Genomic DNA, 43,132 nt, shown 5'->3' on the forward strand with positions numbered 1-43,132 from the left:
CCGTGGGCCAACCGCCTCTCCGGCCTCTCCTACCCGGACCCGTCCGACCCCGGCGGGCCGAACGGCGGCGGCGACGTGATCCTCGACCCCGAGCGGATCAAGCGCGACGAGCACGGCCTGCCGAAGGACGGCGTCATGGCGGCTCGTGCCTGGCGCACGGAGCACGAGTCCGCCGGCGAGCTCGTCGCGGTCTTCGACGCCGACGACGACGTGTTGCACGCGTTCCCCTTCCCCCACCGCCTGCGCGTGACGGTCTCCCTGACCCCGGAGGCGATGATCGTCGACACCGCGCTCACGGCGACGGGCGCGGCACCCGTCCCCCGCGCGTTCGGCTGGCACCCGCTGTTCACCCTCCCGGGCGTCCCCCGCGAGCAGCTCGACGTGACGCTGCCCGTGCGGCGCGAGAGCGTCCTGGACGACCACGGCATCCCCACGGGCGACGAGCGCGCGCCGACGTGGACCGACGGCCCGCTCGGGGACCGCACGCTCGACGCGGAATACCCCGAGATCGACGGCCCCTTCGTCCTGCGCGGCGGCGGCCGCACGCTGACGGTGCGCTTCGGCGCGCCGGGCTATCCCGTCGGGCACGCGTGGGCGCCGGAGGGTCAGTCCTTCGTGGCCTGGGAGCCGATGACGGCGCCGACGAACGCCCTGGTCAGCGGCCGCGGCCTGACCCACGTCGCCCCGGGGGAGACGGCGACCTCCCGCTTCACCATCGAGGTCGCAACGGACTGAGCCTGCGCGGCCCGGCCCGAGACGCTCGGGGTGGGGCCCGCTCCCCTCTGCGGGTGCCCCGAGCCGCGACGACGTCCTGCGCGGCCCGGCCCGAGACGCTCGGGGTGGGGCCCGCTCCCCTACTCCAGGGTGTCGACGAGGTCGGCGACGGAGTCGACGATGCGCGTCGGCACGTAGGGGTAGACCTTCGCCGTTTCGCGGGTGGCGACGCCCGTGAGGACGAGGATCGTCTCGAGGCCGGCCTCGAGGCCGGAGACGACGTCGGTGTCCATGCGGTCGCCGATCATCGCCGTCGTCTCGGAGTGCGCGTCGATCTGGTTCAGCGCCGAGCGCATCATGAGCGGGTTCGGCTTGCCGACGAAGTAGGGCTCGACGCCCGTGGCGCGGCTGATGAGCGCGGCGACGGAGCCCGTGGCCGGCAACGGACCGGCGGGCGACGGGCCGATGTTGTCGGGGTTGGTGGCGATGAAGCGGGCGCCGTTCGCGATCAGGCGGATCGCCTGCGTGATCCGCTCGAAGGAGTAGGTGCGGGTCTCGCCCAGGACGACGTAGTCCGGGTTGCGCTCCGTCTGGGTGTAGCCCGACTCGTGCAGCGCGGTGGTCAGGCCGGCCTCGCCGATGACGAACGCGGAGCCGCCCGGACGCTGGTCGGCGAGGAACCGGGCGGTCGCCAGGGCCGATGTCCAGATGGACGACTCCGGCACCTCGAGCCCGCTCGCCTTGAGCCGCGCGGACAGGTCCCGACGCGTGTAGATCGAGTTGTTCGTGAGGACGAGGAACGGGCGGCCGAGCTCGCGCAGCCGCTCGAGGAAGCGGTCGGCGCCGGGCACCATCCGCTCCTCGTGGACGAGCACGCCGTCCATGTCCATGAGCCAGGAGGAGATCTCGCGGTGCGCCATCGGCCACCAGCGTAGCCGCCCGGAGGCGCAGGCTCCCGTTGGGGCTGCGTATGATCACGCTGAATGACACCTCACACGGACGACCCGTCCGCAGACAGTCCCGAGCGCGCCCCGTCGCGCGCCGATGACGATCCTCCTCGAGGTGCCGGGCGCGCCGTAGCGCGCGCCGCACTGCACCCGCGATCCTCACGACCGGACGGGGCCGTCCGATGATCGAGGTCCTCCTCCTCCTCGTCGCCCTGGGCCTCGTCGCCGCGTGCGGCATCTTCGTCGCCGCCGAGTTCGCGCTGATCACCGTCGACCGCGGAGCCGTCGACCGCGCCGCCGAGGCCGGCGACAAGCGCGCCGAGGGCGTCGCCCTCGCGCTCCGCAGCCTCTCGACCCAGCTCTCGGGCGCGCAGCTCGGGATCACGGTCACGAACCTCGCGATCGGCTTCCTCGCGGAGCCGGCGATCGCCAAGCTCGTCGACGGGCCGCTCGAGTCGCTCGGCCTGAGCGAGACGGCGTCCCGCGGCGTCTCGGTCGTCATCGCGCTCGTGCTCGCCACGGCCGTGACCATGGTCTTTGGCGAGCTCGTGCCGAAGAACCTCGCGATCTCCGCCCCGCTCGACACCGCACGGCGCATCGCCGGGGCGCAGCGGGCGTTCACGACGGCCACCGCCTACCCGCTGCGGTTCCTCAACGGCTCCGCCAACGCGATCCTGCGCCGGCTCGGCATCGAGCCACAGGAGGAGCTCGCGTCCGCGCGCTCGGCGCAGGAGCTCTCCTCGCTCGTACGGCGCTCCGCCGAGCAGGGCACGCTCGAGACGAACACCGCGACGCTCCTGCAGCGCTCCCTCGCGTTCGGCGAGCGCCGGGCGGACGACGTCATGACGCCGCGCACCCGCATGAAGACCGTCGACGCCGACGACACCGTCGCGGCCGTCCTGGACCAGGCACGCAAGACGGGCCACTCCCGGTTCCCGGTCGAGGTCGAGGACTCCGAGGAGATCGCCGGCGTGGCGCACATCCGCCACGCCGTCGCGGTCCCCTTCGAGCGCCGCGACGAGGTCCGGGTGCGCGACGTCATGGTCGCCCCCGTCGTCGTCCCCTCGACCCTCGAGCTCGACCCGCTGCTCGCCGTCCTGCGCCAGGGTGGCCTGCAGATGGCGGTCGTCGTGGACGAGTTCGGCGGGGTCGACGGGGTCGTCACCCTGGAGGACCTGATCGAGGAGATCGTCGGCGAGGTGCTCGACGAGCACGACGACCGCTCCTCCGTCGCCCGCCGCCAGGCCGACGGCTCGTGGCTCATGCCCGCGCTGCTGCGGCCCGACGAGGCCGAGGAGATCATCGGCGTGCCCGTCCCCGAGGACGAGGACTACGAGACGCTCGGCGGTCTCGTGGCCCTGCACCTCGAGCGGATCCCGGACGTCGGAGACGAGGTCGTCCTCGACGTGCCCGACGAGGAGGATCCGCACCACCGCGTGACGATCACCGTGCGCACCATGGACGGCCTGCGGGTCGACGAGCTGCGCGTCGTCGTGGAGCACCTCGAGCGCGATGACGACGACGAGACGGAGGACGACCGATGAGCGATCTGCTCGCCGTCCTCATCGCCGTCGTCCTGCTGGGCCTGAACGCCTTCTTCGTCGGCGCGGAGTTCGCGCTCGTGTCCGCCCGCCGGACCGAGATCGAACCCCGGGCCGAGGCCGGCAGTCGCGCGGCCAAGATCACCCTCGGCGCGATGGAGAACGTCTCGCTGATGATGGCGGGCGCCCAGCTCGGCATCACGATCTGCTCCCTCGGCCTCGGCTACATCGGTGAGCCGGCCGTCGCCCACCTCATCGAGCCGCTGCTGCACGACGTCGGCATCGGCGAGTCCCTCCTGCACCCGATCGCGTTCGCGATCGCCCTGCTCATCGTCGTCTACCTGCACGTCGTGGTCGGCGAGATGGTGCCGAAGAACATCGCCCTCGCCGGCCCGGACCGGTCGGCCCTGGTGCTGGGGCCCCCGCTCGTGTTGATCGTGCGCATCCTGCGCCCGGCCATCGCGGGCCTGAACTGGATCGCGAACGTCACCCTGCGCGCCGTCGGCGTGGAGCCGAAGGACGAGGTGACGAGCGCGTTCACCCGCGACGAGGTCGCGGGGCTGGTCGAGGAGTCCCATCGCGAGGGCATGCTGGAGCACGGCGAGGGCCGGCTCCTGCTCGACGCCCTGCAGTTCGAGGACCGCACCGCGCGCGCCGTGCTGCTGCCGATGGCGGAGCTCGAGACCGTGCGCCCCGGCGTCACCCCGGCGAAGGTCGAGGAGCTCGCCGGTCGCACGGGCTACTCGCGGTTCCCCGTCCGGCTGCCCGACGGCGCGCTCGTGGGCTACCTGCACCTGAAGGACCTGCTCGGCGAGGGCGACGGCGATCGCGACCGCCCGGTGCCGGCGCGCCTGCGCCGCACCCTGCCGACGGTGAACGTGTCGGACCGCCTGCGGACGGTCCTGCAGACCATGCAGCGCTCCCGCGCGCACCTCGCCCGCGTGAAGGACGCCGACGGCACCGTGCTCGGCGTCGTGGCGCTCGAGGACGTGCTCGAGGAGCTCGTCGGCGAGGTCCGCGACGAGAGCCGCCGGGCAACGGTCCAGAACGACTGACCGCCCGCCGCGCCGCCCCTCCGGGTGCGGCGCGGCACCGGGTCCTCGCCGGCGGGACCGGTCGTCCGGGACGACCGGGTCCGGCCCTCCCCTCCTCCCCCGGGTCAGCCCACGAGCCGGTAGCCCACGCCCGTCTCCGTGCGGATGAGGCGCGGCGCCGGCGTGCCGTCCGCGGCGGGCGTCTCGAGCTTGCGGCGCAGGTTCGCGATGTGGGTGCGCAGTGTCGCCGTGTCATCGGCGTAGGCGGCGCCCCACACCTCGAGCAGCAGCGCCCCGTGGGTCAGGAGCCGGCCGCGGTGGCGGACGAGCGTGCGCAGCAGGCCGAACTCGATGGGCGTCAGGTGCAGCTCCGTCCCCGCCCGCAGGACGCGGTGGTCGGCCAGATCGACCTCGAGGTCGCCCACCCGCACCACGGGGTCCTCGGTGGTCGTGCCGGCGCGGCGCAGGGCCGCCCGCAGCCGGGCGAGGAGCTCGCCGGGCCCGAAGGGCTTCGTGACGTAGTCGTCCGCCCCCGCCTCGAGGGCCCGCACCTTCTCGGACTCCTCGTCGACGGCGGACAGCACGAGGATCGGGATCTGCGTCCACTCGCGGAGTCCGCGGCAGACGTCGACGCCGCTGCCGTCCGGCAGCATGAGGTCGACGATCGCCGCCTCGGGCCCGTGCAGCGCCGCCAGGTCGAGCGCCTCCTCCACCCCGCCGGCCGGGAGGGCCGTGAAGCCCGCGTCGCGCAGCAGGACCTTGAGCGCGCGGACGATCTGCGGCTCGTCGTCGACGACGAGCACCGTGCGGCCCCCGGCGCTCACGGGCGGCCTCGCCCGGCCGCGGGCGCGCCGCCGGATGCGGGCGCACGATCGGGTGCCGAGACGGTCCCGGCCGCGGACGCGCCGTCCCCGTCGGCCGGCGGCAGCTCGAGCACGAACGCCGTGCCCTGCCCCGGGTAGCTCTCCACGCGCAGGCTCCCCCCGTTGGCCTCGGCGAACCCGCGGGCGATCGCGAGGCCCAGGCCGCTGCCGGGTCCGGAGGAACCCTCGCCGCGGGTGAACGGCCGGAAGAGCGCCTCGCGGGCCTCGGGCGGGATGCCCGGGCCGCCGTCGACCACGCGCACCACCGCCCGGCCGCGGCGGCGGGCGATGCGCACCAGCACGCGGTCGGCCTCCGGGCTACGCGGCGCGGACGGGCGGCCGTGGACGAGCGCGTTCTCCAGCAGGTTCACCACGATCCGCTCGACCTGCGCCGGGTCGGCGCGGACGCTGGGCGGCGGGTCCTCCGTCTCCACCCGCACGCGCGCGGCGGCCGGCCCGAGCGCGACGAGGGCGTCGCGGACGAGGTCGTCGAGGAACAGCTCGTCGGCCCGCGGCTGCGCGGCGCCGACCTCGAGCCGCGAGAGGTCCAGCAGCTTCTCGATCATCGCGGCGAGGCGGTCGCTGCCCTCCTCGATCCCCGTGGCGAGCTCCGTCCGCTCGTCCGGCTCCAGCGACGGGGAGCGCAGCGCGGCGGCGGCCGCCGAGATCTGGGTCAACGGCGTGCGGAGGTCGTGGCCGACCGTCCGCAGGAGGGTCGTCTTGACCTCGTCGGAGCGCCGGAGCGTCTCGGCCTCGACGGCCTCGGCCCCGAGCCGCTCGCGCTCGAGGCCGGCGGCGAGGACGGCGCCCAGCGCCGGGGCGACCCGCTCGCGCAGCGCCGCGTCGGCCGCCGGATCTCCAGGCGTCGTCCACCGCAGCACGCCGACCGGACCGCCGGGCCCGCGGAGGACGACCGCGCCGCCATCGGGGCCGCCGTCGCCCGTGAGCCCGGGGTCCCACGGCCGCAGGGTCACGGGCGCGCCCACGTGCTCCTCGAGCCGCGCGGCCGCCGCGGGCAGCGACGCCGCCACCTGCCGGTCCGAGAGCACGATCGTCGTGAGGTCGGCGACGAGGTCCGCCTCGCGCCGCGCCGCGTCCGCCCGCGCCGCGTCGCGGCGCCCCGCCTCGGCGATGCGCGCGGACACCACGGCGACGACGAGCAGCACGGCCAGCACCGCCCAGTGCCGCTCGTCCGCCAGCTCGAAGTCGCGCACGGGTGGCAGCTCGAACCAGTTGAAGGCCGCCACGGAGAGGGCGGCCGTGGCGACGCCGAGCCCGACGCCGGAGCGCGTCGCGACGAGCAGGACCGGCACGACGTAGAAGACGCCGAGGGAGACCGCCGGGGCGACGCCCTTCACGGCCTCGACCACCAGGGTCGCGAGGGCTACGCCGCCGACGGCGAGCGCGACGTCGCCGGCGGACGGGCGCGCGCGGGGAGCGGCGGAGGCGAGGGCGGGGTCCGGCACGACGGCGAAGCGTACGCCCCGCCGGGGCCGCCCCCGGCCACGGCCGGGGGGCGCCGGGCGGTCCGTCAGCCCGAGCGGCGCCCGGCGCGGGCGGCGGCCTTCGCCGCCTTGCCGGCCATGAGCTGGTCCAGCGTGGGCGGCCCCGTCGGCAGCGGGTGGGCCGCCGCCGGCCGCATGCCGTCCAGCAGCACGCCGAGGTACCGCCGCCACAGGTCGGGGGAGCAGCCCGTCATCGCGACGGGGCACTGCTCCGTCGCCCCGCCGACGGCCGCGAGGATGAACGGCAGGTCCTCCGGGCTCAGGTCATCGCGGACCTGGCCGGCCCTCTGGCCCCGCTCGAGCAGCTCGCCGAGCTGGCCCATGATCCGCTCGTTGCGCTCGCGGAACCGCGGCTGCGAGAACAGGTCCGGACCGACGCTCTGGAGGAACGTGCGGTCGCAGGCCTGGCGCTCCGCGGTGCCCGTGATCACGTGGACGATGCCCTCCCAGGCGTCCTCCATCGCGAGCGCCTCGTAGACCGTCGACGTCATCTCGTCGAAGGTGCGCTCGAGCACGGCGGCGATCAGGTCGTCCTTCGTGGGGAAGTGCCGGAACAGCGTGCCCGCCCCGACCCCCGCCCGCCGCGCGATCTCCGCAACGGACGCGTCGGGGCCCAGCTCGGCGAACACGTCCTGCGCGACCTCGAGCAGCCGCTCGCGGTTGCGCAGGGCGTCGGCCCGCCGGGGCCGCTCGACCGTGTCCGGGGCTTCCGTGCTCACCTCTACGATCCTACGCTGCGACCGCCACGGCCTGCTCCGGGTCGATGTCTGCGACGTGCTCGCGGCGGACGAGGACGGCGGTGAGCACCGCCGCGGCGATCATCAGGCCGGCCCCGACGAGGAACGCCAGGTGGTAGCCCGAGACGAGCGCCTCGAGGCCCTGCGCCCGGGAGACGCCGCCCCCGGCCTCGGCGATGCGGTCCTCCGTGCGCGAGGCCGCGAGCGTCGACAGGACCGCGAGGCCGAGAGCGCCGCCGAACTGCTGCGAGGTGTTGATGAGGCCGGACGCGAGGCCCTGGTCGGCCTCGTCGATGCCGCCCGTCGCCATCACCGTGACGGGGACGAACACCAGGCCCATGCCCGCGGCGAGCAGGACCATGGCGGGCAGCAGCTCCGTCGCGTAGTTGCCCGCGACCGTGATGCGCGCCATGAGCACCAGGCCGAGCGCGGCCAGCAGCAGTCCGCCGATGATCGTCCCCCGGATGCCGAGCCGGCGGATCAGCGTCTGGGCGGCGACCGAGCCGCCGACGATGCCGACGGTGAACGGCAGGAACGCCAGGCCCGACTCCAGCGGCGAGTAGCCCAGGACCTCCTGCATGTAGATCGTCGCGAAGTAGAACAGCGCGAACATGCCGGCGATCGCCAGCAGCATCACGAGGTTCGAGGCCAGCAGGGAGCGCACGCGCAGGATGCCCAGGCGCACGAGCGGCTCGGAGTGCCGGCGCTCGACGAGCACGAAGGCGCTCAGGAGCACGATCGCGAGGGCGCCGAAGCCGAGCGTGGAACCCGAGCCCCAGCCCTGCTCGCCGGCCTCGACGACCGCGTAGACCAGCGCGACGAGCCCGCCCGTGACGGTGGCCGCGCCGAGCAGGTCGAAGCCGCCGGGCACGTTCTCGGCGCGCGACTCGGGGATCACCCGGTACGCGAGGACGGCCACGACGATGCCGACGGGCACGTTGACGATGAAGACCCAGGGCCAGGAGAGCGCCTCGACGAGGACGCCGCCGAGGATGAGGCCCACGGCGCTGCCGCCGCCGGCGATCGCGCCCCAGACGCCCAGCGCGCGGGTCCGCTCAGGGCCCTCGGCGAACGTCGTGGTGACGATGGAGAGCGCGGCCGGCGAGACGAGCGCGCCCCCGAGGCCCTGCAGCGCGCGGAACGCGATGAGCTGGCCGGGCGTCTGCGCCAGACCGTTCAGCAGCGAGGCGGCGGTGAAGAGGGCGACGCCCAGGACGAACAGGCGCCGGCGTCCGAAGAGGTCCGCCGCGCGGCCGCCGAGCAGGAGGAAGCCGCCGAAGAGCAGCGTGTAGGAGTTGATGACCCAGGCGAGGTTGCTCGGCTCGAAGCCGAGGTCGGCCTGGATGGAGGGCAGCGCGACGTTCACGACGGTGGCGTCGAGGACGACCATGAACTGCGCGAAGCAGACGAGCACGAGCACGGCCATCGGGCTGACGGCGCGGGTCGTGGGAGGGGCGGAGGAGGACATCGGAGGTGCGTTCCAGTCAAGCGGAGTGGTTGATCCGGTTGGCAACCTAGCACAAGCGGATCGCATGCTCCGGTTATTTCGGAGTGAACGCTCCGGTTGTCCGGATCGCGGCTCAAACCGGCCGGAACCCGACCGGGTGGACCGGGCCTTGCCGACGTCCGATGCGGCGTCGAACCGAGAAGCCCGGGCCGGGGCCCGGCCGTCTCGCTAGGTTGGCGGGGTGCTCGCCCTCCTCTACGACGTGCACGGCAACCTCGCCGCGCTCGAGGCCGTGATCGACGATGCGGAGCGGGCCGGTGCCGACGGCTGGCTCGTCGGCGGCGACGTCTCGGCGTTCGGCCCCTGGCCCGTCGACGCGCTCCGCCGCCTGCGGGCCCTGCCCGACGCCCTCTGGCTGCGCGGCAACCACGAGCGCTGGGCCGTCGAGACGGCGGACGTGCCGGCGATCCCGCTGGCCCGCGGGGGCGTCGACGCGGCCCGGGACGCACTCGGCCCGTCGACCGTGGCGGAGCTCTACGCCCTCCCGCGGTGGCAGCGCGTCCCCGGCGGAGAGGCGTGGCACGGGTCGCCGCAGGCCGACGTCGTCGGGTTCCTGCCGGAGCCCGAGGAGGACGAGGGCGATCGGCTCGCGGGCCGCACGCCCGGGCTGCTCGTCGTCGGCCACACCCACCTGCAGATGCGCCGCGACATCGAGCGCCCCGACGGCGGCGTCACGACGGTGGTCAACCCGGGGAGCGTGGGCATGCCGTTCGACGGCGATCCCCGCGCCGCCTACGGCCTGCTCGCCGACGACGGCTCCGTCGAGCTGCGGCGGGTCGCCTACGACATCGAGCGCACGGTCGCCGAGCACGCCGCGCGTTGGGGCGACGCCGCGTGGGCCCGTGCCGTCGCTGGCACCTACCCCACCGGCCGGCCCGCGACGCTGCCCGCCCCCACCCTCCCGCGACCGTGAGCACCGACGCGCCCGACCCGGGTCCGCCCGTCGCCCTCGTCGCGTCCGTCGGGGAGCTCGACGCCGTCGTCACGCTCCTCCGCGCGCTGCTGCACGCCTCGGCGGCCGTCCGCGCCACCGCGGTCGTCCCGGACGGCGACGGCCCGCCGGCCGTCGTGGACGCGGCACGCCTGCTCCCCGTCGAGGTCGCCCGCGGCGGAACCGTCGTGCACCTGCCCCACGCCGGTCCGGCGGGCGAGCCCGTCCCCGACCTGCCGGTGTTCCGGCCCCTGCCGCCGTTCGACGCCGACCCGGCGACGGGCGAGATCGCCGCTCCCCTCGGGGGCGTCGAGCACCGGGCGCGCGCCACCGCGGCGGCGGCCGGCAACCTGCCGGCGGGCTCCGTGCTGCAGCTCTCGTGGGAGTCGACGCGCCCCGGGTCCCCCTTCTCCGTCACCGCGCGGGCCGCGACGGACGAGCCGTTCGTCCTGGGCGTCGGCGACGAGGCGTTCCCCATGCCGGCCGGCTGGCCGGGCTGAGGCAGGCGGGCGGCGTCGGGACGCAGGCGTATGCCAGACTACCCCGTCTATGGCTCGACCCTCCACCAAGCCGGCACGCGGCCGGCGCTCCCCGAAGGGCGGTCCGCGACGGACCCCCAAGCTCACCAAGGAGCAGGTCGCGCAGATCGATCACCTGCACGTCGACGCGCTCCGCGCGCTGGTCACGGAGAAGGGCAAGATCCGCTCGCGCCGCGCGACCGGCCTCAACGCCCGTGATCAGGCGCACGCCGCCCGCGCCGTCAAGCAGGCGCGCGAGCTGGCGCTGCTCCCCTACCCGCACCCCCGCATGATCTCCATGCCCGGCCGCGAGGACCGCGGCGAGGACAAGCCGGAGCGTGGCGGCCGCGGTCGTCGCGACGACCGCTAGCACCACCCCCTCCCCGGTCCGCCGGGAACAGCACCCAGGTCTTCGAGGAGCCCGGCACCGCGTGCCGGGCTCCTCGCGTTTGGGGGCGCGGTGCTTCCGGGCGGACGTTGCGGGAAACCCCGGAGCGTCGGCGGGGTCCCCCGCATGGCGCGCCGACGCTCGCCGCCGTAGGCTCGGTGCTCCGGCCCCCACCCCCAGGAGCATCCTGTGCAGGACCACGTCATCGCCGCCTACGACGCCTCTCCCGGAGCCCGCGACGCGCTCACGCTCGCGGTCGTCCTCGCGGACGCCGCGCCGGGCGGGCCCGCCCCGCTGACCGTCGCGACGGTGTGGCGCGAGCTGCCGATCGACGACGCGGAGCACGTCGCGGCGTTCGCGCGGCACGAGGACGAGCGGGGCGAGGAGCGGCTGGCGTCGGCGCGCACCCTGGTCGGCGACCGGCCCGACACCCGCTTCGTCGTCGCCCACGGCACCTCGCCCGCCGCGGCCCTGCAGCGCGCGGCGCGCGAGCACGGGGCGACCTGCATCGTGGTCGGCACGAGCCACCAGGGCCCGCTGGGCCGCGTCCTGCCGGGGAGCGTCACGGAGCAGACGCTGCACGGCGCCCCGTGCCACGTGGCCGTCGCGCCCGCCGGGTTCGCGGACGAGCCGCGGACGATCGCGACCGTCGGAGTCGCGTTCGACGACTCGACGGAGTCGCACGAGGCGCTGGCCACCGGCGTCGAGCTCGCCCGTCGCCACCACGCGACGCTCCGCATCGTGAAGGTCCTCGACGAGCAGGTCGTCGCGTACGGCGGCCTGGCCGGCGAGGCCGCCCTCGAGCGCATCCGCGAGCACGCCCGCGGGGTGCTGCGGCACGCCGCGGACGGCGTGGAGGGCGTCGACGCCGTCGAGACCGTGCTGCTCGAGGGCAGCGTCCCGGTCCGGCTCGCGGCGGCCAGCCGCGCCCTCGACCTGCTCGTGGTCGGCTCGCGATCCAACGGGCCGATCAAGCGCGTACTCCTGGGCAGCGTGAGCTCGCGGCTGGCACGCGAGTCGGCCTGCGCGCTCCTCGCCGTGCCGCACTCCGCGGCGTCGCCCGACGCCGCGGACGCGGCCTAGAAGTCGCGGTTGGTCCGCCAGGTCTTCTCGCGCATGTAGCGCTTGACCTGGCGGACGTACTCCTCGTCGCCCTGGTGCCAGCGGCCGGTGAACCACGCTCCCACGGAGCCCCACAGGTCGCCCTTGCGGTAGTCGCGGCCGCGGGGCACCGTGTTCAGCCACTCCTGCTCCCCGGAGTAGTACGAGCGCAGGATGCCGCCGTAGTAGTCCACGTTGAAGGCCGTGGCGTTGCGGCTGAGCGGGACGCAGCAGTGGAACGGCCGGCGCATCTGCATCAGGCCGAACGAGTCGCCGTTGTCCCCGACGGTCGACATCCGCCACCAGGACTCCTGCACGGCCACGGCCCGCAGCAGGTCCGGCGAGACCCGCCACTTGTACGCAGCCCACTGGAGGATCTCGTCCGTGGTGCCCTTGTAGCGCCCGGTCACCCGGTCCTTGTTGGGCATGTCGGAGCGCCGGCGGAAGTCGGCGAGCTGGGCGTTCGTGGGCGTCGTCCGGTTGGCCCTGCGGTTCTCCGGCCGCGGCTCGAACGCGGAGCGCTTCACGAGCCGCGCGGCGGCGGCGTCGGAGCGCGGGCGGGCGTCCGGGCCGCCGGAGATCGCCTTCGCGGCCCCGGAGGGCGCGGGCACGACGAGGGCCAGGAGGAGCAGGAGCGGGAGGGGGAGCACGCGGCGCACCCCCACAGGATGCCTGTCCGGGGCGCTCCCGGGGCCCGGATGCGGACGAACGAGCGCGTGCGTTCGGCGCGGACGGGTACCAGCCGGACGGGACCGGTGCCGTGCGTCGGACGGCGCGGGGCATCGCCCGACACCGATACGGGTGGGTGGCCGGCTCGGAGCACGGGCCGGCCACTCCGACTCCCCGGCCGCAAGCCGCCGGTGGCCGGTCGGTCGGACGTCCTCAGGCGGCGAGCAGCTGCGCGACGCGCCGGAGCTCGAGCGCGGCGTGCGCCTCGCCCGGATCGACGCCGTCCGGGGTCTCCCCCGCCTCGAGCATCGTCTCCATGAGCGCGATCACCGCCGACTCGTGCTCGTGCCAGGTCGCGTCGTCGACGTCGAGGTCGACGGGCTCGGCGCCGCGGCGGTCCAGGGCCTTGGACAGCCAGCGGTGGCACGCCTCGGGAAACCGCAGCGGGGCGGGCACGCTGTCGCGGGACGGGAACGCCTCGTCCAGGCGGAACCGGACCTCCGCCACGGCGAACCGCTGCTCCACCCAGTCCGCCGGGCGGCCGAGCGTCGCGCCGATCGCGCCCCAGCTCGCCCCGGCGACCCGCTCGAAGACCACGGCGGCCTCGAGCACCTCGGGCTCGTCCTCGAGCCCGCCCTGCGTCTCGGCCATCAGCGTGGCGAGGACCGGCGCCTCGCCGATCGCGGGCAGGCGCACGAGCCCCGTGCGCTGGTTCTCGGCCACCGTGACGGCGAGCCACAGAGCGGCGAGGTTGAGCGTGGTCCAGCGCGGTCGGTCGGTAGGCAACAGGGGGTCCCGGGTCCTGGGGCGCCCGTACGGCCGCCACGACATCGGACGATCCTGTCGCGGTCGTCTGGCGATCCGGGTGCAGGGCGGTGTCAACCGGGTGTCGATCGCCCCGGATCGTCACGCGGCGGACCCGCGCACGAGGCGCACCTCCGACTCGGACCCACGTACGGCGCAGCCCGGTGCGGCCCGGGCCGGGTGCGCCCTCGGGCCCGGCTCAGGCCTCGGCGGTCTCCGACGCTTCGAGCCACCGGGCCTCGAGGTCCTCCTTCTCCGCCCGCAGCGCCGTCAGCTCGTCCCCGAGCTCGCGCAGCCGCCCGTGGTCGCTGGCCGCGGCAGCCATCTCCTCGTGCAGGGCGGTCTGGCGGGCGTCGAGCTTCTCCATCGCCCGCTCGAGCCGACCGGCTTCCTTGCGGGCCGCGCGGATCTCGGCACCCGACGGGCGCGGGGCCTCGGCCGTGGCGGCGCCGGAGCCCCCGGACCTCGCGCCCCCGGCCGTCCCGCCGGTCTGCGCGCCGTCCCCGTCGCGGCGCTCGTGCAGGTACTGGTCGATGCCGCCGGGCAGGTGGCGGATCGTGCCGTCCGGCGCCAGGGCGTGGACGTCGTCGCACACCCGTTCGACGAAGTAGCGGTCGTGGGAGACGACCACGAGCGTCCCGGGCCAGGCGTCGAGCAGGTCCTCGAGCGCCGTCAGCGTGTCGATGTCGAGGTCGTTCGTCGGCTCGTCGAGAAGCAGCACGTTCGGCTCGTCCATCAAGAGCCGCATGAGCTGCAGCCGGCGGCGCTCGCCGCCGGAGAGGTCCTTGACCAGCGTCCGCTGGCGCCCGCCCCGGAAGCCGAAGCGGTCGCAGAGATCGGCGGCCGAGACCTCCTCACCCGCGCTCGTCTGCGTGGCCCCGCGGACCTCCTCGAGCGACTCGAGCACGCGCAGGTTTCCCGGGATCTCGGCCGTGTCCTGCGAGAGGTGGGCGATGCGGACGGTGCTGCCGCGGTCCACCCGGCCCGTCGAGGGCGTGAGCTCGCCCGAGAGCACGTTGATCAGCGTCGTCTTGCCCGAGCCGTTCACGCCGACGAGTCCCACCCGGTCGCCCGGGCCCAGCCGCCACGTCGCGTGGTTCAGGAGCGTCTTGGCGCCGTAGGCGACGGAGACGTCCTCCGCCTCGAGCACCTTGTCCCCCAGCCGCTGGGACGAGAACCGCAGCAGCTCGACGCCGTCGCGGACGGCGGGCTCGTCCGCGATCAGCTCGTTCGCCGCGTCGATCCGGAACTTCGGCTTCGAGGTGCGGGCGGGCGGCCCGCGGCGCAGCCAGGCGAGCTCCTTGCGCAGCAGCTGCCGGCGGCGGGCGTCCTGGGCGGCGGCCTGCCGGTCGCGCTCGGCGCGGGCCAGGACATAGGCCGCGTAGCCGCCCTCGTACTGGTGGACCGTCCCGTTCTCGACCTCCCACGTCTGGGTGCAGACCGCGTCGAGGAACCAGCGGTCGTGGGTGATGACCACCATCGTGCCCCGGCGCGCGGCGAGGTGCCGGGCCAGCCAGTTGACGGCCTCGACGTCGAGGTGGTTCGTCGGCTCGTCCAGCAGCAGCAGCTCGGGGGTGTCGAGCAGGAGCTGCGCGAGCGCGATGCGCCGCCGCTCGCCGCCCGAGAGCGGGCCGATGACCGTGTCCAGGCCGTTCGGGAACCGGCGCATCTCGACGCCCCCGAGCAGCCCGTCGAGGACGGAGCGGAACGTCGCGTCCCCCGCCCACTCGTGGTCGGCGCGACCGCCGACCAGCTCGTCGCGGATCGTCCGGGTGGGGTCCAGCTCGTCGCCCTGCGCGATGACGGCCAGGTCGAGCCCGCCGACGCGGGTGACCGCGCCGGCGTCGGGCTCCTCGATGCCCGCGATGAGCTTGAGCAGCGTCGACTTGCCGTCGCCGTTGCGTCCGACGATGCCGATGCGGTCGCCCGCGTTGATGCCGAGGGTGACGTCGTCGAGAACGGTGCGACTGGCGTAGCCCTTGCCGACCGCCTTGAGGTTGACGAGGTTGCGCGGGGCCACCGGGTCAGACCGTCTTGACGAGCTGCTGGTCGGGGTCGATGCCCCAGCGGCGCGCGGCCTGCAGCTGCGGGGTGCCGATGGGCCACGCGTCGGGCAGCTCGTCCCCCTCGAAGAGCGGGGAGGCGCCCTTGAGCGCCATGGAACCCGAGTTGTCGCCCATCTCGGTGATGCGGTCGATCTCGATCTTGCTCAGGCGGATCTCGGCCGGGAGCGCCGCGAGCTGGGCGCGCTTCTCCGCGATCGGGATCGGCTCGACCTGCTTGCTGCCCGGCAGCTCCTGGATCAGGGTCGGCACGACGCAGGAGACGGCGGGCTGCGCCAGCGTCCACTGGGCGGCGGTCTGGATCGTGGTCAGGCCGCGGGCCTTGCCGATCGCCGCGACGCGGTCGACGACGGAGCGGCCGCGGGTGACCCAGCCGTCGGGGCGGAAGGTGCGGTGGTCGCGCTCGCCGAGCGGCGTGTCCTCGCGCAGGTCGCCCCAGAAGATGCCGCCGTAGTCGACGACGCGGGCGAGCACCTGGACCTCGTGGTCCTCGCAGGCGTCGAGCACGAGCCGGCCCGGCCACGGCTCGAGCGGCCCGAGGATCAGCATCGCCCAGTCGATGCGGTCGCCGAAGCGGTCCAGGCAGGTGAGGATGTCGAGCGTGAACCCGTTCGCCGGGCCCGGGGCGATGCCGATCGCGTCCGTCAGGCCCTGGTCCTTGAGGTCCTGCATCGCGTCCCACACCACGTCGGACGTGTAGCCGATGCGGTCGGGGTTGTGGAGGAGTAGCACGTCGAAGCGGTCCGTTCCGCACCGCTCCAGGCTGGCCTCCGTCGCGCCGCGCAGGTAGTCGGCGTAGGCCTCGGGGCCACGCAGCGCCGGGTCGGTGAAGCGGGGGAAGCCCTTCGCCCCCTGGCGCACGCCGTTCACGAAGTCGTGGCCGATGGCCCCGACGAGCCGCACGTCGGCCCGCGGGACGTCCGCGATCGCCCGGCCGACGACGCGGTCGCCCTCGCCCGTGCCGTACACGTCGGCCGTCACGACCGTCTTCAGGCGCGCGTCGGGACGCAGGACATCGACGAGTTCGTCCTCGGAGAGCTGCTGCCCGAAGTGCATGAACCGCCCGCCGCTCCAGGCGCCGAGTGCTGCGTGTCCCAAGTCGACCATCCCCAGAGGGTACGTCGGACCGGCCCGGCGGGCGTGCGCGGCCCGGAGCGGCGCGCGCGCCGCTCCGGGGCGGGTGACGCCCCGCACGGACGGGACGTCCTCGCCGCCGTGCGACCCGACGCCTCCGGGGCGGCCGACGGGGCGCGTGTGCCACGCTGTCGGACCCCGGTGAGCGCCCCCGACGACATCCCTCCGACGCCCCTGCCGGCGCCCCTGGACGCCGAAGGCGGCCGTTTGCAGGGGGTTGCCGAGGCCGCCACCGTCCCGTCCGGGACGGGGCCTAGCGTGGCGCTCATGGCCTCTTCCGTGATGATCGACGCGCGGGTCGGCGGGCACGTGGCGGCCCACCATCCGCTCGGCACGTCGACCGGTCACCTCGTGGAGCTGCGGGGCCAGTGGGACCTGCTCGTCCGCCGCGCGCTGGACGTCTCGACGCTGGCGGTGGAGCTCGCCGCGCTGTCCGAGCCCGAGTTCCTCAGCCTCTCCGCCTGGCTGCAGACGGCGGAACGCGAGCTGCCCTTCCGCTTCCTCAGCGTCCACGCGCCGACGAAGGACCGCGAGCTCCCGGAGGACGAGCTCGTCGCCCGCCTCTGCGCCCTGCCCCCGGCGGTCGACGCCGTGGTCGTGCACCCCGACGTGATCGAGGATCCCGCGGCCTACGCGCCGCTGGGCCGCACGCTCGTGATCGAGAACATGGACGGCCGCAAGGCGACGGGGCGCACCGCCGAGGAGCTGCGGCCGTTCTTCGACGCGCTGCCCGAGGCCGGCTTCTGCCTCGACGTCCCCCACGTCGGGTCCGTCGACCCCACGCTGGCCATCGCGCACGAGCTGCTCGACGCCTACGGTGAGCGCCTGCGTCACCTGCACCTGTCGTCCGTTGACGAGGGCTGCCACCACGTCCCGCTCACGCCGCAGGACGAGGAGCTCTTCGCCCCCGTCCTCTCGCGCTGCCGCGACGTGCCGTGGATCCTCGAGGCGGACCTGCCGGCCCGCTGACCCCGCCCGGGCCGGGCGTCGCCCCGGCCCGGCGCGAGCGCCCCGGCGGACGCTCCCGCGCCCCGGCTCGGGACCGCCCGCGCGGTGCCGCGGTTGCAGCGCCGTCGCCCGCGGGGCCGGCGCCGGTAGCGTCCTCCGGGTGACGGACACCCCTCAGGGCGCGCTCGAGCGGCTCGCGGAGCACGGCCACCGCGGCTTCCCGCACCTGCTCGCCGCCCGCGAGAAGACGCAGTGGGACCTCGAGTCCATGCGTCACCGCCTGCGCGACATCCCCCGCGACGTCGACGCGTCCATCGTCCTCATGGGCTCCTGGGGCCGCCGCGAGCGCACCCCCGGGTCCGACGACGACTTCCTCGTCCTCGTCGGCGGCGAGCCCCGGGGGGACGCCGAGCCCGCGGTCCACCGGCTCGACGGCGTGCTCGGCTCGGGCGAGGCCAAGCCCGGCACGCAGGGCATCTTCGGCCAGCAGATCTTCGTCGGCCCCCTCGTCGACCACATCGGGCTCGAGGAGGACGGCAACGCCAACCTCACCCAGCGGATGCTGCTCGTGCTGGAGTCCGTCCCCGTCGTCGGCCGCGAGGCGTACCGCCGCGCGCTCGAGCAGGTGGTCGACGGCTACGTGCAGGACCACGCGAAGGACTACCGTCCGCCGCGGTTCCTCCTGAACGACCTCGTCCGCTACTGGCGCACGATCTGCGTCGACTTCGCCGGCAAGGCGCGGGCGGAGGAGCAGAAGTGGGGGATGCGCAACGCCAAGCTGCGCCTGAACCGCAAGCTCCTGTTCGCCGGCGGGCTGATCCCCGTGCTGGACTGCCACCGCCTGCGCCGCGAGCAGCAGCGCGACTGGCTGCTCGACGCGCTGCAGGCCCCGCCGACGGACCGGCTCGCCCACGCGTTCCTGACCTACGAGGCGATCGACGAGGGCGTGCGCGCGCTGGGCGCCTACGACCGCTGGATCGGGCTGCTCGGCGACGGCGAGGTGCGCGCCCACCTCACGGGGCTGACCCGCGCGCAGGCCGGCGACGACCGCGTCTTCAACGACGTCCGCCGGCTCGCGAAGGAGTTCGAGCAGGGCCTCGGCGCGCTGCTCTTCGAGACGCCCCTGAGCGTCGTCGCGCGGGAGTTCGTCGTCTTCTAGGCGACGGCCCGCCGCGGTTCGGCGGGCCGGACCGCCCTACCGCTTGAGGTGGATCTCGGTCCGCATGCCGCCGCGGGCCAGCGTCGCGGTGATCGTCGTGCGCAGGCGGCGGTCGCCGCGCAGGCCCGTGCGGATCCGGTCCAGGGCGCGCTTCGTGGTCCCGAGGAAGACCTTCCGGTTCTGCCCCTTGCGGACGCCCTTGACGGTCACCGGCGTCAGCCGCACGGTGCCGCGCGGGGTGCGGACGGTGCCGCGCACGGTGAGCGTGCCGCCGCGGTAGGCCCGCACGCGCACGAGCACGCCGCCGGTCTTCAGAGGCCGCTGCGGATCGGCCACCCGCAGGTACCCGGGAGGACCGCTCGGAGCCGGCGAGGTACCCGACCCGGAGCCCCCGGAGCCCGAGCCACCGGACCCCGAACCCGATCCGCCGGAGCCCGACCCCGAGCCGGAACCGCCGGACCCGGAGCCGCCACCCGAACCGGATCCACCGGAGCCCGAGCCACCGCCCGCCCCGCCCCCGCCGGACGGTCCCGCCCCCTGGTTCACCGAGACCGTCGCGGTGTGGGTGTCGTTGCCCGGGTTGTCGTCCTGTCCGCCGGACGCCGTGACGCGGGCCGGGACGGCGAAGGAACCGGCCGACGCACCGCGGACGGTGACGATCGCGTCGACGCTCTGCTCGCGGGCGAAGGCGCCGAGCTCGCAGACGACCTCACCTCCGCCGACGGCGCACCCCGCCCCGCTGGATGTCACGACGCCCACGATCTGGACCCCGGCGGGGAACGACGCCCGGAGCTGGATGTTCGCCACGCCGTCGGGCCCGTTGTTCTTCGCCATGAGCTTGACCCGGGCGGTGCCGCCGACGTCGATGGGGTTGGGCTCCACGAGCGTCACCACGGCGACGTCGGACTTGCACGCCGCCGAGCCGCACGAGCTCTGCGCGAGGGCGATGCCGGAGGAGCCGGCGACCGCGGCGCCCAGCCCGGCCACCGCGACGACGACCGGAGGACGTATGCGCATGGCGGCATCGTAGGCGCCGGCCGCGCCGCCGCGGCCCTGGGCGGACGGACGGGCCGAGGACCGATGAGTCCGCGTCGGCCCGGGAGTCCGGACGGACATGAGCACCGAGACGCCCACCGAGCACCACGTCCCCCAGGTCGTGACGCGCCCGGAGCAGCCCTACCTGGCCATCCGCGGGAGCGCCCGCGACGAGCAGGGGTTCCGGGACGCGGTGGATCGGGCATTCCCGCTCCTCTTCGCGCACCTCGCCGGCCGCGGCCTTCAGCCGGCGGGCCCGGCGGTGTTCCGCTACCTCGTCGTGGACGACGGCACCGTCCCGGCGGAGGGCTCGCCGCCGGCCGAGTTCGACGTCGCGGTGCCCGTCGCCACGACCGTGGACGGCGAAGGCGAGATCCGGGCGGGCGTGCTGCCGGCCGGGCGCTGGGCCGTGACGCTGCACCGCGGCGGCTACGCCACGCTGCCCGACGCCCACGCCGTGACGCACACGTGGGTGGCCGAGGAGGGCCTGCGGATCGCCCACCACCTCACCCCGGCGGGCACGGCCTACGCGGGCTCCTTCGAGCAGTTCGTGCGTGGCCCGATCGACCCGCCGGAGCCCGAGGGGTGGGAGACGCTGGTGGCCTACCTCCTGGCGGACTGAGCCGCGGGGCGCGGCCGGGCGCCGGTGCCGGCGGCGTCGGCGCCGCTCAGGTCTCGCCGTCGGCGAGGTACGGGGGCAGGCGCTCCTGGGCGCGGCGCTTGGCCCCCGCCGGGACCAGCCGCGAGAGCGCGATCCGGTGGCCGGCCACCTGTCGGTAGGCCACCGTCGCAAGCGGCCGCGGGACGATCCGGCCCGCGGCCAGCGCCAGCCGCAGCCCCGGAGCGGCCACCCGCGGCGCCAGCCCGTCGAGCACGTCGGCCTCGCTGCGCAGACGCTCGCCGTCCCACAGGTGCCAGCTCGCCAGACGCGCCTCCGGGTCCAGGTGCCCCAGGTGCTCGTCGCCGAGCGGACCCTGGATCGTGGCCAGCCGCAACGCACCCGGGCGCGCCCGGGCGGCGAGGCCGACGACCCCCCAGGCGCAGAACCGACAGTCGCGGTCGTAGAAGAGCAGCGCCGGTGCGGGGTCCACCGCCTCGATCCTACGCCCCCGCACGACCGGCGCGGACGCCTCGCTCGATCCCGGACCCGCCCGCCGCGTACGCGAAAGGTGCGCAAAATTGGTCGTCAGAACGTCCCTCAGACGGGAAGAAACGGGCGCCCCGTGCGCATACGCTGAGTGCATGAGTGAGACAGCGACCGGATCCGCACCCGCGGTACGGGAACACAAGACCATGTCGCGGGCGACGCGCTGGATGAACATCTTCGCCGTCAGCCTGCCCTTCGTCGGGGTGCTGATCGCGATCGTCCTGCTGTGGAACCAGGCCGTGACCTGGTTCGACATCGCGATGCTCGTCGGCCTGTACCTCTTCAGCGCGTTCGGCGTGACGATCGGCTACCACCGGATGTTGACCCACGGGGCCGTCCAGGCGAAGCCGTGGGTCAAGTACCTCTTCGTGATCGCCGGCTCGACCGCGATCGAGGGCCCCGCCCTGATCTGGGCCGCCGACCACCGCAAGCACCACGCCCACACGGACCAGGAGGGCGACCCGCACTCTCCGCACGTCGGCGGCGGCGAGGGCCTGCGCGGCCTGTGGCACGCGCACGTCGGCTGGCTCTGGTCCACCGAGATCGAGCGCGGCTGGCCCCGCAAGCACACGCCGGACCTGCTCCGCGACAAGGGCCTCGTCCGCATCTCGAAGGCGTTCCCCTACATCGCCATCGCGACGCTCGTCGTGCCGTTCCTCGCCGGCTGGGCGTACCACGGCACGCTCATGGGTGGCCTGCAGACCTACATCTGGGCCGGCCTGGTGAAGGTCTTCTTCATCCACCACGTCACGTGGAGCGTCAACTCGATCTGCCACTTCTCGGGCTACCGGCGCTTCGACGTCGAGGACCACTCCCGCAACAACCCGTTCCTGGCGATCCTCACGCTCGGCGAGTCCTGGCACCACAACCACCACGCCTTCCCGCGCTCCGCCAGCCACGGCATGCGCTGGTACGAGGTCGACCTCTCCGCGCTCGTCATCAAGGCGTTCGTGAAGGTCGGGCTGATGAGCAAGCCCGTCTACATCAGCCGGGAGCGGCAGGACGCCAAGCGCATCGGCGCCCAGAAGGCCGCGCCGAACGCCGTCGCCGCGGACTGATCGCCACGGCGGCCCCGCGCCGCCACCCCGCAGTCCCCGAGGCCCGCGTCCCCCGACGCGGGCCTCGCGCGTTCCGGGACCGCACCGCGGGACGCCCCGGAGGGCTAGCGTGAAGGGGCATGTGTGGCATCGCTGCGATCTACGGCAGCAACGACGGTCCGGCCGGCGAGCGCATGCTCTCCCGCCTGACGCACCGCGGTCCGGACGACACGGGGAAGGTGGGCGTCGGGGAGCGGGCGTGGCTCGGGCACACCCGCCTCTCCATCGTCGACCTCGCCGGCGGCCGGCAGCCGCTGGGCGACCGGACGCTGTGGCTCGTCGGCAACGGCGAGGTCTACAACCACGAGGACGTCCGGCAGACGCTCGACGGGGCGCTCTTCGACACGGGCTCGGACAACGAGGTCGCCCTGCACCTCGTGGTCGAGCGCGGGATCGACGCCCTGGCGGAGCTGCGCGGCATGTGGGCGATCTGCCTCGCCGGCCCGGAGAACCCGGACCCCGAGTCCCACCCGGACTGGATCACGTTCCTGGCCGCCCGCGACCCGATCGGCATCAAGCCGTTGTACTGGACGCCGGACACCCTCGACACGCGCGGCGAGATCCGCTTCGCGTCCGAGATCCGGGCGTTCGACGAGGACTGGCGCTGGGCCGTCGAGACCTTCCCCCCGGGCTGCGCCTGGACGCCGGAGCACGGGCTCGTGCGGTTCGCCGACGCCGTGCCCGCGGAGCTCGCCCGCGTCTCCCGCGCCCCCGGCCCCGACGCGCCCGGCGCCCCGATCCCCGATGACGTCCTGCGCGGCACGCGGGAGACGCTCGCCAGCTCCGTCGACCGCCACATGATGGCCGACGTCGACGTCGGCGTCTTCCTCTCCGGCGGGCTGGACTCGAGCCTCGTCGCGGCCCTGGCCCAGGACTTCCTGCGGGCCCGCGGCCGCACCCTTAAGACCTTCGCGGTGGGGACGGAGCGCTCCTCCGACCTGCTCGCCGCGCGCGTCGTCGCCGAGCACCTCGGCACGGAGCACCACGAGGCCGTCTACACCGCCGAGGACGCCCTCGCCGCGCTCGACGACGTCATCGGCTCGATCGAGTCCTTCGATCCGTCCCTGGTGCGCTCCGCCGTCCCGAACTGGTTCCTCGCCAAGCTCGCGGCCCGGCACGTCAAGGTCGTCCTCACGGGTGAGGGCGCCGACGAGCTCTACGCCGGCTACGACTACTACCACGACGAGTTCGCCGATCCGGAGGCGCTCCACGGCGAGCTCGTCCGCACCATCCGCGGTCTGCACGACCTGAACCTCCAGCGCGCGGACCGCGTGACGATGGCCCACGGCCTCGAGGCGCGGGTGCCGTTCCTGGACCGCGAGGTCATCGCGCAGGCCCTGGCGCTGGCCCCGGGCTGGAAGGCGTCGGACACCACGAAGCCGCGGCAGCTCGAGAAGCGCGTGCTGCGCCACGCGTTCGACGGCTGGCTGCCGGACGAGATCCTCTGGCGTCCGAAGGAGCAGTTCGGCGACGGATCGGGCGCCGCCGAGGTGCTGCAGGAGCGCCTCGAGGCGTCGATCCCCGACGCCGAGTTCGAGGCCGGCCGCACCGTCGTCGACCCGCCGCTGCGCTCCCGGGAGGAGCTCGCCTACCACCGCATCTACGCCCGGCACCTCGGAGGCGTCCGCCCCGACCGGACGATGAGCCGGTTCGCCCAGGCCTGAGGCGCGCGTCGGGCTTCAGCCGGTGATGCCCACCATCGCGGCGCAGGGCGGGTGGGATCCGGGGACAAGGCCGCCCCCGCGGCGCTTCAGCCGGTGATGCCCACCATCGCGGCGCAGTCCCAATTCCCGGCGCCGGCCCCGCCGGCCCAGAGCTTGGCCGCGAGCCGGTCCTGCTCGGCCTTGCTCGCCTGGTAGGCGTGCTTCGTGGAGCCGCCGAGGCCCTTCCAGGTCGCCTCCATGAACTGGTAGTAGCCCGAGGCGCCCATGCTGTTGGGTCCGACGTTCTGGCCGCCGGACTCGCACTGCACGATCGGCCACGGGATCGCCCACTCGCCCTTGGGGGCGGGCGCCGCGGCGCGCGTCGTCGCGCGGCCCGGGGCCGGGGCGACGAACTGGCGGGCCGCCCGCTCCTGCTCGCGCTGCAGCTTCGCGAGCGTCCTCTGGGCCGTGGCGCGCTTGGACCGGGCGGCGGAGAGCGCGGCCACCCGGGCGTCGTGCGCCTCCGCGACGGCGGCGCGGCGGCGCTCGAGGCCCGCGGCCATCGACGCCATCGCGTCGCGCTGGCGGGCGGCGGCCTCCGTCTGCCGATGCTGCCCGCGCCGCAGCGTGGCGAGGCGGGCCTCGTCCTTCGCGGCGGTGCTGCGTGCGCGGCGGACGGCGGTGACGATGCGGGTGTCCTGCGCCTGCACGCGCTTGAGGAAGTCGACGCGCTCGAGCAGGTCGGAGAACCCGTCCGAGCTCAGGACGACGTCGACGACGTCGGGCGGGTCGGCGACGTAGCGGGTGCGCAGCACGCGGGCCAGGACCTCGCGGCCCTCGTCCAGGCGCCGGTGCAGGCGCACGAGTCGGGCCCGGGTCGACCGCAGATCGGCCGAGGTCGTGGCCAGCTGCGCCTGCGCGCGGTCGTACTGGACCTGCACCTCGCTCAACCGGCGCTGGCCGACGGCCGCGGCCTTCGTCGCGGACGCCTCGAGCGCGCCGAGCTTCGCCGCGGTGCCCTGCAGCTGCGCCTCGCGGCGGCTCTGGCGGTCGATCTCGCCGCGCAGGGCGGACGAGCTCGGGGCCGCCGGCGCCAGGTGCGGCAGGAGGACGAGCGCGAGCAGCGCGAGGAGCAGGCCGCCGGCGAGCACGCCGGTGCGGCCCCGGAGGGCGAGGGGTACGGTCATGGAGGTGTTCCGCGCCGGTGACGGCAATCGGGCGCGACCGTCGAAGCTACCCCCGGGGCCGCGCCGGGGCGACCTCTGAAACCCATCGTGCGAAGCCGGGACGGCCGTCACAGAGAGCGCGCGGGCCGGCGGCGGAGGGGCCCTCAGCCGTGGCGTTCTCCCCGCCGGCGCAGTGCGAGCTCCAGGGCGAACCGCGCCTCGGGGTCCTCCGGGTCGACGTCGAGCGCCTCCCGCAGGCGGGCCATGCGGTAGCGGACGGTCTGGGGGTGCAGGTGCAGCGCGGCGGCCATCCGGGGCCCGTGTCCGCGGTGGTCGAGCCACGCGCGGAGCGTCTCGAGGTGCCGCTCCCGACGGCCCTCCGGCAGGGCGTCGAGCGGCCCGAGCGCCCGGGCGGCGAGGTCGTCGGCGGCCTCCGGGTCGCCGTGGACGACGGCGTCGGGCAGCGCGTCGTCGGCCCGCAGCGGCCCGTCACCGGGGGCGACGCGGCCGGCGGCGATGAGGGCCGCGACGGCCCGCGCGCGGCGGTGGGAGCGAGCGACCTCGGGCCACGCCACGACCGGGCCGATCACCGCCGGGCGCCCGGCCAGCGCCGGGACCGCGCGGTCCAGCGGCCCCTCCGCCGGGACCACGCCGACCGCGGCGCCCTCCCGCACGGCGGCGACGATCCGCGGGTCCAGCCGCAACAGATCGCCGGGCCCGTCGACGTCGGTGAGCACCACCACGGCGACCCGTGCGGGCGGCGCCCAGCCGAGCTCGGCCGCGGCGGCGTCGAGATCCTCGACGGGCCGGCCCGCGGCGACGAGCCGCACCAGGGTGTCGCGGGCGCGCTGGGTCGCACCGGCGCGCAGGGACTGCTCCTCCGCCCAGCCCGTCACCGACAGGCCCGCCAGGCGGTGGATGTAGGCGAAGATCGCGTCGCCCAGGCGGATCAGCACCGCGGGGTCCTCCCCCGCCTCGGTCGCCGCGTCGGCGAACCGCCGCCAGGCCACGCGTGCGCCGGTGCGGTAGGCGCCCTGCAAGGCGTCGAGGGTGCGGCCGGCGCGGACCTCGCCGCGCCCGAGCTCCTCGATCATCGGCGTAGTCGTCCCCGGCCGGGTCGGGTCCTCCAGCAGGTCGACGAACTCGCCAAGGGCGAACGCGACGCCGCGGCGGACGGCCTCGCCGAACGCCCCCGTCAGCGGGCGGCGGTACTCCGGGACCTCGTCGCGGATGGCGTCCAGGATCTCGTCCGTCACCGCGGGGAGCGTCGGACGCAGCGCACCGGCGAGGGCGGGAGAGAGCTGCGCCAGACGCTCGCGCGCATCGTCGTCCGTCCGCTGCGCGGCGTCGAGCCCCATGGGGCCATCCTACGCGCGTCGTGATGAACGAGGAGGGCCGCGGCGGGGACAGGCGCCCCACCGCGGCCGAGACTCATCGGATCATGCGTAGGAGAGAGGGACGCCCACAGACGTGCGGGCGCCCCGTGGGCTCCTAGAGCCCGACGATCACCGACTTCGTCTCGAGGTAGTTGTTCAGCACCTCCTCGCCCATCTCGCGGCCCCAGCCGCTCTGCTTGTAGCCGCCGAAGGGGAGCTCGGCGGAGAACACGTGGTACGTGTTGATGTGGACCGTGCCCGCCTGGATGCGCTTGGCGAGCTTGTGGGCCTTCGAGATGTCGCGCGTCCACACGCCGGCCGCGAGGCCGTAGTGGGAGTCGTTGGCCTGGCGCGCGAGGTCCTCGACGTCGGAGAACGGCAGCGCGGCGATGACCGGCCCGAAGACCTCCTCGCGGACGATCGCGTGGTTCGCGTCGGCGCCGGTGATCACGGTCGGCTCGACGTAGTAGCCCGGGCGGTCGATGTTGTTGCCGCCGGCCACGGCGCTCGAGCCCTCCTCCTGGCCCTTCTTGAGGTAGCCCGTGACCCGGTCGAACTGCTCCTGCGAGACGAGCGGGCCCATCTCCGTGTCGGCGTCCATGCCGTAACCGACCTTGATGCCCTTCGCGGCGGCGGACACGCCCTCGACGACCTGGTCGAAGTGCTCCTCGGCCACGTAGAGACGCGAGCCGGCGGAGCAGACCTCGCCCTGGTTGAAGAAGATGCCCTGCGCGGCCCCGGCGATCGCGGCGTCGACATCGGCGTCGTCGAAGATGATGTTCGGCGACTTGCCGCCGAGCTCGAGCGACACGCGCTTGAGGTTGCCCGTGGCGGCGCGGGCGATGAGCTTGCCGACCTCGGTGGAGCCCGTGAAGGCGATCTTGTTGACGTCGGGGTGCTCGGCCAGCGCGGCACCGGCCGTCTCGCCGAAGCCGGGGACGACGTTGACGACGCCCTTCGGCAGCCCGGCCTCGAGCATGAGCTCGCCGAGGCGCAGGGCCGAGAGCGGCGTCTGCTCCGCCGGCTTGAGGACGACGGTGTTGCCCGTCGTCAGCGCGGGACCGAGCTTCCACGCGGCCATGAGCAGCGGGAAGTTCCACGGGATGATCTGGCCGACGACGCCGATCGGCTCGCGCAGCGTGTAGGCGTGGAACTCCGCGCCCGGGAGGTACGGGACCGACGGCGTGACCGTGCCCCCCTTGATCTTCGTGGCCCAGCCGGCCATGTACCAGAAGAGGTCGGCGGCGAGGGCGACGTCGGCGGCCTGCGCGACGGCCTTCGGCTTGCCGTTGTCGAGCGAGTCGAGCTCGGCGAGCTCCTCGGCGTTCTCGGCGATGAGGTCGCCGATGCGGTGGATGATGCGCCCGCGCTCGGAGGGGTTCAGCGTGGACCACTCGCCCTCGAACGCCCGGCGGGCGGCCTTGACGGCGCGGTCGATGTCCTCCGCGCCACCCTCAGCGACCGTCGCCAGGACCTCGCCGGTGCCCGGGTCGATGGTCTCGAACGTGGCGCCGGAGGCGGCGTCGACGAGCTCGCCGTCGATGAGCAGGCGCTTCGTGCCCTGCAGGAAGGCGCCGGCGTGCTGGGGGCTGGTGGCGGTGGGAGTGGCCATGGTGCGTCTCTCCGTGTGCTCGGGGCGGTGGCGCGGTCGCACCACCGGGGTCTTGTAGGGCGACCGTACGCCCGCCCCCGTTGCGGCCGGGTTGCAGAACACGAGTGGCAACACGCCAACTTCGGGCCGCCGCTGCTACCTCGACGCAACGTCGGGAATCCGTCCCGCGCGACGTGCGCACGCGCGTAGGATCGGCCGGAGGAGCCGAGAGAGGATGAGCACGCGCACGACCGATCCGTGGACGGCCATCGAGGCGGTCGGGGACCCCGTGCGCCACGCGCTGCTCCTCGCCCGGTTGAACGAGACCGCCCGCAGCGGCCGCCGCGTCGGCGACGCGGTGCGCTCGGTCGTCGACCGCTCGTGGCAGCGCTCGGCCGCCGCCGGCGTCGACCCGGCCGTCGACCGCCCCGCCGTGGTCGTCGGCGGGGACGACCTGGAGGACCGGCGGGCCCGTCACCCGCTCGCCGCGGTCCGCCCGACGCTCGCGCGCCTGCTGACGGACCTCTCCGCGAGCGCCCCGCACGTCTTCGCGCTCTCGGACGCCGACGGCCTCCTGCTGTGGGTCGACGGGGCGCCCGGCGCGGTGGAGCGCGCCGGTGGCGAGATGGCGTTCGCTCCCGGCACGGACTGGAGCGAGCGCGCCGCGGGCACGAACGCCGTCGGCACCGCGCTGGCCGAGCAGCACGCCGTCCAGATCTTCAGCGCGGAGCACTTCCGTCCTGCCGTCCACGGCTGGACGTGCTCCGCCTCGCCCATCCGCAGTCCCGAGACCGGCGAGGTGCTCGGCGTGCTCGACGCGACCGCCGACCTGCGCACGGTCGACGCGCGGACCCTCCCCTACCTCGTCGGCGCGACCCGCGCCGCCGAGCGGATCCTGCTCGCCCACGCCCGCCGTCGCGACGCGCGCCTGCGGGCGCTGGTCCGGCAGCGCCCGGCCGGCGCCGCGCGGCCCGCGCTCGCCCTCAGCCCCGTCGGACGGATCGTGCCCACGGACGGGACCGCACCCGAGCTCGCGCCGGCAGGCGACGGGCCGACCGAGCGGCGCTGGCGCCTGCCGGTGCCGGACCCGGCGGGCGGTCCCGTGCGGCTGCCGGACGGGCGGATGGGGCACGCCGAGCCGGCCGGGGCCGACGGGTTCCTCGTCTACGCGGACGCCCCCGTGGCCCGCCGACGGCCCGCCGTGACGCTCGAGCTGCTCGGCACGGCGAGCCCCCTCGCCCGCCGCCGCGACGGCGCGCAGCCGCTCAGCCGGGGCCACGCGGAGATCCTCGCCCTGCTCGTCCACGCCCCCACGGGCCTGACCGCGGAGCGCCTCGCCGTCCTCCTGCACGGCGACGACGCGAACGCCGGGACGGCCCGCGCTGCCTGCTCGCGCCTGCGCTCCCGCCTGCCGGGCGTCGTGCTCGCCCGCCCGTACCGGCTCGCCGACGGGGTGGGCAGCGACCTGGGTGAGGTCCGCCGTCGCCTCGCCGCCGGAGACCTGCCCGGGGCGGTCGGCGCCTACCGTGGTCCGCTGCTGTCCGACAGCGTCGCCCCCGGCGTGCGCGACCTCGCCGACGGGCTCCACGCCGAGCTTCGCGGCGCGGTCCTCGAGGCGGGCGACGCGGAGGCCCTGGCCTCGTGGTGCGCCACCCCCCACGGCGCGGAGGACCTGCGCGCGGCCGAGGCCCTCGTCGGCGCCCTCCCCCACGGCGATCCACGTCGCGGTGCGGCCGCGGGCCGGATCGCGGCGCTGCGTCGGCGGCTCGGGCTCGCGTCGCGCCCCGGCGCGGTCTCCGCGGGAGGGCTCTAGCCACCTACGGCACGCGTGCCGACGTGCGGGCGCTCGCCGGCGACCGGTACGGCGGGACCCGCGTGCCCCCGGCCCGCGCCGGGCGGCCAAAGTAGGACGTGGCACGTCTCGCTCCCGCCCGGCATGATGTCGCGCGTGAGCGCGATCGATCCCCGCACCCCCGTCCTCGTCGGCACGGGCCAGGTCACGCACCGGCCCTCGGCCGGCCCGGCCCCGGCCCCTCTCGCGCTGATGACGCTGGCCGCGCGGGCGGCTGCGGCCGACGCCGGCCCGGGCGGCGACGCGCTGCTCGGGCGGGTCGGGAGCGTGGGGATCGTGGACGTCTTCTCCTGGCCCGTGCCCGACCCGGGGCGCCTGCTGGCCGACGAGCTCGGGGTCGCCCCGGAGGAGACCGTGCGCACGGTCATCGGCGGCAACAGTCCGATCGCTCTGCTGGCCGACGCCGCGACGCGCATCGCGGCCGGGCAGCTCGACGTCGCGCTGATCGGCGGCGGCGAGGTCGGCACCGCGTTCCGCACGGCGATGATGGGGGGCGAGCCGACGGGCTGGCCGACGCAGCCGGAGGGCACCGCGCCCACCCGCGTGCTCGGCACGGACCGCCCGCCGTCCCACGACGCCGAGCTCGCCGCGGGCCTCGCGTTCCCGATCTCGTACTACCCGCTGTTCGAGCACCGCCTCCGCCACGCGGCCGGCCGCACGAGCGAGGAGCAGCGCGCGTGGATCGGCGAGTGGTGGTCCGCCTACAGCGCCGTCGCGGCCGAGCACCCGCAGGGCTGGACCCGCGAGGCGATGACCCCGGAGGAGATCGCGACGCCGAGCGGCAGGAACCGGCTGATCAGCGACCCCTACACGCGGGCGATGAACGCCAACATCGCCGTCGACCAGGCCGCGATGCTGCTGATCACGAGCGCCGGCGCCGCCGAGGCCGCCGGGATCCCCCGCGACCGCTGGGTCTTCGTCCACGGCACGGCCGCGGCGTCGGACCACTGGTTCGTCGGCGAGCGCGAGCACCTCGACCGCTCCCCGGCCATCGCGGCGGGCGGCCGCGCGCTCTTCGGTCACGCGGGCGTCGGCCCCGACGACCTGGCCCTCGTCGACCTCTACTCCTGCTTCCCCTGCGCCGTGCAGGTGGGCGCGAACGAGCTGGGGCTGCGGGTCGACGAGCCGGGCCGGCCGCTCACCGTGACGGGCGGCCTGGCGCTCTTCGGCGGCCCCGCCAACAACTACGTGACGCACTCGATCGCGACCCTCGTCGACCGGGCCCGCGAGCGCCCGGAGGACCTGGCGCTCGCCACGGCCGTCGGCTGGTACCTGACGAAGCACGGCCTGGCCCTGCTCTCCGCCACGCCGCCGGCGACGCCCTACGCCCACCACGACGTCCAGGCCACCGTCGACGCGACGCCGAAGCGCGAGATCGCCGCCGACCCCAGCGGCACGTGGACCGTCGAGACGTTCACGGCGGCGTACGACCGCGAGGGACGGCCGACCCTCGGCTCGGTCGTGGCCCTCGACGACGACGGACGCCGGGCGTTCGGGAAGAGCGACGACGCGGCGACCCTGGCGCGGCTGCTGACGGGCGACCCCATCGGGGGCTCCGTCGAGCTCGACGGCCGCGGGGGCTTCACGCTCTAGGCGGGCCGGAACTCCCGCCGGGGGCGGCGCGGCCCCGGGCACCGAGGGCGCCACGGCTCCGGACTCCGGAGCCGCGTGAAGGCCCTCCGGCGCGGCGGCCGCTGAGGCCTCGCGAGCACGCCGTACGCGACCGCGACGAACTGCCCTGGTCAACGGGGCCCCGGCGACGTAGGATCGCCCTCGGTGTCCACGTACTCCGTACCCTCACCCGCCGCCGACGTCGCGGCCCCGCCCGCCGCGCTCGAGGACCAGCTCGAGACGCACCGCCGGGCGCTGACGGGCTACTGCTACCGCATGCTCGGCTCGTGGTTCGAGGCGGAGGACGCAGTGCAGGAGACGATGGTCCGCGCCTGGCGCGGCGCCGAGGGCCTGCACTCCCGCCCGGCGCTGCGCTCCTGGCTCTACCGGATCGCCACGAACGTCTGCCTCGACGCGCTCCAGGGCGCGAAGCGGCGCGCGCGGCCGATGGACCTCGCCGATCCGATGACGGCCGACTCGACGCTCGACACCGGGCTGCCGGACCAGGCGTGGCTCCAGCCCGCGCCGGACTCCCGGGTCCTGCCCGCCGGGAACGACCCGGCCGACGCCGCGGTCGCGCGCGAGACGATCCGCCTGGCGTTCGTCGCGGCGCTCCAGCACCTGCCGCCGCGGCAGCGCGTCGTCCTCATCCTGCGCACCGTGCTGCACTGGCGGGCGGCCGAGGTCGCCGAGCTGCTCGAGACGAGCGTCGCGTCCGTCAACAGCGCGCTGCAGCGCGCCCGCGCCACGCTCGACGGGCTGGACCTCGACGGCGTCGCCCCGCCGGAGATGGACGACGCCCACACGGAGCTGCTCGAGCGCTACGTCGACGCCTTCGAGCGCTACGACGTGGACGCGCTCGTCGCCCTGCTGCACGAGGACGCGACCTTCTGCATGCCGCCCTACAAGCTGTGGCTGCGGGGCCCGAAGGAGGTCGCGGGCTGGTTGCGCGGCACCGGTGCGGGCTGCCACGGCTCGCGGCTCGTCCCGACGACGGTCAACGGCTGCCCCGCGTTCGGGGCCTACCGCAAGAGCCTGGACGAGGACGACGTGCACGTCCCCTTCTCGCTCGCGGTGCTCGAGATCGCCGACGGTCGCATCGTCGGCATCCACAACTTCCTGGACCCCGAGCTCTTCCGCCGCATCGGACTGCCGATGCGGCTCGAGGGCGGCACGACCCGCCCGCTCGTCCCGCTGCCGGGGCCGACCGCCGCGCACTGACGGGGTGGCGCGCGCCGCCCCGTCGCGCGCCACCGCCGGGCCGCGCGCCCGCGCCGCTCCGTGTCCCCCGCCCGGCCGGGCGGCGCGGACCCCGCCCCCTCAGCCCAGGTGGCGGCGGAGGAACGCGACCTGGTCGCCGACGGCGCGGTCGAACGCCGCCCCCTCGTAGATCGCGAAGTGGCCGATGGGGTAGTGCACCGCCTCGCCGCGCGGGGCACGGGCGGCCACCCGTGCCGCGGGGCCGGGCGGCGTCGTCTGGTCCTCGTCGCACACGCAGACCAGCAGCGGCGCGCGCACGCGGTCGGCGCTCGCTCCGGGCCGGTAGAGCGGCATCGTGAGCAGCAGCCGGGCGGCGACGGCGTTCTCCCACCGCGACTCGCCCGCCGTCATCGCGGCCATGCCGTCCCACGCCTCGGGGGCGGTCATCACGGCGAGCTCGCCCGGCCGGCCGACGGCGGGGACGGTGTGGACGGGGCGCCCCAGCAGGGAGCCCACGGCGTCGCGCAGGGCCGCGGCGGTCAGGCGCGCCGAGGTGCGCGGCGGTACGAGCTTCGTGGCCGCGACGCCGTCCGTGAACGGCGCCTGGGCGACGATCGCGGCCACTCCCGCCTCGGACGCGCCGAGCGCGAGCACGTGCCCGCCGCTGAAGGACGAGCCCCACAGCGCGATCCGCTCGGGGTCGACCTCGTCGAGGTTGCGGGCGAACCGCATCGCCGCGCGGTAGTCGTCGTGCTGGCGGCCGACGTCGAGCAGCTGCCGCGGCTCGCCGCTGCTCGCCCCGAAGTGCCGGTAGTCGAAGACGAGCGCCACGAACCCGGCCGCGGCGAACCGCTCGGCGAAGGCCGGCAGGCGGTCGTCGCGGGTCCCCGTGAACCCGTGGGCGAGGATCACGCAGCCGCGCCGTCCGTCGCCTCCGGCCGGCGGAGCCTCGGGGCCGGGGCGGTAGAGGTAGGCGGCGCAGACCTCGCCGCCCGACGGGAACGTGACCTCGGAGCGCTCGGACATGCGCACGAGGCTATCCCCCGCCACGCGTTCCCCGGGGCGCGGGCGGGACCGCGACCGCCTAGGGCAGCAGGACGATCTTGCCCGTGAGATGGCCGGCCTCGCTGGCGCGGTGCGCCTCGCGCACGTCGGCGAGCCCGTAGGTCCGCCACACGGGGAAGTGCAGGCGGCCGTCGGCGATCAGCCGCGCGATCTCGGGCAGCGCGGGCGACGTGTCGACGTCGCCGTCGCTCGCGGAGAACGTGACGCCGTGCTCGGCGGCGTCGTTCGCGGCGATCGTGATCACGCGCTCCGGGCCACCGGCGAGGGCGACGGAGTCGCCCAGCTCGCCGCGCCCCGAGCCGTCGAGCACCGCGTCGACCCCGTCGGGCGCGACGGCCAGGACCCGCTCGCGCAGTCCCTCGCCGTAGACGACAGGCGTGACGCCGAGGCCCCGCACGAACTCCTGGTTGCCGGGGCCCGCGGTTCCGATGACCCGCGCGCCGCGGGCGACGGCGAGCTGCGAGGCGAGGATGCCGACGCTGCCCGCCGCGGCGTGGACGAGCAGGGTCTCCCCCGCGCGGACGTCGAGCAGTGCGAGCACGCGGTAGGCGGCGCGCCCGGCGACGCCCAGGCCGCCCGCGACCTCCCACGGCACCCCGGCGGGCTTGCGGAAGACCTTGGCCGGGTCGGCCAGCGCCAGCTCGCCGTACGCGGGACCGGCCGATGCGCCGAAGACCTCGTCGCCGATCGCCAGCCCGTCGACGCCCTCGCCGAGCGCGTCCACGACGCCGGCCACGTCGAAGCCGAGCCCGCGCGGCTCCGCCAGCGGCTTGCCGCCGGACCACAGGCCGCGACGCAGCTTCGTGTCGGCCGGGTTGACGCCCGCGGCGCGCACGCGCAGCCGGACCCGCCCGGGCCCGGGCTGCGGGTCGGGGACGTCGACGACCTCGAGGACGTCGGGGTCGCCGTACTGGGAGATGCGTACTGCCTGAGCCATGGCGGCGACCCTACACGGGGCCTCCGAGCCTCCCGTGCTCGCCCCCGGCGCCATCCCCCCGGTGGGCGGATCGGCGGGCGGACGAGCGGTCTGGCCGTGGGCGATCCGGGTGCCGGGTGGGCCCGTTCGGGGGCGCCGCCCGACTCAGGCCAGCCGGGGCCGGCGGGCGACCGCACGGCGGTCGCCGTCGAGGACGAGGCGCACCTGCTCCTCGAGCCGCGTCACCGCGACGTCGGCGCGCTCCCGCGGCGGCCACGCCGAGTGGCTCGTCGGCAGCCGCAGCCCGCGGCGGGTGAGCTCCTCGAGCGCGGGGCGCAGGGTGCAGACGCGGCGTCGCAGCTCCTGCGTGTCGCTGCCCCGGTCGGGCAGCGGTGGCATCTGGTGGCCGTTGAGCTCGGTGATCATGCGCAGCACGTCGAGCAGCTCGTGGTCGGCCTGGGTGCGCCACACCGTCCAGGAGCCGCCGAGCTGCGGCGTGAGCAGCACGCCCGCGATGACGTGCGCGGCGACGCGGTGGTGACCGCCCTCGCACACGACGATCCCCTCGTCGGGGTAGAGCGCCCCGCGCGGCGGGTCGGACGGCGCGGACCGGGTCGGGTCGAATCCCTGGTGGAAGAGGGCGTGGAGGGTACGCACGCCCGTCAGCGCGCCGGTGCCCGCCGGTGCCAGCAGCGCCGCGAGCGAGCCCTCGATGTCGCGGCCCACGCGCTCGACGACGTAGGCGGCGTACCGGTCCTGCAGCGGCCCCTCGTGCTGGTCGGGCGTCCCGCGCCGGTGTTGCCAGCCGATGTACGCGCGCTCGCAGACCGTCAGCGCGTCGGGGCGTGCGAGGAGCCGGTCGACGCCGAGCACGGCGCGGTGGTCCTGCAGGGCCTCGCGCAGCGCGGCGGGCGTCGGGGCCCGCGCGGCCAGCTCCCGGACGCGGCGCTGCCCGGGCGAGGCGTAGGGGTCCAGGCGGTCGTGCGCCGTGTACGTGGAGAAGGGCATGGAAGAGGAACGGTCCCCCGGGGCGGGACACGCAACGCACTTCCCCAAGCTATCGGCGTCCTACACCGATCCCTGGAGGGGCTGGACGTTCGACCCTACGATCGGACGGACGGGCGTTCGACCCCACCGGCGACGATGGCCCCGGGAACGACGAAGCGCCAGAGTGCGAGCGGTCCGAGAACGACGAAGCCCCGGACCGCGAGCGGTACCGGGGCTTCGCCTGGGAGGTGGAGACGGCGGGAGTTGAACCCGCGTCCGCGACCGCGCCAAGGGCGACGTCTACGAGCGTAGTCGGCGTATCTGGGTCTCACGCTCCGTCGGTCCCGTCGACCCACGTCCGAAGCGCCAGCCCTCCTGAAGTGTCCCCGACGCGACGAGGGCGTCCGCACCGGGTGATCCGACTGAAGTGATACCGGGGACCCCCGCCGTCGGCGAGCAGGGCCCGATACCTCACCTACCTAGTGTGTGCTAGGCAGCGAGGGCGTACTCGTGAGAGTCCGCATGTGTGTGTTGTGCCGGGGTTTTACGAGGCCTCCGGCACCTCGACTCGCAACCACCCCCGCGAACCGACCGCGTCGAAGCCTGTCGCCCCCGGGAGTCCGTACCGGCGAACCGGACGGACACCGAGTCTAGCGCGGCGCGCGGGTGGGCGACAGGCCCTGCCGCCTCCCCCAGGACGTGAGACGCGGCACAGGCGGCGTAAGCGGACTTGACGGTCCACTTGCGTCGGCGTACCGTCGGCGGCCGGCCGTACCGGACCCATCGGTCCGCTTCGTTCCTTCCCCGGCCCGACGTCATGACCCCGCAACCCGCCCACGCCCCCGCCGCACCCGCCGGCCGGACCCTCACGATCCTCGGCGTCTGCGCCCTGGCCTTCGCCCTCGCGCAGACGATGGTGGTGCCGGCCCTCTCGACCCTCCAGGAGGAGCTCGGCACGGACGCGAGCGGCGCCACGTGGACGATCACGGCGTACCTCCTCGCCGCCGCGGTCGCGACCCCGGTCGTCGGCCGGCTCGGCGACATGTTCGGCAAGCGCCGCATGCTGATCGTCGCGCTCGTGGCGTTCACCGCCGGCTCCGTGGTCTCCGCGCTGGGCTCGAGCCTGGGCGTCGTCATCGCCGGCCGCGTCCTGCAGGGCGTCGGCGGCGGCATCTTCCCGCTCTGCTTCGCGATCGCCCGCGACGAGCTCCCGCGGGAGAAGATCGCCGTCGGCATCGCCACGATCTCGGCCGTCCTCTCCGTCGGTGGCACCCTCGGCCTCGTGATCGGCGGCCTGCTGCTCGACCACGCCACGTACCACTGGATCTTCTGGGTCGGCGCCGTCCTCGGCGTGCTCGGCACGATCGGCGCGTACGTCGGGGTGCCCGAGTCGCCCGTCAAGATCCCCGGTCGCGTGGACCTGCGCGGCGCGCTCGTCTTCGCCGTCGGCATCGTCATCCCGCTCCTGGCGATCTCGCAGGCCAACGACTGGGGTTGGGGCAGCGCCCGGGTCGTCGGCATGATCCTCGCCGGGCTCGTCATCCTCGCCGGCTGGGTCGCCCTGCAGGCCCGCACCGCCGAGCCGATCGCGCACGTCCCGACGCTGCGCCGGCCGGCCGTCCTGTTCACGAACGTCGCCACGGTGCTCGTCGGCTTCGGGATGTTCGGCTCGTTCGTCGTGCTCCCGCAGCTGTTGCAGTCGCCGGAGGCCACGGGTTACGGCTTCGGACTCGGCGCCACGGCCTCCGGCCTCGTGATGGTCCCCGGCGGGCTCGTCGCGATGCTCGCGGCCCCGCTCTCGGGCCGGATGAGCGACCGCTACGGCAGCCACGTCCCGCTCTCGATCGGCGGCATCATCGCCGCCGTCGGACTCTTCGCCCTCGCCGCGTTCCACAACTCCATCGCCGTCATCGTGGTGGGCTACGCCGTCGGCTCGATCGGCATCGGTCTCGCCTTCGCCGCGATGCCGAACCTCATCGTCGCCGCCGTCTCGGCCGAGCGCACCGGCGAGGCGACCGGCTTCAACACCGTCATGCGCTCCGTCGGGTCGTCCGTCGGCTCGCAGCTCGTAGTGACGGTCCTCACGGCGAGCGCGGTCGCCGGCTCGCAGCTGCCGACGGACGCCGGGTTCTCCCGCGCGTTCGCGCTCCTGGCCGCCATGACCCTGATCGCCGGCGTGCTCTCCGCGTTCATCCCGCGGCTCGTGGCCCGCAGCACCGCCCGCTCCGGCGCGGCGCCCGCCACCGCCGCCTCGGGCGACTGACCGCGCCGCCCGCCCGTACGATCGGCCCAGCATGGCCCCGAGCACGTCCCCGTCCCCCACGCCTGACGCACCGGCCGGCGGGGACGACGGTCGCCGGGTCCGCCGCAGCGACGCCGAGCGCAACCGCGCCCGGGTGATCGCCGCGGCGATGGAGACCTTCGCGGAGCACGGCCTGGACGCCCCGGTCCCGGAGATCGCCCGGCGCGCCGGCGTCGGCAAGGGCACCGTCTACCGCAACTTCCCCACGAAGGAGCACCTCGCCGTCGCGGTCTCCGTCGCCCACCTGCGGCGCTACGAGGCACTGCTGGCCGCGGCCGTCGACGTCGAGGATCCGGACGCCGCCCTCGGCGCCGTCTTCGCAGCGGCGGCCGAGCACCTCTCCCGCGACTGGGTGCTGGGGCAGTCCGCCGGCGCCGTCGCCGACGACCCCGAGGTCCGCGACGCGCAGGGGCGGATCCGCGCGATCCTCGCCGCCACCCTGCTCCGGGCGCAGGCGGCCGGCGCGGCCCGCGACGACGTGACCGCCGACGACCTCACCGCGCTCGTCATCGGCGTCGCCCGCGTGCTCCCGCCGGTCAACCGCGGCGGACGCGAGGACCTGTGGCGCCGCCTGATGCTCCTGGCGCGCGACGCCCTGCGGCCCGGCGGCTCGGCGCTCCCGGCCGGGTTCGCCGGCGCCGACGAGGCCCGCGTCGCGATGCGCGACGCCCGCCTGCGCCGCTGAGCGTCGCCCGCTCAGGCCTGCTTCGGGAACTCCCCGGTGTCCGGCGACGTGTCGACCGCGTCGGAGGGGTTGCCGAGGGGGTCGTCCTCCGGTGGGGCGATCTCCTCCGGCTCGGGCCCGTCGAGCTCCTCGTCGTCCTCGAGCCAGCCCGCCCCCGCCGAGACGGCCGCGATCACGGGTGTGGAGAGGAACGCGCCCGTCACGCCCAGGAGCGCCGAGCCCGCGCCCACGCCGAGGAGCACGGTCATCGGGTGCAGCTTCACGGAACGACCGATGAGCAGCGGGTAGAGGATGTTGCCCTCGATCTGCTGGACGATGATCGTCACGGCCAGCGCCCCGAGCAGGCCGCCGAGGCCGTCCGTGGAAAGCGCGACGAGCATCGCCACGAGGCCGGCGATGATCGCGCCGACGTACGGGATGAACGCGAGAACGAAGGTCAGGACGCCGATCGGCAGGGCGAGCGGGATGCCCAGGATCCAGAGGCCCAGGCCGATGCCGATGCCGTCGATCAGCGCCACCAGGACCTGCGAGCGGATGTAGTGCGTCAGCGCCGTCCACGCGCGGGTGCCGCCCTCGTGCCAGGCGACGCGGCGGTCGGCGGGCGAGAAGCGCAGGAACCCGCGCCAGAAGCCCGTGCCGTCCACCAGCAGGTAGATGAGCATCACGAGGGCGAGGAAGATGCTGGCGGCGACGTTCGCGACGCCCTGGGCGGCGGTGATGACGCCGGTGGAGAGCTGACCGCCGATGGAGCCCAGCGAGTCCTGCAGCTTGGCGGTCGCCTCCTTCGTGAAGCTCTGGACGTCGGAGTCCTTCACGCCCAGGTCGTGCAGCAGGTCGGGGAGCTGCTCCACGCCGGCCTCGACCTGGGAGACGATGTCCTCGGCCTGCTTGACGATGTCCGGCGTGACGAGCGTGAGGATGCCCGCGACGGCGGCGATCGTGAGGATCACCGTCAGGATCGCCGAGAGCACCCGCGGCAGCCGCAGCCGGTCGTGGAACAGCACCGCCACCGGCGTCAGCAGCGCCGCGAGCAGCACCGCCACGAAGAACGGGAGCAGGATGAAGGAGAGCTTGCCCCAGACGAGCAGCAGCCCGTAGCCGACGAGCCCGATGATCCCCACGCGCAGGGCGACGAGGCTGAGCCCCTCGAGCGAGACGCGTTGGGCTGGTCCTGGTCCGTTCGTCGCCACGGCGAGGATCATGCCGGTTCGTCCGGTCAGGGACGTTGCGGCGGCGTGTCCCCGTCCGGGTCCGTGCGGGGCGGCACCGCGTCGTGGTCCGGCCGCTCCGCCCGCAGCACGAGGATCCGCCAGCGCGTCGGTGGGTGGACCGTCGTGCCGACGACCCGCATCCCCAGCCGCTCCGCCACGGCGAGCGAGCGCGCGTTGTCGGGGTGGATCAGGGAGATCACCCGCTCCAGGCCGAGCGGGCCCCACGCCACGTCGAGCGCGGCGCGCGCGGCCTCCGTCGCGTAGCCGTGGCCCCAGGCCTCGCGCCGCAGCCGCCACCCCACCTCGAGCTCCGCCTGCACCGCCGTGCCGCCCCAGGCCGGCTGCGTCAGGCCGCAGAACCCGAGCAGGTCCCCACCCCGCAGCGGCTCGAGCGCCCACAGTCCGTGGCCGGCGCGCACCCACTCCCGGCGCAGCCGGGCGCGCATCCCGTCGCTGGCCCCGCGCGGCAGCACGCCGGAGCCGATGTAGCGCATGACCTCGGGGTCCTCGTTCATCGCCGCGAACGGCTCCTGGTCCTGGGGCCGCCAGCCCCGCAGGAGCAGCCGCTCCGTGCGCACCTGCAGTGGGGCCTCGCGTCGGCCGGTCGTCGGGTGCGGATCGTCCATGGGCACCGGCGACCGTAGCGGGCCCGTAGGCTTTGGGGCATGAGCACGAGCGTGGAGCACACCGACGTCGCCTGGGACCTGGAGACGCTGGTCCACGGGGAGGGCGCCGACGGCGTGGGTCGCCTCCTCGACGAGGCCGCGACCCAGGCCGACGCGTTCGCCGCGGCCTACCAGGGCAAGGTCGCCGAGCTCAACGGTGCGACGCTGGCCGCCGCGATCGGCGAGCTCGTCGAGCTGACCGACCTGATCGGCCGGGCCGGCTCCTACGCGTCGCTGAAGTTCGCCGAGGACACCGCGAAGCCCGAGCACGGCGCCCTGCTCGCCCTGGTCGAGGAGCGCGGCACGGCCATCGGCACCAAGCTCCTCTTCTTCGAGCTGGAGTGGACGGCCCTCGACGACGCCCACGCGGAGGAGCTCCTGGCCTCCCCCGGCCTCGAGCTCGCCCAGCACCACCTGCGCACGATCCGCCGCGAGAAGCCGCACCTCCTCAGCGAGCCGGAGGAGCGGATCCTCGCGGAGAAGGCGTCCTCCAGCCGCGGCGCCTGGGACCGCCTGTTCGACGAGCTGACCTCCGTCATCGAGGTCGAGCTGCCGTCCGACGGCGCGGAGGGCGAGACGGCCGCCGTCCCGCTCGACGTGGCGCTCTCTCAGCTCACGAGCCCGGACCGCGAGACGCGCCGCACGGTCGCCGAGGCCGTGACCCGCGCGCTGCAGCCGGGCCTGCGCACCCGCGCGTTCATCTTCAACACGCTGCTGCAGGACAAGGCCGTCGAGGACCGCCTGCGCAGCTTCCCGAGCTGGATCGCCTCGCGCAACCTCTCCAACGAGGCCTCGGACGCCTCGGTGCAGGCGCTCGTCGACGCGGTGCAGGAGTCCTACGACGTCCCGCAGCGCTGGTACCGCCTGAAGGCGAAGATCCTCGGCATCGACCGCCTCGCGGACTACGACCGCATGGCGTCGGTCTCGGCCGCGGACGAGCGCGAGTTCTCCTGGGAGGAGGCGACGGAGCTCGTCTACACGTCCTTCGAGTCGTTCGACCCCCAGATGGCGGCCGTGGCCCGCAAGTTCGTCGACGAGGGCTGGATCGACGCCCCGGTGCGCCCCGGCAAGCGCGGCGGCGCGTTCTGCGCCTACACCGTGCCGAGCCACCACCCGTACATCCTGCTCAACTGGACGAGCCGCCGGCGCGACGTGCTGACGCTCGCCCACGAGCTCGGCCACGGCATCCACGCGTACATGGCCCGCGAGCGCGGCCCGTTCGAGCAGACGACTCCGCTGACGTTGGCCGAGACCGCCTCGGTCTTCGGCGAGACCCTCGTCTTCGACCGCCTGCTGCAGGAGACGACGCACCCGCAGGAGCGCCTGGGCCTGCTCGCGGAGCAGATCGAGGGCTCCATCGCCACGATCTTCCGCCAGACCGCCATGAACCGCTTCGAGCACGCGGTCCACACCGCGCGGCGCGAGGAGGGCGAGCTGTCCGTGGAGCGCTTCGGCGAGCTCTGGTACCAGAGCCAGGAGGCGATGCTCGGCGACGCCGTCGAGATCACGGACGGCTACCGCGGCTGGTGGTCCTACGTCCCCCACTTCATCGGGACCCCGGGCTACGTCTACGCCTACGCGTACGGCCAGCTCATGGCGCTCTCCGTCTACGGCAAGTACCGCGAGCAGGGCCCGAGCTTCGCGCCGAAGTACCTCGAGCTGCTGTCGACGGGCGGCTCGAAGTCCCCGGAGGACCTCGTCGCCATCGCGGGGCTCGACCTGGCCGACCCGGGCTTCTGGCGCAGCGGCCTGGCGCTCGTGCGGGAGCAGCTCGAGCAGGCCGAGGCCGCGGCCGTCGAGGCCGGCGCCGTCTCCGCGGACTGATCCCCGGCCAGGGTCGCGCGCCCTGCGGCGCGCGGCTCCGGCCACGAGGTCGTCGCCCCGCGGGGCGACGGCCGCTAGCGGCGCTGCGCCTCGCGGACGGCGCGCTGCATCTCGCGGTTCATGTCGCGCGTCTTCATGTCCTGGCGCTTGTCCACGACGTTCTTGCCGCGGGCCAGGGCGATCTCGACCTTGATCCGGCGCTCCGACGCGTAGATGCGGGTCGGCACGAGCGTGAGGCCGTTCATGCTGGACTGGCCCAGCAGGCGGTCGATCTCGCGCCGGTGGGCCAGGAGCTTGCGCGGCCGGTCCGGCGTGTGGTTGTTCATCGCGGCCGGCGCGTAGGGCTCGATCCGCAGGTGCTGCAGCCACAGCTCGTCGCGGCGGACGTCGACGTACGCGTCGCCCATCTGCGCGCCGTGCGTGCGCAGTGATTTGACCTCGGTGCCGCTGAGGACGATGCCGCACTCGAGGCGGTCGAGCAGCTCGTAGCGGAACCGCGCCTGCCGGTTGGTCGCGATGTCGCCGCCGGACGGCTTCTTCTTGCCCTTCGCCATGAACGATCGAGCGTACCGCCGCGCCGGTCGCGGCCGTCGGCCGCTGCCCGTCCGCCGCGCGCGTGCGCGGCGGACCGGCGTCCGGCTCAGCGGTGTGCGGCGCTGCGGCCGGAGAAGGCGCGCAGGGCGAGCAGCACGATGATCACTCCGACGATCGCGCCCAACAGGCCGCCGAGGTCGAAGATGTCGTTGTCGCCGATGCCGAGCAGCTGGGTGAAGATCGCCCAGCCGACGAGCGCGCCGACGAGGCCGATGACGATCGTCATCAGGAAGCCGCCCGGGTCCTTGCCCGGTACGAGGGCCTTGCCGATGAAGCCGGCCACGAGGCCGAGGATGATGGCGCCGATCATGTCTGCTCCTGTCTCAGGGGTGCCGCTCCGGGACCGGAGCGGCGGGCCGGGGGCCTCGGGGGAGGCGACGTCCCGGCCTGCCCCCCTCGTGCCCGTTCCGCGCCGGGCCAACCGCGACGTCAGCGAACGACGCTCACGAGCGACACGCGGCCTCTCTGGGGCTCCACCTTCTCGACGGCCACCGTGAGCGGGTCGCCGATCTTGAGCGTCGCGCCGGAGCGGGTGCCGACGAGCATCGTGCCGAGGTCGCTGAGCTCCCAGAAGTCCTCGCCGATGCGGCGCACCGGCAGGA

At 75.0% G+C, this 43,132-nt stretch carries 39 protein-coding genes and 1 other RNA gene (1 of these 40 running past the window's edge); 18 read left to right on the plus strand and 22 right to left on the minus strand.

Features of this window, described 5'->3' with window-relative positions; all coding sequences use genetic code 11:
- Positions 1-735 carry the 3' portion of an aldose 1-epimerase gene (locus F593_RS0113375; protein WP_022929261.1) on the plus strand. The gene continues 162 nt to the left of window position 1, outside the view, so only the last 735 of its 897 coding nucleotides appear in the window; its start codon lies beyond the left edge, outside the window; it ends in the stop codon at positions 733-735.
- Between the two features lie 119 nt (positions 736-854).
- Here F593_RS0113375 and F593_RS0113380 read toward each other — a convergent pair whose 3' ends face one another.
- Positions 855-1,634 (minus strand): HAD-IIA family hydrolase, encoded by a 780-nt coding sequence (locus F593_RS0113380; RefSeq protein WP_022929262.1) that lies wholly within the window; start codon positions 1,632-1,634, stop codon positions 855-857.
- Positions 1,635-1,843: 209 nt separating this feature from the next.
- Between F593_RS0113380 and F593_RS25150 the strand changes: the two genes are divergently transcribed.
- Together F593_RS25150 and F593_RS0113390 are read left to right on the plus strand one after the other, a co-directional pair.
- Positions 1,844-3,205: a hemolysin family protein gene (locus tag F593_RS25150; protein WP_022929263.1), complete on the plus strand. Its 1,362-nt coding sequence runs from the start codon at positions 1,844-1,846 to the stop codon at positions 3,203-3,205.
- Positions 3,202-4,257 (plus strand): hemolysin family protein, encoded by a 1,056-nt coding sequence (locus tag F593_RS0113390; RefSeq protein ID WP_022929264.1) that lies wholly within the window; start codon positions 3,202-3,204, stop codon positions 4,255-4,257. Before F593_RS25150 ends, F593_RS0113390 begins: the two co-directional genes overlap by 4 nt.
- A gap of 104 nt (positions 4,258-4,361) precedes the next feature.
- Here the strand turns inward: F593_RS0113390 and F593_RS0113395 are convergent, their stop codons facing one another.
- From F593_RS0113395 to F593_RS0113410, 4 genes are all read right to left on the minus strand, one after another.
- Complete coding sequence (locus tag F593_RS0113395; RefSeq protein WP_028721672.1) at positions 4,362-5,060, minus strand: response regulator; 699 nt, start codon at positions 5,058-5,060, stop codon at positions 4,362-4,364.
- Positions 5,057-6,565: a sensor histidine kinase gene (locus F593_RS0113400; RefSeq protein WP_028721673.1), complete on the minus strand. Its 1,509-nt coding sequence runs from the start codon at positions 6,563-6,565 to the stop codon at positions 5,057-5,059. The genes F593_RS0113395 and F593_RS0113400 overlap by 4 nt, the downstream gene beginning before the upstream one ends.
- A 65-nt stretch (positions 6,566-6,630) precedes the next feature.
- On the minus strand, positions 6,631-7,323 hold the full coding sequence (locus F593_RS25155) for a TetR/AcrR family transcriptional regulator (protein WP_022929265.1): 693 nt from the start codon (positions 7,321-7,323) through the stop codon (positions 6,631-6,633).
- A 10-nt stretch (positions 7,324-7,333) separates the two neighbouring features.
- Positions 7,334-8,809, minus strand: coding sequence for an MFS transporter (locus F593_RS0113410; protein WP_028721674.1), 1,476 nt, complete (start codon positions 8,807-8,809; stop codon positions 7,334-7,336).
- Positions 8,810-9,029: 220 nt separating this feature from the next.
- Between F593_RS0113410 and F593_RS25160 the strand changes: the two genes are divergently transcribed.
- From F593_RS25160 to F593_RS0113430, 4 genes are all read left to right on the plus strand, one after another.
- Complete coding sequence (locus F593_RS25160) at positions 9,030-9,761, plus strand: metallophosphoesterase family protein (protein ID WP_022929267.1); 732 nt, start codon at positions 9,030-9,032, stop codon at positions 9,759-9,761.
- Positions 9,758-10,279: a hypothetical protein gene (locus F593_RS0113420; protein WP_022929268.1), complete on the plus strand. Its 522-nt coding sequence runs from the start codon at positions 9,758-9,760 to the stop codon at positions 10,277-10,279. Before F593_RS25160 ends, F593_RS0113420 begins: the two co-directional genes overlap by 4 nt.
- A 49-nt stretch (positions 10,280-10,328) precedes the next feature.
- On the plus strand, positions 10,329-10,667 hold the full coding sequence (gene rpsR / locus F593_RS25165) for a 30S ribosomal protein S18 (protein ID WP_022929269.1): 339 nt from the start codon (positions 10,329-10,331) through the stop codon (positions 10,665-10,667).
- 207 nt (positions 10,668-10,874) lie between these two features.
- Positions 10,875-11,768, plus strand: coding sequence for a universal stress protein (locus F593_RS0113430; RefSeq protein WP_022929270.1), 894 nt, complete (start codon positions 10,875-10,877; stop codon positions 11,766-11,768).
- Here the strand turns inward: F593_RS0113430 and F593_RS0113435 are convergent.
- The 4 genes from F593_RS0113435 to F593_RS0113450 all read right to left on the minus strand — a co-directional run bounded on the left by F593_RS0113435 (position 11,765) and on the right by F593_RS0113450 (position 16,429).
- A complete protein-coding gene (locus tag F593_RS0113435; RefSeq protein WP_022929271.1) occupies positions 11,765-12,445 on the minus strand; it encodes a transglycosylase SLT domain-containing protein in 681 nt (226 codons plus the stop codon). The genes F593_RS0113430 and F593_RS0113435 overlap by 4 nt on opposite strands.
- 223 nt (positions 12,446-12,668) lie before the next feature.
- Positions 12,669-13,241 (minus strand): hypothetical protein, encoded by a 573-nt coding sequence (locus F593_RS0113440; RefSeq protein ID WP_157251807.1) that lies wholly within the window; start codon positions 13,239-13,241, stop codon positions 12,669-12,671.
- A 217-nt stretch (positions 13,242-13,458) separates the two neighbouring features.
- Positions 13,459-15,279, minus strand: a complete 1,821-nt coding sequence (locus F593_RS0113445) for an ABC-F family ATP-binding cassette domain-containing protein (RefSeq protein WP_022929273.1) — start codon at positions 15,277-15,279, stop codon at positions 13,459-13,461.
- Positions 15,280-15,283: 4 nt separating this feature from the next.
- Positions 15,284-16,429: an aldo/keto reductase gene (locus F593_RS0113450; RefSeq protein WP_022929274.1), complete on the minus strand. Its 1,146-nt coding sequence runs from the start codon at positions 16,427-16,429 to the stop codon at positions 15,284-15,286.
- Positions 16,430-16,723: 294 nt separating this feature from the next.
- Here F593_RS0113450 and F593_RS25170 point away from each other — a divergent pair, with 294 nt between their 5' ends.
- Both F593_RS25170 and F593_RS0113460 read left to right on the plus strand, forming a co-directional pair.
- Positions 16,724-17,425, plus strand: a complete 702-nt coding sequence (locus tag F593_RS25170) for a hypothetical protein (RefSeq protein ID WP_022929275.1) — start codon at positions 16,724-16,726, stop codon at positions 17,423-17,425.
- Between the two features lie 139 nt (positions 17,426-17,564).
- Positions 17,565-18,563 carry a hypothetical protein gene (locus F593_RS0113460; protein WP_022929276.1) on the plus strand — a complete coding sequence of 333 codons (999 nt, stop codon included), beginning with the start codon at positions 17,565-17,567 and terminating at the stop codon, positions 18,561-18,563.
- Positions 18,564-18,599: 36 nt separating this feature from the next.
- Here F593_RS0113460 and F593_RS0113465 read toward each other — a convergent pair whose 3' ends face one another.
- Positions 18,600-19,580 (minus strand): DUF11 domain-containing protein, encoded by a 981-nt coding sequence (locus tag F593_RS0113465; RefSeq protein WP_022929277.1) that lies wholly within the window; start codon positions 19,578-19,580, stop codon positions 18,600-18,602.
- Positions 19,581-19,677: 97 nt separating this feature from the next.
- On the opposite strand from F593_RS0113465, the gene F593_RS28430 reads away from it, so the two are divergent.
- On the plus strand, positions 19,678-20,220 hold the full coding sequence (locus tag F593_RS28430) for a GyrI-like domain-containing protein (protein ID WP_022929278.1): 543 nt from the start codon (positions 19,678-19,680) through the stop codon (positions 20,218-20,220).
- 46 nt (positions 20,221-20,266) lie between these two features.
- Here the strand turns inward: F593_RS28430 and F593_RS30380 are convergent, their stop codons facing one another.
- Positions 20,267-20,689: a DCC1-like thiol-disulfide oxidoreductase family protein gene (locus F593_RS30380; RefSeq protein ID WP_022929279.1), complete on the minus strand. Its 423-nt coding sequence runs from the start codon at positions 20,687-20,689 to the stop codon at positions 20,267-20,269.
- Positions 20,690-20,840: 151 nt separating this feature from the next.
- Between F593_RS30380 and F593_RS25185 the strand changes: the two genes are divergently transcribed.
- Complete coding sequence (locus F593_RS25185) at positions 20,841-21,803, plus strand: acyl-CoA desaturase (protein WP_245540802.1); 963 nt, start codon at positions 20,841-20,843, stop codon at positions 21,801-21,803.
- Positions 21,804-21,922: 119 nt separating this feature from the next.
- Positions 21,923-23,506 (plus strand): asparagine synthase (glutamine-hydrolyzing), encoded by a 1,584-nt coding sequence (gene asnB / locus F593_RS0113490; protein WP_022929281.1) that lies wholly within the window; start codon positions 21,923-21,925, stop codon positions 23,504-23,506.
- A gap of 86 nt (positions 23,507-23,592) precedes the next feature.
- Here asnB and F593_RS0113495 read toward each other — a convergent pair whose 3' ends face one another.
- The 3 genes from F593_RS0113495 to F593_RS0113505 form a co-directional block, all read right to left on the minus strand.
- Complete coding sequence (locus tag F593_RS0113495; protein ID WP_022929282.1) at positions 23,593-24,672, minus strand: transglycosylase family protein; 1,080 nt, start codon at positions 24,670-24,672, stop codon at positions 23,593-23,595.
- Positions 24,673-24,815: 143 nt separating this feature from the next.
- Complete coding sequence (locus F593_RS25190; protein WP_022929283.1) at positions 24,816-26,009, minus strand: helix-turn-helix domain-containing protein; 1,194 nt, start codon at positions 26,007-26,009, stop codon at positions 24,816-24,818.
- Between the two features lie 133 nt (positions 26,010-26,142).
- The gene (locus F593_RS0113505) at positions 26,143-27,639 is read right to left on the minus strand and encodes an aldehyde dehydrogenase family protein (RefSeq protein WP_022929284.1); all 1,497 of its coding nucleotides are present in this window, start codon (positions 27,637-27,639) and stop codon (positions 26,143-26,145) included.
- A gap of 214 nt (positions 27,640-27,853) precedes the next feature.
- Here F593_RS0113505 and F593_RS25195 point away from each other — a divergent pair, with 214 nt between their 5' ends.
- The 3 genes from F593_RS25195 to F593_RS25205 all read left to right on the plus strand — a co-directional run bounded on the left by F593_RS25195 (position 27,854) and on the right by F593_RS25205 (position 32,302).
- Positions 27,854-29,431 carry a sigma-54-dependent transcriptional regulator family protein gene (locus F593_RS25195; RefSeq protein WP_022929285.1) on the plus strand — a complete coding sequence of 526 codons (1,578 nt, stop codon included), beginning with the start codon at positions 27,854-27,856 and terminating at the stop codon, positions 29,429-29,431.
- A gap of 135 nt (positions 29,432-29,566) precedes the next feature.
- Positions 29,567-31,063 carry an acetyl-CoA acetyltransferase gene (locus F593_RS25200; RefSeq protein ID WP_051160532.1) on the plus strand — a complete coding sequence of 499 codons (1,497 nt, stop codon included), beginning with the start codon at positions 29,567-29,569 and terminating at the stop codon, positions 31,061-31,063.
- Positions 31,064-31,246: 183 nt separating this feature from the next.
- A complete protein-coding gene (locus tag F593_RS25205) occupies positions 31,247-32,302 on the plus strand; it encodes a sigma-70 family RNA polymerase sigma factor (RefSeq protein WP_051160533.1) in 1,056 nt (351 codons plus the stop codon).
- 99 nt (positions 32,303-32,401) lie between these two features.
- Here F593_RS25205 and F593_RS0113525 read toward each other — a convergent pair whose 3' ends face one another.
- The 4 genes from F593_RS0113525 to ssrA form a co-directional block, all read right to left on the minus strand.
- The gene (locus F593_RS0113525) at positions 32,402-33,307 is read right to left on the minus strand and encodes an alpha/beta hydrolase (RefSeq protein ID WP_022929286.1); all 906 of its coding nucleotides are present in this window, start codon (positions 33,305-33,307) and stop codon (positions 32,402-32,404) included.
- A gap of 58 nt (positions 33,308-33,365) precedes the next feature.
- The gene (locus F593_RS0113530; protein WP_022929287.1) at positions 33,366-34,283 is read right to left on the minus strand and encodes an NADP-dependent oxidoreductase; all 918 of its coding nucleotides are present in this window, start codon (positions 34,281-34,283) and stop codon (positions 33,366-33,368) included.
- A gap of 144 nt (positions 34,284-34,427) precedes the next feature.
- Entirely contained in the window at positions 34,428-35,270 is an 843-nt protein-coding gene (locus tag F593_RS0113535) for a hypothetical protein (RefSeq protein ID WP_022929288.1), read from the minus strand.
- A 225-nt stretch (positions 35,271-35,495) separates the two neighbouring features.
- Positions 35,496-35,863: a transfer-messenger RNA gene (gene ssrA, locus F593_RS29360) on the minus strand.
- 203 nt (positions 35,864-36,066) lie between these two features.
- On the opposite strand from ssrA, the gene F593_RS25210 reads away from it, so the two are divergent.
- Together F593_RS25210 and F593_RS25215 are read left to right on the plus strand one after the other, a co-directional pair.
- Entirely contained in the window at positions 36,067-37,512 is a 1,446-nt protein-coding gene (locus tag F593_RS25210; RefSeq protein ID WP_022929289.1) for an MFS transporter, read from the plus strand.
- Positions 37,513-37,543: 31 nt separating this feature from the next.
- A complete protein-coding gene (locus tag F593_RS25215) occupies positions 37,544-38,236 on the plus strand; it encodes a TetR/AcrR family transcriptional regulator (RefSeq protein ID WP_022929290.1) in 693 nt (230 codons plus the stop codon).
- An 11-nt stretch (positions 38,237-38,247) separates the two neighbouring features.
- Here the strand turns inward: F593_RS25215 and F593_RS25220 are convergent, their stop codons facing one another.
- Both F593_RS25220 and F593_RS25225 read right to left on the minus strand, forming a co-directional pair.
- Positions 38,248-39,438 carry an AI-2E family transporter gene (locus tag F593_RS25220; protein ID WP_028721675.1) on the minus strand — a complete coding sequence of 397 codons (1,191 nt, stop codon included), beginning with the start codon at positions 39,436-39,438 and terminating at the stop codon, positions 38,248-38,250.
- A gap of 14 nt (positions 39,439-39,452) precedes the next feature.
- Positions 39,453-40,073 (minus strand): GNAT family N-acetyltransferase, encoded by a 621-nt coding sequence (locus F593_RS25225; RefSeq protein WP_022929291.1) that lies wholly within the window; start codon positions 40,071-40,073, stop codon positions 39,453-39,455.
- A gap of 39 nt (positions 40,074-40,112) precedes the next feature.
- Here F593_RS25225 and F593_RS0113560 point away from each other — a divergent pair, with 39 nt between their 5' ends.
- On the plus strand, positions 40,113-41,936 hold the full coding sequence (locus F593_RS0113560; protein ID WP_022929292.1) for a M3 family oligoendopeptidase: 1,824 nt from the start codon (positions 40,113-40,115) through the stop codon (positions 41,934-41,936).
- A 74-nt stretch (positions 41,937-42,010) separates the two neighbouring features.
- Here F593_RS0113560 and smpB read toward each other — a convergent pair whose 3' ends face one another.
- Together smpB and F593_RS0113570 are read right to left on the minus strand one after the other, a co-directional pair.
- A complete protein-coding gene (gene smpB / locus F593_RS0113565) occupies positions 42,011-42,490 on the minus strand; it encodes an SsrA-binding protein SmpB (protein ID WP_022929293.1) in 480 nt (159 codons plus the stop codon).
- 86 nt (positions 42,491-42,576) lie between these two features.
- Entirely contained in the window at positions 42,577-42,840 is a 264-nt protein-coding gene (locus tag F593_RS0113570; RefSeq protein ID WP_022929294.1) for a GlsB/YeaQ/YmgE family stress response membrane protein, read from the minus strand.
- Between the last annotated feature and the right edge of the window lie 292 nt (positions 42,841-43,132).

Source organism: Patulibacter americanus DSM 16676 (assembly GCF_000420025.1).
GTDB classification, from domain to species: Bacteria; Actinomycetota; Thermoleophilia; order Solirubrobacterales; family Solirubrobacteraceae; genus Patulibacter; species Patulibacter americanus.

Bases quoted from the DNA above. Each gene is read 5' to 3' on its own strand.
- F593_RS28430 (WP_022929278.1), top strand. From the start codon at position 19,678: ATGAGCACCGAGACGCCCACCGAGCACCACGTCCCCCAGGTCGTGACG.
- F593_RS0113570 (WP_022929294.1), bottom strand. From the start codon at position 42,840: ATGATCGGCGCCATCATCCTCGGCCTCGTGGCCGGCTTCATCGGCAAG.
- F593_RS0113380 (WP_022929262.1), bottom strand. From the start codon at position 1,634: ATGGCGCACCGCGAGATCTCCTCCTGGCTCATGGACATGGACGGCGTG.
- F593_RS0113450 (WP_022929274.1), bottom strand. From the start codon at position 16,429: ATGGTCGACTTGGGACACGCAGCACTCGGCGCCTGGAGCGGCGGGCGG.
- F593_RS0113535 (WP_022929288.1), bottom strand. From the start codon at position 35,270: ATGCCCTTCTCCACGTACACGGCGCACGACCGCCTGGACCCCTACGCC.
- F593_RS25170 (WP_022929275.1), top strand. From the start codon at position 16,724: ATGGCCTCTTCCGTGATGATCGACGCGCGGGTCGGCGGGCACGTGGCG.
- F593_RS25190 (WP_022929283.1), bottom strand. From the start codon at position 26,009: ATGGGGCTCGACGCCGCGCAGCGGACGGACGACGATGCGCGCGAGCGT.
- F593_RS25225 (WP_022929291.1), bottom strand. From the start codon at position 40,073: ATGGACGATCCGCACCCGACGACCGGCCGACGCGAGGCCCCACTGCAG.
- F593_RS0113390 (WP_022929264.1), top strand. From the start codon at position 3,202: ATGAGCGATCTGCTCGCCGTCCTCATCGCCGTCGTCCTGCTGGGCCTG.
- F593_RS0113410 (WP_028721674.1), bottom strand. From the start codon at position 8,809: ATGTCCTCCTCCGCCCCTCCCACGACCCGCGCCGTCAGCCCGATGGCC.
- F593_RS25220 (WP_028721675.1), bottom strand. From the start codon at position 39,438: ATGATCCTCGCCGTGGCGACGAACGGACCAGGACCAGCCCAACGCGTC.
- smpB (WP_022929293.1), bottom strand. From the start codon at position 42,490: ATGGCGAAGGGCAAGAAGAAGCCGTCCGGCGGCGACATCGCGACCAAC.
- F593_RS25150 (WP_022929263.1), top strand. From the start codon at position 1,844: ATGATCGAGGTCCTCCTCCTCCTCGTCGCCCTGGGCCTCGTCGCCGCG.
- F593_RS0113525 (WP_022929286.1), bottom strand. From the start codon at position 33,307: ATGTCCGAGCGCTCCGAGGTCACGTTCCCGTCGGGCGGCGAGGTCTGC.
- F593_RS0113505 (WP_022929284.1), bottom strand. From the start codon at position 27,639: ATGGCCACTCCCACCGCCACCAGCCCCCAGCACGCCGGCGCCTTCCTG.
- rpsR (WP_022929269.1), top strand. From the start codon at position 10,329: ATGGCTCGACCCTCCACCAAGCCGGCACGCGGCCGGCGCTCCCCGAAG.
- F593_RS0113560 (WP_022929292.1), top strand. From the start codon at position 40,113: ATGAGCACGAGCGTGGAGCACACCGACGTCGCCTGGGACCTGGAGACG.
- F593_RS25210 (WP_022929289.1), top strand. From the start codon at position 36,067: ATGACCCCGCAACCCGCCCACGCCCCCGCCGCACCCGCCGGCCGGACC.
- F593_RS25195 (WP_022929285.1), top strand. From the start codon at position 27,854: ATGAGCACGCGCACGACCGATCCGTGGACGGCCATCGAGGCGGTCGGG.
- F593_RS25185 (WP_245540802.1), top strand. From the start codon at position 20,841: ATGAGTGAGACAGCGACCGGATCCGCACCCGCGGTACGGGAACACAAG.
- F593_RS0113495 (WP_022929282.1), bottom strand. From the start codon at position 24,672: ATGACCGTACCCCTCGCCCTCCGGGGCCGCACCGGCGTGCTCGCCGGC.
- F593_RS0113465 (WP_022929277.1), bottom strand. From the start codon at position 19,580: ATGCGCATACGTCCTCCGGTCGTCGTCGCGGTGGCCGGGCTGGGCGCC.
- F593_RS25215 (WP_022929290.1), top strand. From the start codon at position 37,544: ATGGCCCCGAGCACGTCCCCGTCCCCCACGCCTGACGCACCGGCCGGC.
- asnB (WP_022929281.1), top strand. From the start codon at position 21,923: ATGTGTGGCATCGCTGCGATCTACGGCAGCAACGACGGTCCGGCCGGC.
- F593_RS0113530 (WP_022929287.1), bottom strand. From the start codon at position 34,283: ATGGCTCAGGCAGTACGCATCTCCCAGTACGGCGACCCCGACGTCCTC.